The sequence below is a fragment of the Streptomyces sp. BE20 genome (assembly GCF_036322525.1).
Taxonomy (GTDB): Bacteria; Actinomycetota; Actinomycetes; order Streptomycetales; family Streptomycetaceae; genus Kitasatospora.
Map to the genome: position 1 here is coordinate 172,397 of NZ_JAQYWW010000939.1, position 57,516 is coordinate 229,912.

The 57,516-nt window shown below is 75.2% G+C and carries 50 protein-coding genes (2 of these 50 only partly in view); 23 read left to right on the forward strand and 27 right to left on the reverse strand.

Annotated features, from left to right (window positions below):
* From PUR61_RS22750 to PUR61_RS22760, 3 genes are all read right to left on the reverse strand, one after another.
* Positions 1-351: the 5' end (the start) of a DUF3152 domain-containing protein gene (locus PUR61_RS22750; protein WP_329881167.1), read on the reverse strand. It extends 405 nt beyond the left edge of the window; the window shows 351 of its 756 coding nt (coding positions 1-351); it begins with the start codon at positions 349-351; its stop codon lies off the left edge, out of view.
* A 446-nt stretch (positions 352-797) separates the two neighbouring features.
* Positions 798-3,968, reverse strand: a complete 3,171-nt coding sequence (locus tag PUR61_RS22755; RefSeq protein WP_329881168.1) for an AMP-binding protein — start codon at positions 3,966-3,968, stop codon at positions 798-800.
* Positions 3,969-4,062: 94 nt separating this feature from the next.
* Positions 4,063-6,027: a transketolase gene (locus PUR61_RS22760; RefSeq protein WP_329881169.1), complete on the reverse strand. Its 1,965-nt coding sequence runs from the start codon at positions 6,025-6,027 to the stop codon at positions 4,063-4,065.
* Positions 6,028-6,301: 274 nt separating this feature from the next.
* On the opposite strand from PUR61_RS22760, the gene PUR61_RS22765 reads away from it, so the two are divergent.
* The 8 genes from PUR61_RS22765 (at position 6,302) to PUR61_RS22800 (ending at position 14,416) form a co-directional block, all read left to right on the forward strand.
* Positions 6,302-7,405, forward strand: a complete 1,104-nt coding sequence (locus PUR61_RS22765; RefSeq protein ID WP_329881170.1) for a carboxylate-amine ligase — start codon at positions 6,302-6,304, stop codon at positions 7,403-7,405.
* A 150-nt stretch (positions 7,406-7,555) separates the two neighbouring features.
* Complete coding sequence (locus PUR61_RS22770) at positions 7,556-8,830, forward strand: ABC transporter substrate-binding protein (RefSeq protein ID WP_329881171.1); 1,275 nt, start codon at positions 7,556-7,558, stop codon at positions 8,828-8,830.
* Positions 8,827-9,759, forward strand: coding sequence for a carbohydrate ABC transporter permease (locus tag PUR61_RS22775; protein ID WP_329881172.1), 933 nt, complete (start codon positions 8,827-8,829; stop codon positions 9,757-9,759). Before PUR61_RS22770 ends, PUR61_RS22775 begins: the two co-directional genes overlap by 4 nt.
* Positions 9,756-10,589: a carbohydrate ABC transporter permease gene (locus tag PUR61_RS22780; RefSeq protein WP_329881174.1), complete on the forward strand. Its 834-nt coding sequence runs from the start codon at positions 9,756-9,758 to the stop codon at positions 10,587-10,589. Before PUR61_RS22775 ends, PUR61_RS22780 begins: the two co-directional genes overlap by 4 nt.
* 9 nt (positions 10,590-10,598) lie before the next feature.
* Positions 10,599-11,807: an ABC transporter ATP-binding protein gene (locus PUR61_RS22785; protein ID WP_329881175.1), complete on the forward strand. Its 1,209-nt coding sequence runs from the start codon at positions 10,599-10,601 to the stop codon at positions 11,805-11,807.
* 90 nt (positions 11,808-11,897) lie between these two features.
* Complete coding sequence (locus PUR61_RS22790) at positions 11,898-12,164, forward strand: GlsB/YeaQ/YmgE family stress response membrane protein (protein WP_329881178.1); 267 nt, start codon at positions 11,898-11,900, stop codon at positions 12,162-12,164.
* A gap of 206 nt (positions 12,165-12,370) precedes the next feature.
* Complete coding sequence (locus PUR61_RS22795) at positions 12,371-13,111, forward strand: polyprenol monophosphomannose synthase (protein WP_329881179.1); 741 nt, start codon at positions 12,371-12,373, stop codon at positions 13,109-13,111.
* Positions 13,112-13,174: 63 nt separating this feature from the next.
* The gene (locus PUR61_RS22800) at positions 13,175-14,416 is read left to right on the forward strand and encodes an aromatic acid exporter family protein (RefSeq protein WP_329881180.1); all 1,242 of its coding nucleotides are present in this window, start codon (positions 13,175-13,177) and stop codon (positions 14,414-14,416) included.
* Between the two features lie 102 nt (positions 14,417-14,518).
* Here the strand turns inward: PUR61_RS22800 and PUR61_RS22805 are convergent, their stop codons facing one another.
* From PUR61_RS22805 to PUR61_RS22835, 7 genes are all read right to left on the reverse strand, one after another.
* The gene (locus PUR61_RS22805) at positions 14,519-14,992 is read right to left on the reverse strand and encodes a VOC family protein (protein WP_329881182.1); all 474 of its coding nucleotides are present in this window, start codon (positions 14,990-14,992) and stop codon (positions 14,519-14,521) included.
* Positions 14,993-15,138: 146 nt separating this feature from the next.
* Positions 15,139-17,160 (reverse strand): phosphocholine-specific phospholipase C, encoded by a 2,022-nt coding sequence (locus tag PUR61_RS22810; RefSeq protein ID WP_329881183.1) that lies wholly within the window; start codon positions 17,158-17,160, stop codon positions 15,139-15,141.
* A gap of 14 nt (positions 17,161-17,174) precedes the next feature.
* Positions 17,175-18,635 carry an endonuclease/exonuclease/phosphatase family protein gene (locus tag PUR61_RS22815; RefSeq protein ID WP_329881184.1) on the reverse strand — a complete coding sequence of 487 codons (1,461 nt, stop codon included), beginning with the start codon at positions 18,633-18,635 and terminating at the stop codon, positions 17,175-17,177.
* Between the two features lie 332 nt (positions 18,636-18,967).
* Complete coding sequence (locus tag PUR61_RS22820; protein ID WP_329881185.1) at positions 18,968-19,423, reverse strand: SRPBCC family protein; 456 nt, start codon at positions 19,421-19,423, stop codon at positions 18,968-18,970.
* 204 nt (positions 19,424-19,627) lie between these two features.
* Entirely contained in the window at positions 19,628-20,041 is a 414-nt protein-coding gene (locus tag PUR61_RS22825; RefSeq protein ID WP_329881187.1) for an SsgA family sporulation/cell division regulator, read from the reverse strand.
* Between the two features lie 122 nt (positions 20,042-20,163).
* Positions 20,164-21,495, reverse strand: coding sequence for a cryptochrome/photolyase family protein (locus PUR61_RS22830; protein ID WP_329881188.1), 1,332 nt, complete (start codon positions 21,493-21,495; stop codon positions 20,164-20,166).
* A gap of 508 nt (positions 21,496-22,003) precedes the next feature.
* A complete protein-coding gene (locus tag PUR61_RS22835) occupies positions 22,004-22,360 on the reverse strand; it encodes a PRC-barrel domain-containing protein (RefSeq protein WP_329881329.1) in 357 nt (118 codons plus the stop codon).
* Positions 22,361-22,701: 341 nt separating this feature from the next.
* Between PUR61_RS22835 and PUR61_RS22840 the strand changes: the two genes are divergently transcribed.
* Positions 22,702-23,535, forward strand: a complete 834-nt coding sequence (locus PUR61_RS22840; RefSeq protein ID WP_329881189.1) for an SAM-dependent methyltransferase — start codon at positions 22,702-22,704, stop codon at positions 23,533-23,535.
* Positions 23,536-23,598: 63 nt separating this feature from the next.
* Here the strand turns inward: PUR61_RS22840 and PUR61_RS22845 are convergent, their stop codons facing one another.
* Together PUR61_RS22845 and PUR61_RS22850 are read right to left on the reverse strand one after the other, a co-directional pair.
* Positions 23,599-24,618 (reverse strand): BadF/BadG/BcrA/BcrD ATPase family protein, encoded by a 1,020-nt coding sequence (locus PUR61_RS22845; RefSeq protein ID WP_329881190.1) that lies wholly within the window; start codon positions 24,616-24,618, stop codon positions 23,599-23,601.
* Between the two features lie 67 nt (positions 24,619-24,685).
* Positions 24,686-25,579 carry a MurR/RpiR family transcriptional regulator gene (locus PUR61_RS22850; RefSeq protein ID WP_329881191.1) on the reverse strand — a complete coding sequence of 298 codons (894 nt, stop codon included), beginning with the start codon at positions 25,577-25,579 and terminating at the stop codon, positions 24,686-24,688.
* A 586-nt stretch (positions 25,580-26,165) separates the two neighbouring features.
* Here PUR61_RS22850 and PUR61_RS22855 point away from each other — a divergent pair.
* From PUR61_RS22855 to PUR61_RS22875, 5 genes are all read left to right on the forward strand, one after another.
* A complete protein-coding gene (locus PUR61_RS22855) occupies positions 26,166-27,170 on the forward strand; it encodes an N-acetylmuramic acid 6-phosphate etherase (protein WP_329881192.1) in 1,005 nt (334 codons plus the stop codon).
* 46 nt (positions 27,171-27,216) lie between these two features.
* Positions 27,217-27,414, forward strand: coding sequence for a hypothetical protein (locus tag PUR61_RS22860; protein WP_329881193.1), 198 nt, complete (start codon positions 27,217-27,219; stop codon positions 27,412-27,414).
* 40 nt (positions 27,415-27,454) lie between these two features.
* Positions 27,455-28,498, forward strand: coding sequence for an ABC transporter substrate-binding protein (locus PUR61_RS22865; RefSeq protein ID WP_329881195.1), 1,044 nt, complete (start codon positions 27,455-27,457; stop codon positions 28,496-28,498).
* Positions 28,499-28,620: 122 nt separating this feature from the next.
* Positions 28,621-29,388 (forward strand): ABC transporter permease, encoded by a 768-nt coding sequence (locus PUR61_RS22870; protein WP_329881197.1) that lies wholly within the window; start codon positions 28,621-28,623, stop codon positions 29,386-29,388.
* A complete protein-coding gene (locus PUR61_RS22875) occupies positions 29,367-30,200 on the forward strand; it encodes an ABC transporter ATP-binding protein (RefSeq protein WP_329881199.1) in 834 nt (277 codons plus the stop codon). Before PUR61_RS22870 ends, PUR61_RS22875 begins: the two co-directional genes overlap by 22 nt.
* A gap of 98 nt (positions 30,201-30,298) precedes the next feature.
* On the opposite strand, the gene PUR61_RS22880 is transcribed toward PUR61_RS22875, so the two are convergent.
* The 5 genes from PUR61_RS22880 to PUR61_RS22900 form a co-directional block, all read right to left on the reverse strand.
* Entirely contained in the window at positions 30,299-31,777 is a 1,479-nt protein-coding gene (locus PUR61_RS22880) for a SulP family inorganic anion transporter (protein ID WP_329881200.1), read from the reverse strand.
* Between the two features lie 169 nt (positions 31,778-31,946).
* Entirely contained in the window at positions 31,947-32,549 is a 603-nt protein-coding gene (locus PUR61_RS22885; RefSeq protein WP_329881201.1) for a carbonic anhydrase, read from the reverse strand.
* A gap of 591 nt (positions 32,550-33,140) precedes the next feature.
* Entirely contained in the window at positions 33,141-33,824 is a 684-nt protein-coding gene (locus tag PUR61_RS22890) for a response regulator transcription factor (RefSeq protein ID WP_329881203.1), read from the reverse strand.
* Positions 33,821-35,017: a sensor histidine kinase gene (locus tag PUR61_RS22895; protein WP_329881205.1), complete on the reverse strand. Its 1,197-nt coding sequence runs from the start codon at positions 35,015-35,017 to the stop codon at positions 33,821-33,823. Before PUR61_RS22895 ends, PUR61_RS22890 begins: the two co-directional genes overlap by 4 nt.
* A gap of 370 nt (positions 35,018-35,387) precedes the next feature.
* Positions 35,388-37,751 (reverse strand): MMPL family transporter, encoded by a 2,364-nt coding sequence (locus PUR61_RS22900; protein ID WP_329881206.1) that lies wholly within the window; start codon positions 37,749-37,751, stop codon positions 35,388-35,390.
* A gap of 547 nt (positions 37,752-38,298) precedes the next feature.
* On the opposite strand from PUR61_RS22900, the gene PUR61_RS22905 reads away from it, so the two are divergent.
* From PUR61_RS22905 to helR, 4 genes are all read left to right on the forward strand, one after another.
* Complete coding sequence (locus tag PUR61_RS22905) at positions 38,299-39,423, forward strand: DegT/DnrJ/EryC1/StrS family aminotransferase (protein ID WP_329881207.1); 1,125 nt, start codon at positions 38,299-38,301, stop codon at positions 39,421-39,423.
* Positions 39,424-39,484: 61 nt separating this feature from the next.
* Positions 39,485-40,456: an NAD-dependent epimerase/dehydratase family protein gene (locus PUR61_RS22910; RefSeq protein WP_329881208.1), complete on the forward strand. Its 972-nt coding sequence runs from the start codon at positions 39,485-39,487 to the stop codon at positions 40,454-40,456.
* Positions 40,457-40,469: 13 nt separating this feature from the next.
* A complete protein-coding gene (locus PUR61_RS22915) occupies positions 40,470-41,573 on the forward strand; it encodes an MGDG synthase family glycosyltransferase (protein ID WP_329881209.1) in 1,104 nt (367 codons plus the stop codon).
* A gap of 300 nt (positions 41,574-41,873) precedes the next feature.
* On the forward strand, positions 41,874-44,024 hold the full coding sequence (gene helR / locus PUR61_RS22920) for an RNA polymerase recycling motor ATPase HelR (protein WP_329881210.1): 2,151 nt from the start codon (positions 41,874-41,876) through the stop codon (positions 44,022-44,024).
* A 47-nt stretch (positions 44,025-44,071) separates the two neighbouring features.
* Here the strand turns inward: helR and PUR61_RS22925 are convergent, their stop codons facing one another.
* From PUR61_RS22925 to PUR61_RS22960, 8 genes are all read right to left on the reverse strand, one after another.
* Positions 44,072-44,923 carry a polysaccharide deacetylase family protein gene (locus tag PUR61_RS22925; protein WP_329881211.1) on the reverse strand — a complete coding sequence of 284 codons (852 nt, stop codon included), beginning with the start codon at positions 44,921-44,923 and terminating at the stop codon, positions 44,072-44,074.
* 6 nt (positions 44,924-44,929) lie between these two features.
* Positions 44,930-45,730 carry an SDR family NAD(P)-dependent oxidoreductase gene (locus tag PUR61_RS22930; RefSeq protein ID WP_329881213.1) on the reverse strand — a complete coding sequence of 267 codons (801 nt, stop codon included), beginning with the start codon at positions 45,728-45,730 and terminating at the stop codon, positions 44,930-44,932.
* Positions 45,727-46,707, reverse strand: a complete 981-nt coding sequence (locus PUR61_RS22935) for a DMT family transporter (protein WP_329881214.1) — start codon at positions 46,705-46,707, stop codon at positions 45,727-45,729. The genes PUR61_RS22930 and PUR61_RS22935 overlap by 4 nt, the downstream gene beginning before the upstream one ends.
* 91 nt (positions 46,708-46,798) lie before the next feature.
* Positions 46,799-48,490 (reverse strand): condensation domain-containing protein, encoded by a 1,692-nt coding sequence (locus PUR61_RS22940; protein ID WP_329881215.1) that lies wholly within the window; start codon positions 48,488-48,490, stop codon positions 46,799-46,801.
* Positions 48,491-48,614: 124 nt separating this feature from the next.
* On the reverse strand, positions 48,615-49,394 hold the full coding sequence (locus PUR61_RS22945; protein WP_329881217.1) for a 4'-phosphopantetheinyl transferase family protein: 780 nt from the start codon (positions 49,392-49,394) through the stop codon (positions 48,615-48,617).
* Complete coding sequence (locus PUR61_RS22950; protein ID WP_329881218.1) at positions 49,391-50,209, reverse strand: hypothetical protein; 819 nt, start codon at positions 50,207-50,209, stop codon at positions 49,391-49,393. Before PUR61_RS22950 ends, PUR61_RS22945 begins: the two co-directional genes overlap by 4 nt.
* Positions 50,210-50,213: 4 nt before the next feature.
* Positions 50,214-50,504, reverse strand: a complete 291-nt coding sequence (locus tag PUR61_RS22955; RefSeq protein ID WP_329881219.1) for an acyl carrier protein — start codon at positions 50,502-50,504, stop codon at positions 50,214-50,216.
* A 101-nt stretch (positions 50,505-50,605) separates the two neighbouring features.
* The gene (locus tag PUR61_RS22960) at positions 50,606-51,538 is read right to left on the reverse strand and encodes a 3-oxoacyl-[acyl-carrier-protein] synthase III C-terminal domain-containing protein (protein ID WP_329881220.1); all 933 of its coding nucleotides are present in this window, start codon (positions 51,536-51,538) and stop codon (positions 50,606-50,608) included.
* Between the two features lie 156 nt (positions 51,539-51,694).
* On the opposite strand from PUR61_RS22960, the gene PUR61_RS22965 reads away from it, so the two are divergent.
* The 5 genes from PUR61_RS22965 (at position 51,695) to PUR61_RS22985 (ending at position 55,595) form a co-directional block, all read left to right on the forward strand.
* Positions 51,695-52,009, forward strand: coding sequence for a hypothetical protein (locus PUR61_RS22965; RefSeq protein ID WP_329881222.1), 315 nt, complete (start codon positions 51,695-51,697; stop codon positions 52,007-52,009).
* A complete protein-coding gene (locus tag PUR61_RS22970; RefSeq protein WP_329881223.1) occupies positions 52,006-53,187 on the forward strand; it encodes a glycosyltransferase in 1,182 nt (393 codons plus the stop codon). The genes PUR61_RS22965 and PUR61_RS22970 overlap by 4 nt, the downstream gene beginning before the upstream one ends.
* Before the next feature lie 115 nt (positions 53,188-53,302).
* Positions 53,303-54,268 (forward strand): ATP-binding cassette domain-containing protein, encoded by a 966-nt coding sequence (locus PUR61_RS22975; protein WP_329881224.1) that lies wholly within the window; start codon positions 53,303-53,305, stop codon positions 54,266-54,268.
* Positions 54,269-54,294: 26 nt separating this feature from the next.
* The gene (locus tag PUR61_RS22980; RefSeq protein WP_329881225.1) at positions 54,295-55,059 is read left to right on the forward strand and encodes an ABC transporter permease; all 765 of its coding nucleotides are present in this window, start codon (positions 54,295-54,297) and stop codon (positions 55,057-55,059) included.
* Between the two features lie 197 nt (positions 55,060-55,256).
* The gene (locus tag PUR61_RS22985; RefSeq protein WP_329881226.1) at positions 55,257-55,595 is read left to right on the forward strand and encodes a hypothetical protein; all 339 of its coding nucleotides are present in this window, start codon (positions 55,257-55,259) and stop codon (positions 55,593-55,595) included.
* Positions 55,596-55,675: 80 nt separating this feature from the next.
* Here PUR61_RS22985 and PUR61_RS22990 read toward each other — a convergent pair whose 3' ends face one another.
* Positions 55,676-57,025, reverse strand: a complete 1,350-nt coding sequence (locus tag PUR61_RS22990; RefSeq protein WP_329881227.1) for an aminotransferase-like domain-containing protein — start codon at positions 57,023-57,025, stop codon at positions 55,676-55,678.
* Positions 57,022-57,516, reverse strand: the 3' portion of a protein-coding gene (locus tag PUR61_RS22995) for an alpha/beta hydrolase (RefSeq protein WP_329881228.1). It continues 447 nt past the right edge of the window; only the last 495 of its 942 coding nucleotides appear in the window; the start codon falls outside the window, past its right edge; it ends in the stop codon at positions 57,022-57,024. The genes PUR61_RS22990 and PUR61_RS22995 overlap by 4 nt, the downstream gene beginning before the upstream one ends.

Consider the following 57,516-nt stretch of genomic DNA (forward strand, 5'->3'; position numbering starts at 1 on the left):
GCCGTCCGCGGCCCAGCCGCGCCGGACATCGCCGAGGACGGCGTCGACCTCGGCGGCGAACCGCCCGGGGCTCTCCTTCAGCCCGTTCTCGGCCCGCACCTTGTAGCGGTAGAGCTGCCCGCCCGTACCGAAGCGGTTCGAGCCGCCGGTGGCCGTGGTGAACGCCGACGACAACGGCTTCTCCCGGTCGGCGGCGGGCTTCCACGGATGCCACCAGAGCAGGCCGGCCGCCAGCGCGGCGGTCACCGCCAGGGCGAGCGCGCCCGTGCGGGCCTTCCGGAGGCGGGTGCGGCTGTCCGCACCGTCCGACGGCGAGTCCCCGTTGCGCCGGAGTCCGGCGAGGCCCCTCATCGGCCGCTCCCCGCGACGGGGTGACGGGGCGACTGCCGGGCGGACGACCCGCGGACGGGCCGAACGGGCCCGGCCGACGGTGCCGGTGGGGATGCAGGGGGGACGGTGCCGAGCGGTCGACGGCGGGCCGGGGCCTGGGTGAGCATGGTGGCGCGAGACTCCTGTTCCGTGGATCGCACGGATGTACGGTCCCGTAGAGGCTAACCGGCCGAAGTGGACCACCCGTCCGGCCTGCCCGCCGGAACCGACGGCGGTGAACCCTCCGGGAACGCCCCCGCCGGCCCCCGCTGCCCAGGGCACCGGCTCCGGGACGGCCGCACCCCGGCCCCCGACGGGCACCGCACCGCGGCCCGGACGGGCACCGGCTCCGGGCCCCGACGGGCAGCCCGCCCCGGCCCCGACGGGCAGCCCGCCCCGGCCCCGTCGGGCAGCGCCCCGGAGACGGCCTAGACCCCGGCGGCCTCCGCCAGGCGGGCCTCCAGCGCGACGGCCAACGCCTCCACGGCCTCCGGAGCGAAGGCGTGCTCGTTGTAGCGGAGCCAGCAGACCAGGCTGCCGTCGGGCTGCTCGGTGGCCGCCAGCTCCGGCACGTGGCGGTCGCCCCCCGGCATCGGGTAGGGGACGGTCGCGCTGCGCGGGACCTCCCAGGCGTCACAGGCCAGGCCCGGCAGCTGCGCCGGGGCGCTCCAGCTCTCGTAGCGGAGCCAGGCCGCGAACGGCGCCTGCGGGCTGAACTCGGCGAACGGGTACAGCTGGTGGTCCAGCGCCGCCGTCGAGGTGTCCCGGACGCGGGCGAGCAGTTCGGCGAAGCCGGGCGCGCCCGAGGCGTCGATCCGGAGCAGCAGCGACTGGACGAAGCAGCCGATCGCCCGCTCCGCCTCCGGCCTGGTCCGGCCCGGCACCGGGGTCATCAGCACCAGGTCGGTCTGACCGCTGCGCTCGGCGAGCAGGCCCAGCCAGACCGCCGCGAGCGCCTGGAAGGGCGTCGCGCCCGCCTCCGTCGCCCGCGCACGCAGCGCCTCGGCGCGCGCCGCCGGGACGGCGAAGCGGTGCGCGGCGCTCAGCACCGTCTCGGTGTCCGCACGGCCGGGAAAGGGGTGCACCGCCTCCGGCGCCCCGGCCAGCGTCCGGGCGAAGTGGGCCCGGGACGCCGCCCAGTGGGCGTTGGACCAGGCGACCAGCTCGGCGTACTCCGGCCCGGGCCGGGGCGCGGGGGCCGGGCGGCCCCGCCGCAACGCCGAGTACAGGACGCCCAGTTCGCGCAGCAGCACACCGACCGACCAGCCGTCCGCGACGATGTGGTGCACGGCCAGCAGCACGGCGTGGTCGTCCTCGCCCCGGCTGACGACGGCGAGGCAGGCCATCGGCCCCTCGCCGATGTCGGTGAGCCGGTCACGGACGGCGACCAGCCGGGCCGAGACCTCGTCGTCACTCTCGCCCGGGGCGTCGACGAGGACGACGTCCACCTCCGGCTGCTCGTCGACCACCGCGCGCCGCACCCCCGGCTGCGCGGCGTCCGGCACCGGCACGAAGCGCGTGCGCAGCGCCGGGTGACGGCGTACGGCCTCGCGCAGCGCCTCGGCCAGCAGGTCGGTGCGCAGCGCCTCGGTGACCCGGAACATCACGGCGACGGAGCCCACGTTGCGGCCCTCGGCCTCGGCCGTCCAGCGCAGGAAGTTCTCCTGCTGCGAGGTGAGCGGCACGTCGTGCGGCTGGGCGCGCAGCTCCCGGAGGTAGGCGGAGACCTCGGCCACGGCGGCCGGGGCCCGGTCGTCCACGGCCGCCGGGGCGTCGTCGAGCCAGGCCGCCTGGGCGCGGAGCGAGGGCCGTTCGAAGACGAGGGCGGTGCTCGCGGCGACGCCGAACTCGGCGGTGATCGCGGCGGCCAGCTGGACGGCGCGGAAGGAGTCCCCACCGAGGGCGAAGAACTCGTCCTCCACGGCGCGGACCTGACGGCCCAGCACCTTCCGCCACAGGGCGGCCAGGGCGGTCTCCCGGTCGGTGGCCGGCGGGGTGCCGGGGGCGGCCGGGTCGTCGGCGGCCGGTTCCTCGAAGCGGGCCCGCAGTTCGTGCTTGACCACCTTGCCGCTGGGGTTGCGCGGCAGCCGGTCGGTGACCAGGATCCGGACCGGCAGTTCGGCGCGGCCGAGCCGGGCACTCAGGAAGAGCCGGAGCTCGTCGAGGTCCAGGCCGCCGGCGGCGGGCACGACGGCGGCGACCGGCACGGCGCCCATCACGGCGTGCGGGACGCCCAGCGCCGCCGCGTCGGCGACCTGCGGGTGGGCGTGCAGCACGTCCTCGATCCGCAGCGTGGAGACCTTCAGCGCACCGGACTTGATGATGTCGCTCTCGCGGTCCACCAGGTACAGGTAGCCGTCGGTGTCCAGCCGGCCGAGGTCACCCATCCGCACCCAGCCGTCCCGGAAGACCGCGTCGGACGCCGCGCGCCCGGCCACGTACCCGCGCGGCGGGCCGGGCTGGCGCAGCCAGACCTCGCCGACGGTGCCGGGCCCCACCGGGCGCCCGTCAGCGTCGAGCAGCCGCAGGTCGGCCGGGTTGGCGGGGCGGCCGACCGAGCCGGGTCGGCGGGCGTCCACGACGGCGGATATCTGGGCCGGCGAGGCCTCGGCGGAGGTGTAGGTGTTGACGACGGTGGCACCGGGCAGCGCCTCGCGGAGTGCGACGGCGACCGGGGCGGGGAGCGCGGCGGCGGAGGAGCTGACCAGCAGCACGCTGCTCAGGTCACGCCGTGCGGCGACGCCCGAGTTGAGCAGTTCGACCGCCATGGACGGCACCAGGAAGACGGTGCCCGCCCGGTACTCCTCGACGGTCCGGCCGAACTCCTCGGCGTCGAACCGCGGCAGGCAGATCGTCGCGGGCGCGGCGACGAGCGCGTTGACCAGGACGACCTGGGCCGCGTTGGTGCCGATCGGGAAGGCCTGGACGGCGTGCGCCGAGTGCGCGTACGCGCGCGGGCGCGGGTCGAGCCGCTGGCCGGCGGTGAGGCTGGCGTGGGCGGCGTGGACGCCCTTGGGCGCCCCGGTGGTTCCGGAGGTGCCGATCACCTGGGCGAGGTCCTCCGGGTCCGGCCGGTGCGGCGGCTCGTCGGGGCCGTCGGCCGCCTCCAGCACCGCAAGCCGCAGGCAGGGGACGCCGGCCGCTTCCGCCCGGGGGTCGTCCGCCGTGCCGGCCACCGCCCGGCGCACCTCGCTCGCCGCCGCCAGCCGCGCGGTGTCGTCCGGTCCGAGGTCCTCGCGGACCACCACGCCCGCCGCACCGGCGTAGTGCACGGCGAGGAACGCCACCGCGTACTCGTCCCACGCGCTGTTGGGGAACAACAGCAGGACCCGCTCCCCCGGCCGGACGCCCGCCCGGGCGAGCCCGTGGGCGGCGCGGACCGCCCGCTCCCGCCACCCGCGGTAGTCGAGCGCCGGGCGGCCGGGGGCCAGCAGCGCGGTGCGGTCCGGGTGCCTGGCGGCCCGGTCGTCCAGCAGATCGGTGAGCGTGAGCGGGGTGCTGACGGTGGATCGGGTGTTGATGACGACTCCCGGAAAGGGCCAGGACAGGGGGGACGGCGGCCGATCGGCCGGACGCGCTGGTCCAGACCGTATCGGCACGACCGTCCCGCCCGCCAGGGTCGTCCGGGCGGCGGACGCACGGCCGGTCCGGGTGTGGGGCCGGCGGCCTGACCGGCCGCCGGCTGCCGGCCGGTCAGGCCGTCTGCCTCGCACCGGTCACGTCGAGGGCCGCCGAGGTGATGGCGTCGGCGTCGATGCCGGCTTCGGCGAGGAGTTCGGCGGAGGTGCCCGAGCCGGGCAGGGTGCGGACCGCCAGGTGCGCGACGGCCGGGCCGTGCCGTTCGCCGGCGAGCGCGGTGAGCACCGCCTCGCCGAGGCCGCCCTCGGGGTGGTGGTCCTCGACGACGACCAGGGCCCCGGTCTGCTGGGCGGCGCGCCGTACGGCGGCGGCGTCCAGTGGTTTGACCGAGTAGAGGTCGATCACCCGGGTCGCGACGCCGAGTTCGGCGAGCCGGTCGGCGGCCTTCAGGCACTCGTGGACGGTGACACCGGCGCCGAGCAGAGTCACCCGGTCCCCTTCCCCGCCGCCCCGCAGGTTCTTGGATCCGCCGACGGGAAAGGTCTCGTCCTCGGGATAGAGGACGGGGTGGGCGCCCCTGGTGGCGCGCAGGTAGGAGATCCCGTCCAGGTCGGCCATGGTGGCGGTGAGAGCGGCGGTGCAGGTCGCGTCGGCGGGGTACAGCACCGTGGAGCCCCGGACGGCCCGCATCATCGCGAGGTCCTCCAGCCCCATCTGGGAGGGGCCGTCGGGGCCGATCTCCACCCCGCAGTGGGTCCCGCACAGCGCCAGGTCCACCCGGGAGACGGCCGCCATCCGGACGAAGTCGTGCGCCCGGGTGAGGAACGCGGCGAAGGTGGTGGCGTAGGGCCGGTAGCCGCGGACGGCCATCCCGACGGCGGTGGCCACCATCTGCTGTTCGGCGATGTACGACTGGAAGAACCGGTCCGGGTGGGCCTCGGCGAAGTCCTCGGTGGTGGTGGAGTTGCCGACCTCGGCGTCCAGGACCACCACCTCCGGGCGGGCGTCGCCGAGCGCGACCAGGGTCCGGCCGTACGCCGCCCGGGTGGCCACCTCGTCGCCGACCTCGAAGACCGGCAGCTCCACCGGGCGGCCGGTGCCGACCGGGGCGGGCGTCGCGCCCGGGGCCGGTGTCCGGGCCTGAGCCGGAATCGGGACCGGGGCGGGTGTCTGAGCCGGAATCGGGGCCGGTACGGCGGGCGGCCTCGGGCCGCGGACCCTCAGGTGGCGGACCCCGCCCAGTTCCTCGACCGCCCGCGCGGCCATGTCCTCGGGGAAGGGCTTGCCGTGCCATCCCTCGGCGTCCTCCACCTCGGCGAAGCCCCGGCCCTTCACCGTGCCGGCGACCACCACGGTCGGCTGCAGGCCGTCGGCGGCGGTCCGCAGCGCCTCGTCCACGGCGGCCGGGTCGTGGCCGTCGACGACCAGGGCGCGGCACCCGAACGCCTCGATCCGCCGGGCGTAGGCGTCCACGTCCCGGCCCAGTGCGGTGGGGCCCGACTGGCCGAGGCGGTTGACGTCGACGATCACGGTGAGGTTGGCGAGCCGGTGGCGCCCTGCCGCGTCCAGGGCCTCCCAGACCGACCCCTCGGCCATCTCGCCGTCCCCGCACAGCACCCAGACGTGGTACGGCCGGTGTTCGAGGTCCCGGCCGGCCAGCGCGATCCCCACCCCGTAGCCGATCCCCTGGCCGAGCGAGCCGGTGGCCACGTCCACCCAGGGCAGCACCGGCGTCGGGTGGCCCTGCAAGCGGGCCCCGGCGCGCCGGTAGGTGGTCAGGAGTTCGTCCTCCGAGATCGCTCCGGCGGCCCGGAGCATCGCGTACAGCAGGGGCGAGGCGTGGCCCTTGGAGAGGACGAAGTGGTCGTTCCCCGGGTTCGCCGGGTCCTCCCAGTCGTAGCGCAGGTGGCGGGCGGCCAGCACGGCCACCAGGTCGGCGGCGGACAGGGCCGAGGTGGGGTGCCCGGAGCCGGCGGCGGTGCCGGCCCGGACCGCGTCCACCCGGAGCTGCTGGGCGAGTTCGCCGAGGTCGGCCAGGTCGGAGCCGGGGCCGAGCGGGGACGCCTGGGTCGTGTGCATGCGGGAGCTCCTTCGGTCGTTCGGGACGGGACGGGACGGCAGGGGACCGGCCCCGCCGGGACGGCCCTCGCGGCCGGCGGCGAAGTCCTCCGGGAACCGGGCGCCGGCCTCTCGCCTAACCGCTCCCGGCAGCACCAAACGACTGCCGTCCGGCGGATCCGGAGGCGGACCCACCCCGCCTGCCGGGCGTCCGTCCCGCCCTCCGGCCTCCCGCCGGCCCGGGACGCCGCCCGTCCGCGGCGTGGGAACGGCCTGCCGGGGTAGCCGGGAGGCCATGCTGACACTCGGAGTCGAGGAAGAGTACCTACTGATCGACCCGCGGGACGCGACACCCGTCCCCCGCGCCGCCGAGGTCCTGGCCGCCGCCGACCTGGCGCCCGCGCTGCGGCCGGACGAGGCCCAGCACGAGCTGCTCCAGGTGCAGGTGGAGACGGCCACACCGGTCTGCGAGGACCTCGCGGCGGTCTCCCGCCACCTGGTCCGCATCCGCGCCGGACTGAGCGCCGCGGCCGCGCGGAACGGCTGCCGCGTCGTGCCCGTCGGAGCTGCCCCGTTCGGCCATGACGGGCCCGTCCCGGTCACCGACGGTGACCGCTACCGGCGGGCCCGCCGCCAGGCGCCCTCCCTGGTGGACGACCTCATGCTCAACGGCATGCACGTCCACGTCGGCATCCCCGACCCGGAGGAGCGGCTCGGCGCCCTCGTCCGGCTGCGCCCCTGGCTGCCGGTCGTGGTCGCGATGGCCGCCAACTCGCCGTACTGGCGCGACCGCGACACCCACTTCGCCAGCTGGCGCACGGTCCAGTTCGACCAGTGGGCGGTCAGCGGCCCGCCGCCGCTCTTCCGCGACGCGGCCGACCACCGACGCCGGGTGGACGCGCTGCTCACCGCCGGGGCGATCACCGACGAGGGCCAGGTGTACTGGCACGCCCGCCTCTCCGCCCGCTACCCCACCGTCGAGGTGCGGGCGGCCGACGTCCAGCTGACGGTGGCGGACGCCGAGCTCTTCGCCGGCCTGATCCGCGCCCTGGTGACCTCGGCGGTCCTGGACGAGCGGGCCGGGCGCCCGCGCCCGGAGACGCCCGACGAGCTGGTGCGCGCCGCCACCTGGCACGCCGCCCACGCCGGCCTGCACGGCGCCCTGATCTCCCCGCTGGACGGCGTCGCCCGCCCCACCGCCGCCGTGATCGAGGAGCTGTGGGCCCGGATCGCCCCCGGTCTCGACGCCGCCGGCGACACCGACCGGGTGTCCGACCTGTGGCAGGCGTTCCGGCAGAACGGGAACGGCGCCGACCGCCAGCGCCGCTGGTACCGCGAGGCGGGCCGGACCGGCCTGGCCGAACACCTCATCGGCTCCACCCTCGTCCCGGCGCCCTGACCGCGGTGTGAGGCCCGGCCCGACGACCGCGCCGGGCCGGGCTTTACGCCGCGCGGGCGGTCCCCGGGTGTGTCCCGTCGCCGGCTCCGGGCCCCTCCGGCCCGACCGCCTAGCGTGGCCACCCGCAGGCCGCCGACGGGAGGGACCACGATGACCGGAGTCCGCGACCGCACCGCGCTCGTCCTGGTCCTGCTGCTCACCTGGGCGCTCGCCGCCTGCGGCAGCGGCGCCGGGAACGGAACCGGGAACGGCCCGGTCACCCTCGACTGGTACAACTTCCCCGACGACTCGGGCGCGCTCCAGCAGGCCGCCGACTCCTGCGGCAGCGCCTCCGGCGGCCGCTACACGATCCGCTACAACAAGCTGCCGCGCACCGCCGACGGCCAGCGCCAGCAGCTGGTCCGCCGGCTCGCCGCGCACGACAGCGGCGTCGACATCATGGGGCTGGACGTCACCTGGACCGCCGAGTTCGCCGAGGCCGGCTGGGCCCGCGAGTGGACCGGCCCGCTGCGGGAGCGGGCGAGCGAGGACACCCTGGCCGCCGCCCTGCGCACCGCCACCTGGAAGGACCGGCTCTACGCCGTCCCGTACAACTCCAACACCCAACTGCTCTGGTACCGCGACGACCTGGTCCCCAGCGCACCGCGCACCTGGGCCGAACTGCTCGACCGGGCCCGGCAACTGGCCGCCGAGGGCAAGCCCCACTTCGTCGAGACCCAGGGCGCCCAGTACGAGGGTCTGACGGTCTGGTTCAACACCCTGGTCACCAGCGCCGGCGGGTCGATCCTCACCCCGGACGCGTCCGCGCCGTCGCTGGGCGAGCCGGCCGTCGCCGCCGCGCAGGTCATTCGCGACCTGGCCCGCTCCCCCGCCGCCGACCCCTCGCTCGCCAACCAGATGGAGGACCAGAACCGGCTGGCGACGGAGTCCGGGACCGCCGCCTTCGAGCTCAACTACCCCTTCGTCTACCCGTCGATGAAGGCCAACGAGCCCGAACTGTTCCCGCACTTCCGCTGGGCACCCTACCCCGCCGTCGTCCCGGGACGGCCCGCCACCGTCACCATCGGCGGCATCGACCTGGCCGTCGGCGCCTACTCCCACCACCCCGACCTGGCCCAGGAGGCCACCCTCTGCCTGCGCAACCGCGACAACCAGCTGACCAACGCGCTCAAGGGCGGTCTGCCGCCCTCCCTGCGCAGCCTGTACACCGCCGCCGAGCTCACCGACAGCTACCCGTTCGCCGCCGACGTCCTGGCGGCCCTGGACACCGCCTCGGTACGGCCGCAGACGCCCGCGTACCAGAACGTCTCGATCGCCGTCGCGCACGCCCTCTCGCCGCCCTCGGCGGTCGACCCGGAACGCACCGTCGCGGCGCTCTCCGGCCAGATCAGGGACGCGCTCGGCTCGAAGGGGCTGATCCCATGACCGCCACCACCGCCCGCCCGCCCCGCCCGGACGCACCGCCGGGCCGGAGGTCGGCCGGCTCCCGGGAGGAGCGCCGGCTCGGCTGGCTGCTGTGCGCCCCCGCCGTGCTGGTGATGACCCTCGTGACGGCCTATCCGGTCGGCTACGCCGTGTACCTCTCGCTCCAGCGCTACGACCTGCGCTTCCCGGACCGGGCCTCGTTCGTCGGGCTCGCCAACTACGGGGCCGTGCTCTCCTCCCCGTACTGGTGGCAGGCCCTGGGGGTGACGGTGCTGATCACCGCCGTCTCGGTCACCGTCGAGCTGGTGCTCGGCCTGGCCCTGGCGCTGGTGATGCACCGGGCGGTGGTCGGCCGGGGCCTGGTGCGCACGGCGGTGCTGGTGCCGTACGGCATCGTGACGGTGGTCGCCGCCTACTCCTGGCAGTACGCCTGGACGCCGGGCACCGGCTACCTGGCGGCGCTGCTCCCGGAGGGCAGCGCCCCGCTCACCGAGCACTGGCCGGCGATCGGGCTGATCATCCTGGCCGAGGTGTGGAAGACCACCCCGTTCATGGCGCTCCTGCTGCTGGCCGGGCTGGCGCTGGTGCCCACCGAGACCGTCCGGGCCGCGATGGTCGACGGCGCCGGCTTCGGGCAACGGCTGCGGCTGGTCGTCCTGCCGCTGATGAAGCCCGCCGTGCTGGTGGCCCTGCTGTTCCGCACCCTGGACGCGTTCCGGATCTTCGACAACATCTACGTGCTGACCGGCGGTGCCAACGACACCGGCTCGGTGTCGATCCTCGGCTACGACAACCTCTTCACCGCGCTCAACCTGGGGATCGGCTCGGCGATCTCGGTGCTGATCTTCCTCTGCGTGGCGGCGATCGCCCTGGTCTTCGTCAAGGTCTTCGGCGCCGCCGCGCCCGGCGGCGCGACGGAGCGCCGGTGACCGCCCGCCAGGCCCGTGCCCGGACCGGCTGGGGCGTGGTCAACCTGGTGGTGGTGCTGTACGCGCTGTTCCCGGTCTGGTGGATCGCCGCACTGTCGTTCAAGGACCCGGGCACCCTGTCCGACGGCGACTTCGTCCCGCGCAGCTGGACGCTGGAGAACTACCGCGGCATCTTCCGCACCTCGGAGTTCACCCGGGCCCTCGTCAACTCGATCGGCATCGCGGTGATCGCCACCACGCTCGCCCTCGTGCTCGCCACCATGGCGGCCTACGCGGTGGCCCGGCTGCGCTTCCCCGGGAAGCGGCTGCTGATCGGGATGTCCCTGCTGATCGCGATGTTCCCGCCGATCTCCCTGGTCTCGCCGCTCTTCGAGATCGAGCGCGTGCTCGGCCTCTTCGACACCTGGCTCGGGCTGATCATCCCCTACATGACCTTCTCGCTGCCGCTGGCGATCTACACCCTGTCGGCCTTCTTCCGGGAGATCCCGTGGGACCTGGAGAAGGCCGCCAAGGTGGACGGCGCGACACCCGCCCAGGCGTTCCGCCTGGTCATCGCCCCGCTGGCCGCGCCCGGGGTGTTCACCACCGGCATCCTGGTCTTCATCTTCTGCTGGAACGACTTCCTCTTCGCGATCTCGCTGACCTCCACCGACGCGGCCCGGACCGTCCCGGCCGCGATCGCCTTCTTCACCGGCAGTTCCCAGTTCCAGCAGCCGACCGGCTCGATCGCCGCCGCGGCCGTGGTGATCACGGTGCCGATCGTGCTCTTCGTCCTGTTCTTCCAGCGCCGCATCGTGGCCGGCCTCACCGCCGGCGCAGTGAAGGGGTGACCAGAACCCATGGCCGAGATCGTCCTCGACGGCATCACCAAGCGCTACCCGGACGGCTCGGTCGCCGTCCGCGACGTCGACCTGACCGTGGCGGACGGTGAGTTCGTCATCCTGGTCGGCCCCTCGGGCTGCGGGAAGTCCACCACCCTCAACATGATCGCCGGCCTGGAGGACATCACCGGGGGCACCCTGCGGATCGGCGGGCAGGTGGTCAACGACCGCGCGCCCAAGGACCGCGACATCGCGATGGTGTTCCAGAGCTACGCGCTCTACCCGCACATGACCGTCCGCCAGAACATGGGCTTCGCGCTGCGGCTCGCCAGGACCGACAAGGCCGTCGTCGCCGCCAAGGTCGAGGAGGCCGCCCGGATCCTCGACCTCACCGAACACCTCGACCGCCGACCCGCCCTCCTCTCCGGCGGGCAGCGCCAGCGCGTCGCCATGGGACGGGCGATCGTCCGCGACCCCAAGGCGTTCCTCATGGACGAACCGCTCTCCAACCTGGACGCCAAGCTGCGGGTGCAGATGCGCACCCAGATCTCCCGGCTCCAGCGCCGCCTCGGCACCACCACCGTCTACGTCACCCACGACCAGGTCGAGGCGATGACGCTCGGCGACCGGGTGGTGGTGCTCCGCGCGGGCGTCGTCCAGCAGGTCGGCGCGCCCCAGCGGCTCTACGACGAGCCGGCCAACCTGTTCGTCGCCGGCTTCATCGGCTCGCCCGGGATGAACCTGCTGCACGGACGGCTGGAGGAGGGCGTGCTGCGCACCGCGCTCGGCGACCTGCCGGTGGGCGACCGGCTGCGCCGGGGCCTCACGGCCGCCGACGCGCCGCGCGAGGTGGTGGTCGGCATCCGCCCGGAGCACTTCGAGGACGCCGCACTGCTGGAGCACCCGGTCGGCGGAGCGACCGTCACGGTCGGGGTCGAGGTCGTGGAGTCGGTGGGCTCGGACGTGTTCGTGCACTTCACCGTCGAGGGTGATCCGGTCGTCGGGGGCGGTCTGGAGGAGCTCGGCGCGCAGCAGCGGGAGGCCGGTGCCGGGGCGCCCGGGCGGGAGGTCGTGGCGCGGATCGGCACCGCCACCCGGGCGGCCGAAGGGGCCCCGCTGGAGCTGTGGATCGACACCGAACGGCTCCACGTCTTCGACCCGGCGAACGGAGCCGCGCTGAGCGGGGGCGGCGGTGGTGCGGGCCCGGCGGGCGGGAAGGCAGGCTGACGGGATCGAGGGGCGTGACCACGCGGTCGAGGTGCCGGTCCGGGCCGTTCGGGCGATCATGGGGAAACGCGCCTCGAAAGGTGGAATGCGATGTTCCAGCTCCTGTGGATTCTGCTCATCGGCTTCGTGCTGGGGGTGCTGGCCAAACTGATCCTCCGCGGACCGCAGTCGATCCCGTGGTGGCTCACCATGCTGCTCGGCGCGGCCGGCGCCTGGCTGGGCAATGCGATGGCCGGCTGGATCGGCGTCCGCCACACCTCCGGCATCGACTGGATCCGGCACCTCTTGCAGATCGGCTTCGCCGTCGCGCTGGTCGCGATCGTCGCCCCCGCCTGGAGCTCCCGCCGGTCCCGCTAGGCCGGTGACGGTGCGCCGGCCGGTCCGTCCGCGGCACCCTTGCGGACTCCGGCCGGCCCTCGGGACGTGCCCGCCCGACCGGTGGCCGGACCACCGGGACAGCCTACGAACCGCCGCGGATAGACTCGCACGGCCGTAGTACCGGACATCCGTCCGAACCGGTGCCACTGCGCGGCACCGGCCGGAGAGCACGCGAGGGACAGAACATGGTCGAGGCCTCCCCGAAGGTCGTTGTGGTCGTACCCACCTACAACGAACGGGAGAACCTTCCGGTCCTCGCCGGACTGCTCGCCGACCTCGACCTGCCCGACCTCCACCTCCTGGTCGTCGACGACAACTCGCCCGACGGCACCGGCAAGATCGCGGACGAGCTCGCCGCCGGATCCGACGGCCGCGTCCGGGTGCTGCACCGCACCGAGAAGGACGGCCTCGGCCGGGCCTACGTCGCGGGCATGACCCTGGCCCTGGAGCAGGGCGCGGACGTGGTGGTCCAGATGGACGCCGACCTGTCCCACCCGGCGGCCGTCCTCCCGACCATGGTGGAGACCCTGCTGGCCGACGACACGGCCGTGGTGCTCGGCTCCCGGTACGTGCCGGGCGGCTCGACCGCCGCGGAGTGGCCGTGGCACCGCAAGGCGCTCTCCAGCTGGGCCAACTTCTACGTGAACACCATCCTCGGACTGGGCGTGCGGGACGCCACCGCCGGCTTCAAGGCCTGGCGGGCGGAGACCCTGCGGGCGATCGACCTGTCCTCGGTGAACAGCAACGGGTACTCGTTCCAGGTCGAGCTGAACTACCGGGTGGTGCAGCGCGGACTCACCGTCAAGGAGGTGCCGATCCGCTTCGAGGAGCGGGTCAAGGGCGCGTCCAAGATGAGCCTCTCCGTGCAGGTCGAGTCCGCCCTCGCGCCGTGGAAGCTGCTGCGGGACCGGCGCCCCCGCCCCTGAGGGCACAGGGCGGTCGGACGACCCGGGGTGGTGTGAACCGGCGCTTCGGGGAAGAAGGTCCGCATGTCCCTGCTACCGGACTCCGTCGCCGCCGCGGTCCGCCGCGGCACGCGCGAGCCCTTCGTCGTCCAGACCGTCCGCGCGACCGTCGCCGCCACCCTCTCCTACGTGGTGGCGACCTGGCTGAGCAGCGAGCCCGCCCCGCTGACCGCGCCGCTCACGGCGCTGCTGGTCGTCCAGGTCACCGTCTACTCGACGCTGACGACCAGCATCCGCCGGGTCAACTCGGTGGTGGTCGGGGTGCTGATCGCGATCGGCTTCAGCTCGGTGGTCGGGCTCTCCTGGTGGAGCCTGGGGCTGGTCATCCTCGCCTCCCTGGTCGTCGGGCGGTTCGTCCGGGTGGACGAGTTCGTCCAGGAGGTCGCGATCAGCGCGATGCTGATCCTGGGCGTCACCAAACTCGCCTCCCAGGCCTGGGACCGGGTCCTGGAGACCCTGATCGGCGCGGTCGTCGGACTGCTGTTCAACCTGCTGTTCGCGCCACCGGTGTGGGTCGACACGGCGGGCGAGTCGATCGAGGACCTCGCCCGCCGGGCCCGGCAGCTGCTGCTCGACCTGGCCGAGCAGCTCGACCGCCCCACCCCCGTCGCCCACGCCGCCGAACGGCTGCACGAGGCGCGCCGGCTCGACCAGGCGATCGCCGACGTCGACGCCGCGCTCCGGCAGGCCGAGGACAGCCTGCGGCTCAACCCCCGGATCAGCGAGGGGCTGCTCTCCCGGCTGGTGCTGCGGACCGGCCTGGACACCCTGGAGATCTGCGTGGTGGTGATCCGGGTCCTCGCCCGGTCGCTCACCGACCTCGCCAAGCGGCGCCCGCCCGGCGAGCCGCTGGTCGCCCCGGACGTCGCGGTGGCGCTGGAGGAGCTGCTCGCGCACATCGGCGGCGCGCTGGTGAGCTTCGCCGTCCTGGTCACCACCCAGGTCAGCCGGAACGCCGAGGAGGCCGAGCAGCGGCTGACCGCCGAGCTGACGGCCGCCTGGGCGAGCCGGGAGAACGTGGCCCGGCTGCTGCTCGACCGGGTCCGCGAGCATCCGGAGGCCTGGCAGCTGCACGGCGCCCTGCTGGCCGAGGTGGACCGGATCCTCGACGAACTGGACCTGGAGCACCGCAGCCGGCGGCTGATGGAGGAACTGGACCGGGCCTCGGTGGCGAACCGGGAGCGGTTCTCCCGGCTCGCCTGGCTGCGCCGGCTGGTCCGGGGCGAGCGCCTGCGGTCCGGCCGGCTGCGGCGGAAGCGGAGCTGACGGACGGGATGACGGGGCGAGAGGACGGGAGGACGGGCCGTCAGGGAGGTCCGTCCGGGGAAGGGGAGTTCAGGGGCGGGCAGGGGCGGGTGTGCGCCGGGGTCAGCCGCGGGCGGCGTCGAGCAGCTGCTGGATGTCGATCTTCTTCATCTGCAGCATCGCCGCGAAGACCCGGTCGGCCTTGGCCCGGTCCGGATCGTTGACCAGGTCGAGCAGCACGCGCGGGGTGACCTGCCAGTTGAAGCCCCAGCGGTCCTTGAGCCAGCCGCACTGGCTCTCCTGGCCGCCGCCCTCCTGGAGCGCCTCCCAGAGCCGGTCGACCTCCGCCTGGTCGTCGCACTCGATCTGGAGCGAGACCGCCTCGGTGAACGGGAACAACGGGCCGCCGTTGAGGGCGACGAACGGCCGGCCGCCGAGTTCGAAGCTGACGGTCAGGACCCGGCCGGGGACGCCGGGGCCCGGCTCACCGTAGTGGGTGACCCCCGTGATCCGGGAGTCGGGGAGGATCGAGGTGTAGAAGCGGACGGCTTCCTCGGCGGCGTCGTCGTACCAGAGGCACGGAGTGATGTTCTGCATGGAGCCGACGGTAGCGGCGGGCCCCCGGCCGGGCGGCGGCGCCACGGCCGGGGGTCACCGGTTCGGCGCCCCGGTCAGGCGCCCCGGTCAGGCGTCCCCGGGGGCCGGTGGCCACCTGCCGTGGTCACCGGCCGCCCGTCAGGTGCTCAGTGCACCCATCCCGCGTACCGCTGGGTGAACCGCAGCCCGGTGGCCGCGTTGACCACCACGTCGTACCGGCCCTCCTTGTCCAGCGGCCAGACGAGGTTCGTCTGCTTGCCCGGCTTGACCCGGACGGTCTGCGCGGTGCCGGCGAAGTCGTTCGGCACGGCGGTGAAGCAGACGTCCGTCATGCCGTCGTTGACCAGTTGCAGGGTGAGCCGCCGGGAGCCGGAGAGGTCGGCGGTGACGATCGGCACGCCGACGTCGTTCTGTCCGTCGGGGTGGACCGGCCCGTTCGCCCCGTTCACGCCGGCGGGGCCGTTCACACCGTCCCGGACCACGGTGCCGGCGAAGCGGCGGACGAAGCCGTCGGGGCCGTGGACGGTGAAGTCGTAGCGGCCGTTGGTCGACGCGGCCTCCCACAGGTACGTCGCCGAGGCGCCCGGCGCCACGGTGAACGGCGTGCCGGCGAACGGGTGGAGGATGTTCGGGTAGACGGTGTACGGGAACGCGACGGAACCGTCGTTGGTCATGGTGCAGGTGACTCGGCCGGTCCGCCGGTCGACCTCCACGTCGGCCCAGGGCTGGTACGGCAGGTGGCGGTGCGGCCGGTCGCCGCGCTCCTGGACGGGCATCGACTGGGCACCGGTGGCGGGGAGCTGGACGCCCGGAAGCTTGGTACCCGCGTCGGCCCGGGCCATCAGGGCCGTGGTGTCCGGGAGTTGCGGTATCGAGTGGTTCGGTGCGGCGAAGTCGAAGCAACTGGTGAGGTCGCCGCAGACGGCCCGGCGCCAGGCGGAGATGTTGGGTTCGGCGACCCCGGTGACCTGCTCCATGAAGCGCAGGACGGACGTGTGGTCGAAGACCTGGGAGTTGACCCAGCCGCCGCGCGACCAGGGCGAGGCGACCCAGAGCGGGACACGGTTGCCGAGGCCGATGGCGCGGCCCTGGGTGAACTCCTCCGGGGTGCCGGGCTCGGGGGTGGGCGGGACCATGTGGTCGAAGTAGCCGTCGTTCTCGTCGTACATGACGAGGAAGACGGTGTGCTTCCACACCTCCGGGTTGGACATCAGCGACTGCAGCGCCTGGTTCACCCAGTGCGCGCCGTACGCCGGACCGGCCTCGGGGTGCTCGGAGAACAGGTAGGGCGCGACCAGCCAGGAGACGGTCGGCAGGGAGCCGTCCTTGCAGTGGGCGTCGAAGGCGGCCGGGTCGAACGTGGTCATCGCGTTGACGTACCGCGGGTCGTCCTTCGGGAAGGCGTGGAACTGCCGGAAGTACGAAAGTGCGTTGTCGTCGTAGTCGCCGGTGCGGTCGTCCTTGCTGGGGTTGTGGTAGACGCGCCACGTCACGCCCGCCTGTTCCAGCCGCTCCGCGTACGTGGTCCAGTCGGCGACGGGGTTGTCGGTGACCGGCGTGTTGTCGATCCAGGGGCCGGTGGTGCCGTCGCGGCCCGGGCCGGCGGTGCCGGTCCACAGGTAGAGGCGGTTGGGGTCGGTCGGACCGGCGAGCGAGGTGAAGTAGGCGTCGCAGAGGGTGAACGCGTCGGCCAGCGCGTACTGGTACGGGATGTCCTCACGCGAGAAGTAGCCCATGGTGCGCTCGCCCTTGGCGGCGATCCACTTGTTCATCGCGCCGTTGTTGATCGCCTGGTGGCCGGTGGCCCAGTCGTGCGGCAGGCCGCCGGCGTTCTGGGCGTTGTACTTGGAGGTGTCCATCCGGTACGGCAGCATCGCACCGCCGTCGCTGCGGCGCGGGTCGGGCTGGCGGAACACGTCGGCGCCGTCCGGGAACTGCAGCGCCTGCTTGTCGCCGAAGCCGCGCACGCCGTTCAGGGTGCCGAAGTAGTGGTCGAAGCTGCGGTTCTCCTGCATCAGCACGACGACGTGACGGACGTCCTTGACGGTGCCGGTGAGACGCCCCGGCGCGGGGGCCGCCGTGGCGGAGGTGGCGGGCAGGCCGGTGAGGGCGGCGGCGCCGGCGGCCGCGGTGGCGCCGACGAAGGTACGGCGGGAAAGCTCGGACATCGCGGACCGGCCTTTCAGAGCTGGAAGGTGGCGACGGCAGCGGCGGCGTCGGAGGGCCACTGGTTGGCCGCGAGCGCGGCCGGGTCGGTGCCGGTGGCGGGCCAGTCGGCGACCAGGGTGTGCGCCTCGACCAGCTTCAGCGGGCCCCGGTGGAGGACGTAGTCGATCCGGTCCTGCGGCTCGGCCTTCCCGGCGGCGCGCTGCCTGCGGGTCGGCGACCAGGTGACACCGGCCGCCTTGGCCGGGTCGCGGTACTCCTCCCGGAAGGTGTCGGTCAGGCCGGCGGCCTGGAGCGCCGTGGTGACCGGCCAGGCGACCGGGCCCGCTCCCCCGTGCGCGGCGGCGGTGGCGGCCGTCCAGTCCAGGTGGGAGGGCGAGGCGAGCGCCCCGGCGAGCACCACCGGGACACCGGCGGCGGCGTCGGCGGCGAGCGCGGCGGCCAGTGCCTTCGCCTGCCGCAGGCGGAGCGAGCCGTTCTCGGCGGCGACGACCTGGGCGGCGGTCCGCCCGTCCTGGACGGCGTACGGGCCGTAGTCCGACTCGTCGAGGTGCGCGGCCCAGAACCGGACGGTGCGACCGCCGGGGAGTTGGAGGGTGGCACCGGCGGCGGGAACGTCCGCGGTGGGCGGGGTGACCGCGGTGAGCGGGTAGCGGCTGAGGATCCCGACGCTGCCGGGGCTCTGGTAGGCATGCCAGCCGAGCGCGTCGGCCAGCGTCCGGGCGGCACTGCCGGCCGTCTCCTGGAGGCCGAGCACATCCAGGCCCTGGGCGAGGACCACGCGCAGCTGCTTCTCCACCGCGTCGGTGAAGGCCGCGCCCGCGTCGGCGAGGTTCCAGGAGGCCGTCTTCAGCCGGAGCGGACCTGCCGGGTCGGCCACCGGGACCTGCACGGTGACGGTGTCGGTGGCGCCCGCGCCGTCCTTGACGCCGACGACGAGGAGTTCCGGGTCCCGCGCGGGCCGGCCGGCCGGGGCGGTGCCGGTGACCGTGCCGTCGGCGCCGACGGCGAGCCAGGCGGGGCCGCTGATCTTCCGGAACGCCGCGCTGCCGGGCGGGTTCCCGGCCGGCCGGGACCAGAGGCCGCCGAGCCGGACGCTGACGGCGGCGCCGGGCGCGACGGGCGTGGCGGTGAGCGCGTCCACCGCGGCGTGCGGACGGACCACGGCCGGCTTGGGGCGGAAGGTGAACGGCGCGGTCTGCGCGAGGACGCCGTAGCCGTCCTTCGCCAGCAGGTAGGCCGTGTACGGGCCGCCGGTGAGCGCCGAGGTGTCGAGCTGGACGTCACCGGATCCGGCCGGTGTGTACTTCCAGAGCAGCGAACTTCCGGTGCCGGGCCTGCGGTCGCCGTCGTAGATGCCGACCCAGTTCTTGGCGTCGGGTGCGTCGGTGGTCCAGTGGAAGGTGAGGCGGTCGCCTTCGACGGGGAGGGCGGGACTCGGGGGGATGGCGAGGCTCAGGGTGCTGCCGGTGGCCACGGTTGTCCTGTCCGCCGCTCGGGCCGGCCGGCGGGGGGCGTCGGACCTGGCCCGTCCACGGCTGGTGACGGGGGCTGGGGAGGGTCGACCCACTGACAGTTGGCTGTACAACTGTGGGGCCGGGCCCATTCATCCGAAGGCCGGCGACCGGGACGTGAACGATGCGTGACGGAAGGTCGGGCGGTGCGGGAAATCCAGGACGGGTTCAGGTGGGCGGGTGGGGATTCGGTGCCGGGGGGTGGGGATTCGGTGGTGCCCCCGGGTGCGGCAGACCCCGTACGGGCAGGGCCGGTTGCGGCGGGTCGTCCCGCCCCGGCCCTCCCCCGGCACCCTCAGGAACGCTGGTGGCGGTCGTGCTCCGCCCCGACGTCCCAGCGGGACTCGACGTGCGCCTTGAAGTCGTGGAGGTCGTCGATCACCCGGCGGTCGACGAAGCCGAGCGCCTCCCCCACCCGTTCGATCAGGCCGTGCGGCTCGACCTCCAGTTGCAGCATGACCCTGGTCGCCTGCTCACCCAGGCGGTGGAACGTCACCACCCCGGACTGCCGCACCTCTCCGGCGACGGCCGCCCAGGCCAACCGCTCGTCGGGCACCAGCTCGGTGGTGCGGGCCTCGAACTCGCGGCGCGCGCCCGCCACGTCCACCACCCAGCGCGTGCGCCCCTCACCGAGCCGGTCGATGCCGACCACGCCCCGCATGAACTGCGGGAACTCCTCCAGCCGCGTCCACTGCTCGTAGGCCGCCGCCAGCGGCACGTCGACCTCGACGGACTGCTCGATCCTGGTCATCGCGGAATCCCTCCTCCGACGGGCCGGCGACCGCAGGGCGGTCGCCGCTCACAAGCCCGTCTGCCCCGGAACCTCCGGGGCATGTCGGCCGGACCGCCGCGGACTTCACCGGATCGGACTTTCCCGGACCGGCCCCTGCGGGACCGGGCGGGACCGGGCGGGATCCGCCACCGCGTCCGCCCCACCACGGTGAGCCCGCCGCGATCAGCCGGGCTCACCGGTCAGTTCGGCCACCGTGTCCGGCCAGTGGGTCAGCAGGTGCTCGGTGCCCGGGGGCACCGCCTGCCAGGTCCGGCGCAGGAAGGCCGTGAGGTCGTCCGCCCCCAGGACCAGGATCGCCCAGCCGTCGTCGCCGTGGAACTCCACGCCCACCGTCCCCGGCTGCCACGGGCGGACGCGCAGGTCCCCGCGGCCCGCCGGGGCGCTCAGCCCCTGGCCGAACAGTTCCCTGGCCGCCGTCCAGCAGAGCCGCCCCTCCGGGTCCAGCGCCGCCTCGGCGCCGAACCCGACCGACATCGCGAAGGGGTCACCGGTGTCGTAGCGCAGCTCCAGCAGGACCCTCCTCAGCTCGGGCCCGATGATGCACGCCTCGACGACGTCCTCGATGATCCGGAACACGGGACCCCTCCTCCCTCGGTTCGCCACCATGGCTTCGCCCGGCTACCCCCGTCCGCCGAGTGAATGCCTACCGCACGGCGATCGGTTCGGCAACGGACGTCCGGCGGACCGGCCCGGGCGCCTCACTCCAGCCCGCGGGCCGAGCGGAGGCGGGTGGAGAGCGCGTCCGGATCGACGACCGGCGCCGGGTAGCCGGCCGGCGGGCGGTCCAGCCGCCAGGGGCGGTGCACGGCCCGCCCCCGGACGTCCGCGAGTTCGGGCACCCAGCGCCGCACGTAGGCACCGTCCGGGTCGAGGCGGTCCGCCTGGGAGAGCGGGTTGAGCACCCGGTTCGGGCGGGTGTCGGTGCCGGTGCCGGCCACCCACTGCCAGTTGAGCTGGTTGTTCGCCAGATCCCCGTCCACCAGCAGCCGCAGGAAGTGGCGGGCGCCGATCCGCCAGTCCCGGTAGAGCGTCTTGGCCAGGAAGGAGGCCGTCACCAGCCGGGCGCGGTTGTGCATCCAGCCCTCGTGCGCGAGCTGCCGCATGCCCGCGTCGACCAGCGGGAAGCCGGTCCGGCCGGTCCGCCAGGCCTCGCACTCCTCGTCGTCCTCCGGGAGCCACCGGTCGCCCCGGTCGCGGTAGTCCCGGTGAGCGGCCTCGGGCCGGGCGGCCAGCACCTGGTGGTGGAAGTCCCGCCAGGCCAGCTGACGGACGAACGCCTCGGCGCCCTCATGCCCCTGCCGCTCGGCGTCGGCGACCAGCTCGCCGACGGAGAGGCAGCCGAAGTGCAGGTACGGCGAGAGGCGCGAGGTGCCGTCGGCGCCGAGGTCGTCGTGCAGGTCGGCGTAGCGCTCCAGCGGGTACCGCTGCCAGAGCCGCCTCGCGGTCCGCTCGCCCCCGGGCGGCAGGGCGGGCGAGTCCGGCGCGGCGGTGGGGACGGATTCGCCCGCGATCCCCTCGGGGGTGCGCAGCGCCCGCGGCGCGCGGTGGACGGTCCGGCGCGGGGCCTGCGACCAGGCCCGGAAGTACGGCGTGAAGACGGCGTAGTGGTCCTTGCCCGCCGGGGTCACCGCACCGGGCACGGCCACGGTGAGGGAGCCGTCGTGGACGTGCAGCCGGTCGCCGAGCTGCTCGCGCAGGGCCTGCTCGCGACGGTGGGCGAAGGCGCTCACCCCGGCGGCGACGTGCACCGAGGCGGCGTCCACCTCGGCGGCCAGCCGGGCGGTCGCGGACGCGGACCGTCCCCGGCGCAGGACGAGGCGGCCTCCGAGCGGGCGCAGCGAGGCGTCCAGGTCGGCGAGGCAGCCGGCGAGGAAGGCGGCCCGGTTGGGCGCGGCGAAGCCCACGGCGGAGACGTCCGGGTCGAGGACGAAGAGCGGGACGACCTCGTCGGCCGCGGCGGCGGCGGCGTGCAGCACGGGGTTGTCGTGCAGGCGGAGGTCCTGGGTGAGCAGAGCGATGGCGACGGTCATCAGTGGCGGCCCGGTGGTGGTGGTGGTCTGACGGTGATGGTCTGACGAGTGGTGGTCCGACGGGTGGTGGTCGGGAGGTTGCTGTCGGGGGCCGGCTCCGGCGGGCCTCCGGGCAGGTGAGCCTTCCAGTCCGGCGCGCCGAGCGGGGCGCGGCGCGCCGGTGGCTCCCCGAACCGGGATGCGGCGCGCCCGGCGCGGGGCGACCGAGGCGCGGGGCAGTGGGGCGCGGTGGGAACCGGCGGGCACGGACCGGGGGCAGTGGTTCCGCCGTTCGGGTGATACCCGGCGGGCCGGGCCATCCGCCCCGCCGGCTGCCGCGAAGCGGTGGTGTCCGGTCCGGCGCTGTGGGAGGCGCCGGCCGGGCGGCGGGGGCGGGGTGCCGTGTCGAGTCGGTCCCCGCCCCGCCACGGCCCCGGTCCTGACCGGTCGGCGCAGGCCGGTCAGGACCGGGCCGACGTGTGCACCGACGTGTGCATCGACATGTGTACCGGCGCGGGCGTGCTCGGTGTCAGCGGCGGGCGAGACGGCGCTCGCCGCCCGCTCCGGGGGTGTAGGCGAGCCCGTAGTGCGCGAACACGGCCGCCTCGTCCTCGGCGGGCAGGACGTCGTCGACGCCGATCGACGGCGCCTGCTTGACCTGGGCCTTGGGGAACGCCACCCGGAGGTACCCGGGGCCGACGACCGCCCCGTCGAGCGGTACGAAGACCAGCCGCCGCCGGGACACCAGGCCGACCGTGACGGTCGCGAAGAACGGCTGGTCGCTGGCGGTCTCCACGTAGACGGACTCCAGCGCGCCGATCCGGTGGTCCTTCTCGTCCACGACGGCCTGTCCCCGCCACTCCCTGATGTCGGCCGTACCGATCACGGCGACCATGGCGACCTCCCGTTGCCGCCCGCGTGCGGCGGCCCGTCGACTGGGCTGAGCCCCGGACCCTCCCATCCTGCTCCGGGGCGCCCCGGACCGCCCGCCGGGGACCTGCTCCCCCGGCCGGGAACAGGAGCGCGGAGGGAGGCCGACCCGGCCCGCTCCGAGCCCCCTCCTCGGCCCGCTCCGAACGCGCCCCCCGACCGCACAGGAACCCCGAACGAGGACCAACGCGCCCATTTCTCACAACGGGGGGTGAACCGACCATCCGCCCACCGGGCCCCTCCCGAGCACCTACGCTGTGCGCCGACGGATCGTCAGATCATGGAGGTGCGGAGGCAGTGGTGGGCTACGACAGCATGTGGGAACCGGGCGAGCCCGGTGTCCCCGCCGACCTGCGCCCGGAGATCCCGCACCCGGCCCGGATGTACGACTACTACCTCGGGGGCAAGGACAACTTCCCCTCCGACCGGGCCGCCGCCGAACGGGCCCTGGCGGCCAACCCCGAGTTCAGATCGACCGCGCGCGCCAACCGGGCCTTCCTCACCAGGGCGGTGCGCAGCGTCGCCGCCGCGGGCATCGACCAGTTCCTCGACATCGGCACCGGCATCCCCACCGCCGGCAACACCCACCAGATCGCCCAGGCGGTCGACCCGGGCGCCCGGGTCGTCTACGTGGACAACGACCCGATCGTGCTCGCGCACGCCCGGGCCCTGATGGGCGGCACGGCCGTCGGCCGGACCACGGTGATCCAGGCCGACCTGCGCGAGCCCGAGAAGCTCCTCGACGCCGCCGAGGCCGAGAAGCTGCTCGACTTCGACCGCCCGGTGGGCCTCGTGCTGGCGGCCGTCCTGCACTTCGTGCCGGACCACCAGCGGCCGTACGACGCCGTCCGCACGCTGCTCGACGTCCTGGCCCCCGGCAGCCACCTGGTCCTCTCGCACGGGACGGCGGACTTCATCCCCGCCGCGGTGCGGGACCGGGTCACCGGGGTCTACGACAGGGCCACCGCACCGCTGGTCGGCCGCACCCGCGAAGAGGTGGGGGCGTTCCTCGACGGGCTGGAGGTCCTGGACCCGGGTGTGGTCACCGTGCCGCTCTGGCGGCCGGAGGGCACGCCGGAGGCCGGGGCCGACCGGGTCAGCATGTACGGCGCGGTGGCCCGTAAGGCGTGAGGCCCGGCGACGCCGGAGGCCGGACCGTGCTGGCGCCGGGGCGGGATCGCTGCCGGTGAGCGGTCAGGTGGTCCGGTCAGGCGGCCAGGTCGAGGAGGTCAGGTCGAGGAGGTCCAGCAGCGGCGGGTCCAGTGGCCAGGGCAGCCCTCCGGGCGCGGCGGCAGCCGAGGCCGCGAGCCGGAGGGCGCCGAGCAGGGGCGGGCCGTCGGGCTCCCGGAGGCGGGCGGCGGGGAGCCGGGCGGCCAGCGCGTCGAGGGCCGCCCGGCGGACCGGCCCGAGACGGAAGAGGCCGCCGGTCAGGGCGAGCCGGGGGTCCGTGAGGCCGACGGCGGTGGCGGCGGCGGCCGCGCTCGCGGCGATCTCCTCCCCCGCGCGCCGGACGATCGCACCGGCGACCGGGCAGCCCTCCTCGGCCGCCGCCACCACGTCGGGGGAGAACGCGGCGAGCAGCGCGGCGCGGTCCGGACGCGGCTGGAGCGCCGCGGGGAGACCGGGCGCCGGGCCGTAGCGGCGTTCGGCCGCCGCGAGCAGCGCGGGCGATCCGCCGGTCCGCCCGTCGTACGCGCGCAGGGCCGCCGCCAGGCCCTCGCGGCCCAGCCAGCCGCCGCTGCCGCAGTCCCCGAGCAGCTGGCCCCAGCCGTCGGCGCGCCGCCAGCCGGTCTCCGCGCGGTAGCCGATCGCGACCAGGCCCGTCCCGCCGGCCACGGTCACCCCGGCGCCCGTGCCGAGCGCGCCGACGTGCGCCGCGACCGAGTCCCCGGCCAGCACCAGGCGTTCGGCTCCGGTGGCGCGGGCCAGCGGGCCGGGCAGTCGCGCCGCGAGCGCCCGGCCGAGCAGGGCCATTCCGGTGGCGCCGACGGCGACCGCGCCGATCCCGGCCCCGGGCGGCAGTCCGGCGGCGAGGGAGCCGAGTACGGGGAGCAGCCGGCCGAGCAGCGCGTCGGCGTCCTGCCCGGCGGCAGCCGCGGACACCCGGGCGGCCCCGGCCACGTCGGCCGTCCGGGCCCCGGCGAGGTCGGCGGGCCACCCGGCGGGGGCGACGGCCACCCGGAGGCCGGACCCGCCGACGTCGACGCCCACCACCCAGGTGTCCTCGGCGCGGCCTCCGGAGGCGGGCCCCCGCCGCCGGGCGGTGGCGTGACTCCCGTGGTCAGGCATGGTGGCGCTGCGGGGTGCGGCCGCGGGTGACGGCCTGGCGGGTGCGGTCGAGGGCGTCGGCGGCGCGGGTGTCGAGGTACTGGGCGAGGCGGACGTAGAGGCAGTCCACGACGGTGAGTTGGGCGGTCCGGCTGACGGTCGCACCGGTGCGGCGGTCGCTCTCCCGGCCGGCGAAGGTGAGGACCCGGGTGGTGGCGGCGGCGAGCGGCGATCCCGGGTCGCTGGTGAGGGCGACGGTGGTGGCTCCGCGCCGGGCGGCCTCGGTGACCGGGTCGAGGACCTCGGGCGTGCGGCCGGAGTAGGAGATGCCGACGGCGACGTCGGCGGGGGTCAGGTGGGCGGCGCCCATCAGGGCCCGGTGGACGTCGGAGCGGGCGGCACAGACCAGGCCGAGGTGCTGGAGCTTGTACTCCAGGTCGGCGGCGACCACGGCCCCGGCCCCCGCCGCGTACACCTCGATCCGGCGGGCCGAGGCCAGGGCGTCGACCACCGCGTCCAGGGCGTCGAGGTCGAGTTGGGCGGCGGTGTCCTCGGCGGCCCGGGCGCTGAGGCGGGCCACCTTGGCGACCACGGTCCGGGTGTCGTCGGCGGCGGTGACGTCCCCGTCGGCGCCGACCCGGACGGCGAACTCGTCCGCGGCCGCGACCTGGGCGGCGGCGAGGGCGAGCCGAAGATCGGGGTAGCCGCGCAGGCCGAGGGTGCGGCAGAACCGCGTCACCGAGGTGTCCGACACCCCTGCTGCGGCGGCCAGTTGACTGATGCTCAGGGCGGCTGCGGCGGCCGGGTCGGCCAACACGCGTTCGGCGACCGCGCGTTCCACCGGCGACAGGGAGGGCAGCCTGCCCCGCAGTCGCACGATCAGAGCCTGGGCCGACGTGCGGTCCACGACATCCCTCCCACATCCTGTTGCCCACCGATGTTGCTCTTCCACATTCGAAGAGTTCTGTGCGAGAATCCTCGACATCCCGACGGGTGTCAACCTCGGGTTCGTCCGAAGTGTGCCATCACCGACCCGGGAAGGAGACCGCGCCGTGTCCCGTGCCGCCGTCCTCACCACCCGGGCCCACGTGGACTTCTGCCGCGTCACCACCGCCGCCTGTCCGGCCGTCGCACCGCTTCGCTGACGCCCCGCGCCGCACCGGCCCACCGCCGGGTTCCGGGCTGCCCTGCACCACGCACTCGACGCCTCCGCGGGCGGGGACCTCTGCCTCTTCCCCGGCGAGGGCCTGGACGGACCGGGGCGACGCGCGCTCACCGACGCCCTCGCCTGAGTGACGCCGGCCCGGAACGCCCGGGTCCTCGATCCGACCGCACCTCGCTCCCCGCCCCGGCTCCGCCCCGCCCCGCCCCGGGCAGAGCCGCCCCGACCCGGCGCGCCCCGGTCGGACCCGTCCCGGTCAGGCGCGTCCCACCTCCCCTCCGTCCGATCCGTCCCCACGTTTCCCCGTCCCCGCACCACCCCGGGAGCACCCGTGCACCACCTGCCGCCCACCGAGGCGCGCAACCCGCGCAGCACCGGCATCGACCGGCTGGACGCGCTGGGCGTCCTGCGGCTGATCAACGCCGAGGACGCCACCGTGCCCACCGCCGTGGCCACCGCGCTGCCCGCCCTGGCCCGCGCCGTGGACGCCGCCGTGGACGCGCTGCGGTCCGGCCGCACCGTGCACTACGTCGGCGCCGGCTCCTCCGGCCGGTACGCCACCCTGGACGCGGCCGAACTGCCGCCCACCTACGGGCTGGAGCCCGGCCGGGTGCGGGTCCACCTGGCAGGCGGCCCGGCCGCGCTCACCAGGGCTGCGGAGGGCGCCGAGGACAGCGAGGAGGCCGGCCGGGCCGCGCTCGCGGAGGCGGCGGCCGGGGACGTCGTGCTCGGCCTCGCCGCCAGCGGCCGGACCCCGTACGTGGCGGGCGCCCTGCACGCGGCCCGCGCCGCCGGCGCGCTCGCGGTGCTGGTGAGCGCCGACCCCGAGGCGCCGCTCGCCGGCTTCGCCGACCTCCACGTCTGCGTGGAGTCGGGCCCCGAGGTCATCACCGGTTCGACCCGGATGAAGGCGGGCACCGCACAGAAGCTCGTCCTGCACGGCTTCTCGACGGCGGTGATGGTCCGTCTCGGCCGCACCTGGTCCAACCTGATGACGGACGTCGCGGCGGGGAACCGGAAGCTCGCCGCACGGAAGCTCACGCTCCTGGCCCAGGCCTCCGGCGCCGGGCCGGAAGCCTGCCGGTCCGCACTGGCCGCCACCGACGGCGAACTGAAGCCCGCCCTCGTGGTGCTGCTCGCCGACGCGGCCCCCGCCGCCGCCCGGGCCGCGCTGGCGGCGGGCGGCGGAACGGTACGGGGCGCGCTGGACGCGCTCCGCCCGGCGCCCGCCCGATGTCCCGGGGACCTCGCCGGCCCGCCGCTCGACCCGCCCGCGGCGCCGGTGCCTCCCGTACCGCTCCCCGCACCGTCCCCGCCGCCTGCCGCCCGCCCGTGACCACGGGCACCCGGCCGGGGCCCGTCCCACCGAAGGACCGATCCCCATGCCGGCGCCGACACCCCGCCGCCGACCGCTGCTCCCGCGCGCCGCGACCCTGGTCGCCTCCGCCCCGCTCGTCCTCACCGCCCAGCCGCCGGCCCACGCCGCCCCCGTCTCGCCCGCCTCCCCCGCCGACGGCGGCGCCGCCCGCGGCACCCGGTACGGCTACTCGGTCCGGGACTTCCAGGCCTTCGCGGCCTGAACCCGCGCCAACCCATCGCACTGACAGAGGAGTTCCACCCATGCACCGCCCCCGTCGCCTCGCCGCCGCACTCGCCGTCGCCGCACTCGCCCTGACCGCCTGCGCCTCCAACGGTCGGACCACCGGCTCCGCCGCCGGCGCCGCACCCGCCCCGCAGGAACCGCTGCCGACCAGCGTCCCGGCCGGCACCGACCTGCGGATCGGCGACCAGAACGCCCAGTTGGAGGTCCTGCTCAAAGCCTCCGGACAGGACCAGGGAACCGCGTACAAGCTCGGCTACAGCGCCTTCCAGGGCGGCCCGGCGATCCTGGAGGCCTTCCGGGCCGGCTCGCTCGACCTCGGGATCGTCGCCGAGACGCCCGCCATCTTCGCCCAGGCCGCCCAACAGGACGTCAAGGTGGTCGGCGTCGCCCAGACCAGCCGCTCCGCCGTCCACCTCGTCACCTCACCCGGCAACCCGGCCAGGACCGTCGCCGAACTCAGGGGCAAGAAGATCGCCTACACCGAGGGCACCACCTTCCAGCCCGCCGTCCTCAACGCACTCAAGCGGGCCGGGCTGAAGACCACCGACGTCACCCTCGTCAACCTCCAGGTCCTGGACATCCCCGCCGCCCTGCAGAGCGGCCAGATCGACGCGGCGGCGCTCACCGAGCCGCTCGCCTCCAAGTACCTGCTGCCCAACGCCGAGAAGGGCGCCCACGAGATCACCGACGACAAGGACCTCACCAGCGGCCTGCTGCTGCTCATCACCCCCGGCAAGACCCTCAAGGACCCGGCGCGGACGGCCGCGCTGGCCGACCTGACCGCCCGCTGGACCAAGGCGCTGACCTGGCAGAACGCCAACGAGGCGGAGTGGGTGGAGCAGTACTACGTGAAGAGGCAGAACATCCCGGCCGCCACCGGGAGCCAGATCTTCCGCAACACCGGCACCGCCGCGTTCCCCTCCTACGAGCAGGCCCTCACCGACCACCAGGCCATCGCCGACCTGCTCACGACCGCCGGGGCGCTCCCCGGGAAGCTCGACGTGTCGGGCGAGTTCGACCGCCGCTTCGAGGCCGTCCAGCGCCGGGCCCTGGCCGGCTGAGCGACGACCGGCGCTCCCCCGAGAGGACCATCGTGACCGTCTCAACCCCGTCCGCTCCCGCCCGGCCCCGGGCCCCCGGCCGGTCCGGCCGGCCCCGGCGGCCCCGCCGCACCCACCGACCGGTGGGCCGCCGGCGCCGCCGGATCCCGTTCGCGCGCGCCCTCGGACCGGTCCTGCTGCTCGCCCTCTGGTGGGTGGCCTCGGCCGCCGGGCTGCTCGACCCGCAGACCCTCGCCCCGCCGGCCGACGTCGCCGCCACCTTCGGCGACCTGGCCCGCAGCGGCGAGCTCCAGGAGCACCTGCTGGTCTCGCTCCGGCGGGCCGCCCTCGGCCTCGGTTTCGGGGTCGCCGCCGGACTGCTGCTCGCGCTGGCCGCCGGGCTCAGCCGGATCGGCGAGGCGCTGATCGACGGAACGGTGCAGCTGGTCCGCTCCCTGCCGATCCTCGCGCTGGTGCCCCTGGCCATCATCTGGTTCGGCATCGGCGAGGAGGTCAAGGTGATCCTGGTGGCCCTGGGCACCCTCGTCCCGGTCTACCTCAACACCCACGCCGCCCTGACCGGCCTGGACCCCCGGTACGCGGAGCTGGCCCGGACCGTCGACCTGACGCCGGCCGGGTTCCTGCGGCGGATCGCCCTGCCGGGGGCCGCACCGGGCTTCTTCACCGGGCTGCGGATGTCGGTCACGATCTCCTGGCTGGTGCTGGTGGTCAGCGAACAGATCAACGCCTCCAGCGGCATCGGCTACCTGATGACCCAGGCCCGCACCTTCGGCCGCACGGACGTCATCGTGGTCGGCCTGGTCGTCTACGGCCTGCTCGGCCTGCTCTCGGACACCCTGGTCCGCCTGTTCGAAAGGAGGGCGCTGGCATGGCGCCGCACCCTGGCCTGACCGCCGACACCTTCACCGGTGCGGACCCCGTCGGCGCGACGGACGGTCCCGCCGTCCGGCTGCGCGGGCTCACCCGCTCGTTCGGCGGCCGGACCGTCCTGGACGGCGTCGACCTCGACCTCGCACCCGGCGAGTTCACCGCGCTGCTCGGCCACAGCGGCTCCGGGAAGTCGACCCTGCTGCGGGCCCTCGGCCGGCTGGACGGGTACGAGGACGGCCGCCGGGCCGGTCGCCGCGGCGGCGCCGGCCGCGGCGACACCCCCGGTGCGACCGGTTCCGGGACGGCGGACGTCCCGGAGCGCGTCTCGGTGGTGTTCCAGGACGCCCGGCTGCTGCCCTGGGAACGCGTCCTGGAGAACGTGGTGCTCGGTCTCACCGGCCCGGACGCCGGGGAGACCGGACGGACCGTCCTCGCCGAGGTCGGCCTGGCCGGCCGCGAGCGGGACTGGCCGGCCGTACTGTCCGGGGGCGAGGCCCAGCGGGCGGCGCTCGCCCGCGCCCTCGTCCGGCAGCCCGAACTCCTGCTGCTGGACGAGCCGTTCGGCGCCCTGGACGCGCTCACCCGGCTACGGATGCACGCCCTGCTGCGGCGGCTCTGCGCCCGGTACCGGCCGTGCGTGCTCCTCGTCACCCACGACATCGACGAGGCGCTGGCGCTCGCCGACCGGGTCCTGGTCCTGACCGACGGCCGGATCTCGCACGACCTGCGGCCGTCGGCCGGTACGGCGGGCGGTACGGCGGGCGGCGGGCACGTGAAGGGCCGCGGTGAGCTGCGCGGTGAGCTGCTGGCCGCGCTCGGCGTGGAGGAGTGAGACGCGGGCGGGGCAGCGGGGGCGGGCGGGCCGGACCACCGGCCGTCCCCGTCCCCGCCGCCGTCCCGTCAGACCGGGTCGGGCCGTGCCGGACTCCGTCAGGCCGAGGCCGGGAGACCCACCAACTCGGCCGACCCACTGCGGTTGTGGCGCTCCTGCCAGAGCTCCAGCGCGCTGCGACAGGCGTGGTCGAGGTGGCGCACACCGGACAGGTCGAGCCGGACCGGGCGGTCCGCGGGCAGCCGTTCCAGGGTCTCCACCAGACGCGGCAGCCGCAGGAACGTGGCGTTGCCGTGCAGCGCCACCTGGATCTCCTCGCCGTCGGAGAGGTCGGCGACCGTCACCTGGAGGTGCGAGGTGTCCCAGGCGCTCTTCAGCACCGCGAGGAGCAGGCCGAGCAGCACCCCTTCCAGCAGGTTGGTGACCACGATCGCCACGGCCGTGACGGCCAGGATCACCGCCTCGCCGCGGTCGGCCCGCCAGAGCGGGCGGAGGGAGCGGACAGGCACCAGCTTGGCGCCCGCGTGCACCAGTACCCCGGCCAGCGCGGCGAGCGGGATCGCCGACAGCGCGGCGGGGATCAGCGCGGCGAAGAGCAGCAGCCAGAACCCGTGCAGCACCCGGGATGCCTTCGTCCTGGCGCCGGCCTGGACGTTGGCGGCGCTGCGGACGATCACCGCCGTCATCGGGAGCGCACCCAGCACGCCGCAGAGGGTGTTGCCGACCCCCTGGGCGAGCAGCTCGCGATCGTAGTCGGTGCGCGGGCCGTCGTGCAGACGGTCGACGGCCGCCGCACTGAACAGGCTCTCGGCGGAGGCGATCAGCGCGAACGTGAAGGCCGTGCCCAGCACTCCGAGGCTGCCGAGCGCGGCGAGGTCGGAGACGCCGGGCAGGTCGATCACCCCGCCCAGGCCGGCCACCTCGATCCGGGCGACCGGGAGGTCGAACAGCGCGGTGACCGCCGTGGCGGCGGCCACGGCCACGAGCGGCGCCGGGACCACCCGGACCCGGGCGGGCAGCCGCGGCCAGAGCAGCAGGATCGCCACCGTTCCGGCGCCGACCGCGGCGGCGGCGAGCCCGCGCGGGCTGCCGGCGACGTCGGCGACCAGGCCCGGCAGTCCGGCCAGCTTCGCGGGCCCGCCGGAGGGGCCCTTCGCGTCGGCCAGCGCGTAGAGCTGACCGGCGATCAGGACGAGGCCGATCCCGGCGAGCATGCCCTGGACGACCGAGACGGAGATCGCCCGGAACAGCCGGCCGAGGCGGGCCGCTCCCATGGCGAGCTGGAGGAGGCCGGCGACCGCGGTGATCACGCCGAGGGTCGCGAGGCCGTGTTCCTGGACGGCGGCGAACACCAACACGGTCAGGCCCGCGGCGGGGCCGGACACCTGGAGGCTGCTGCCGGGCATCAGCCCGGTGACCAGGCCACCGACGATGCCGGTGACCAGCCCCAGTTCGGCCGGCACCCCGGAGGCGACGGCGACGCCCACGCAGAGCGGGAGGGCGACCAGGAAGACGACGAGGGAAGCGGCGAAGTCGGAGCGCAGAGTGCTCAGCCGAAGGGCGGGACGACGAGTCATCGGGTCCTCGGGAGAGTTGTGGTGTGCGGACGGTGGCGGTGCGGACGACGGCCCTGCGGGCCGTACGGGAGCGAGCGGTACGGGAGCGAGGGGTGCGCAGACGAAGCACGGGGCCCCGGGCCGCGCGGACGCGGACGGTCCTGCTGCGGGCCGTCGCGCGGAACCGGCCTCAAAGCGGGAGGAAGAGGCCGGCGTCCGCCCGGTGCGCGAGCACCAGGCCGGTGTGGATCTCGTAGAACCAGCCGTGGAGTCTGATCTCGCCCTCGACCAGCCGCCGGGCGACGGCGGGGTAGCCGCGCAGCCGGTCGAGCTGGGTGAGGACGTGGCGCTGTACCGGCCCGGCCACGGTCGGGTCGAACACGTCGGCCTCGTCCGCGCGGAGCACCTCGTGGTCGGCGTGGCGCAGCCAGGCGCGGACGGCGGGCACCACGCTGAGGTCCTCGCCGCGGACCACGGCTCCGACCGCGCCGCAGTGCGAGTGCCCGCAGACCACGATGTCGCGGACGCCGAGCACTTCGACCGCGTACTCGATGGTGGCGGTCTCGCCCGAGGAGCCGTCGGCCCGGTAGACCGGGACGATGTTGCCGGCGGTGCGGAGCTCGAAGAGGTCGCCGGGGTCCGCGTTGGTGATCAGCGTGGGGACCACGCGCGAGTCGGAGCAGGTGATGAAGAGGGCCTGCGGGGTCTGGCCGGCCGCGAGGCCGGTGAGCTCCCGGCCGGTGTCTCCCGCGCGCTGCGGGAACGCCCGGGCCCTGTCGATGAGCGGTTCCATGAGGGTGGATGCCTCCTTCGGTGACCCCCTCGGCCTCGGCCGGGAGGGGCGGTGGACGGGCAGGCACGTCGGAACCAGACGTCTCCGGTGGACGGACGGGTACGGGCCGTGGCACGGCGCGCCGAACAGCCGCGCGTCGATGACCCTCGGTGTCCCCCCGGTGACCTGATGCCGCGTCAAGACGAAGTAAAACACGGGTATGGGGAAGGCAAAAGCGCATACCGAGCACGGATCGTGCCGATCCGGTAAACATCCTGTTACCTCGGACGGCAGAGCGCGGCCCCGGGGCCGGCACGCTGGGGCGCGAGGCCCCGCGCACACCGCGCCGACCTCGACGAGTAGTTGCGTTCCCGGCAGTACGCGCCCCTTCCGCATACGCACGCCCCCCGGAACGGAGGTGCCGAGGGCCGGCGCCCCGGCCCGGGGCCGACTCTTGCGAACGACGACCCGACCCGCCGGACGGACCACTGCACGTCGGCGGCGGCGGCTCGAACACCCTTGCCCTTCAGCGGCGTTCGGCGAACACCCGCTCACGCGGCGACCGGCCCGGCGGGACGCCCGGCGGCGCCGGCCCGGGCCGCCCGGGTGGTGTCAGGGGGCCTGGCGGGGGCTCTGCACGAGGCCGGACTGGTAGGCGAGGGCGACGAGTTGGGCCCGGTCGCGGGCCTCCACCTTGGACATCGCCCGGTGGACGTGGGTACGGACGGTGAAGGGGCTGACGAACATCCGGGCCGCGATCTCCTCGTTGGTGAGACCGGTGGCGGCCATCGCCATCACCTCGCGCTCGCGGGCGGTCAGGGCGGCGAGGCGCTCGGGCACGCCCGCGGGGGCGCGGGCCGGGTCGGGGTGCGCGAGGAGCTGCTCGATCACGGCGCGGGTGGCGGCGGCGGAGAGCAGCGGGTCACCGGCCGCGACCCGGCGCAGGGCGCCGAGCAGCTCCGTCGGTTCGGCGTCCTTGCCGAGGAAGCCGCCGGCCCCCGCGCGCAGGGCCTGGGCGACGTACTCGTCGATCTCGAAGGTGGTGAGGATGAGCACGCGGGTGCCAGCGAGGTCCGGGTCGCCGCAGATCGCGGCGGTGGCGGAGAGCCCGTCGACGCCGGGCATCCGGATGTCCATCAGGACGACGTCGGGGCGGGTGGACCTGGCCAGCTCGACCGCCTCCCGGCCGTCGGCGGCCTCACCGACCACCTCCATGTCGTCCTCGGCGTCGATCAGCACGCGGAAGGCTCCGCGCAGGAGCGCCTGGTCGTCGGCGAGCAGCACGCGAATGGTCATCGGGGATCCTTGTCCTCTCGGGCGGCGGCGGTGCGCAGGGGCAGTTCGGCGGAGACCAGGAAGCCGCCGCCGGGGCGGTGGTCGGCGGTGAGCCGGCCGCCGACGGCGGAGGCGCGCTCCCGCATGCCGATCAGGCCGTAGCCGGCCGGCCCGGTGGGGCGGGGGCGGGCGGCGGGGCGGTCGTTGGCGACGGCGACCAGGACCCGGCTGCCCGTGTACGTCAGGGTGACGGCGGCGGCGGTGCCGGTGGCGTGTTTGGCCACGTTGGTCAGGGACTCCTGGAGGATCCGGTAGGCGGTCAGGTCGACGCCCGGGGAGAGCGGCTGCGGCTCGCCCTCGACGGTGAGCCGGACCGGCAGGCCGGCGCGTTCGAAGGAGTCGAGCAGATCGGGCAGCCGGCCGAGGCCGGGGGCGGGTTCGAGCGGGGCCTCGGGGTCGTCGGCGCGGCGCAGCAGTCCGACCGTGGCCTTGAGCTCGCGCAGCGCGGAGCCGGTGGCGTCGGTGAGGTGGCTGAGCATCTCGCGGGCCTGGGCGGGGTGCCGGTCGAGGAGGTGGACGGCGATGCCGGCCTGCGCGTTGGCGAGGGCGATGTGGTGGGCGACCACGTCGTGCAGATCGCGGGCGATCCGGATCCGCTCGTCGGCGACCCGGCGGCGGGCCTCCTCCTCGCGGGTGCGTTCGGCGCGTTCGGCGCGTTCCTCGATGGCGGCGAGGTGGGCGCGGCGGTTGCGGACGGAGTCGCCGAGGGCGCCGGGCAGCAGGATCCAGGAGACCACGCCGATCTTGGCCCCGATCGGCCCGTCGGGCTCGTTGATCGCGGTGACGATGGTGACCAGCACGGCCACCACGCCGGTGGCGATCCGGGCGGTGGTGCGGTCGGTGTGCACCGCGACGAAGTACAGCGCGGCCACGAGCGGGGCGATCAGGCCAGGGGTGAGCTGGACCACGGTGAAGCAGATCGCCAGGCCGCCGACGAGGGTCGCCGCGAGGACCGCCCAGGGGCGGCGCCGGTGGGCGAGGACGGCGGCGCTGGAGAGGACGGCCAGGGTGAGGGCGGCCGGATCGGGCTCCAGGTGGTTGCCGAAGCGGTCGGTCATGGTCGACCCGGCGGTGACGACGAGCAGCCCGAGCGTGAGCAGCGCGTCGAGCAGGCGGGGGTAGCGGCGGGCCCGGCGCAGCCAGGTGTCGGTCATGCTCGCATCTCCAGGTCCGGGGGTGCCCTGGCGGCTCCCCCGGCCGGGGGTGCCAGTTCGGTACGTCGTGCGGAGGCGGTGGGGCGGGTGGGGCAGGTGCGTCGGGTGGGGCGGGGCGTGGCGGTTTCGGTGGCGCGGTTCGACGGCGTGGTTCGTACCAGTTTGACCGGTCGGGCCGTCGGAACGGAGGCCGGGGCGGCCTCCCGCCTGTGAGACCGGTGACACCGGGGCCGTCCCGGGCCGTCCGGAGCGCCCCGGACGGCCCTTGGACGCGGCCCCGTCGCGGCCCCCGGCATCACCGGGGGCCGCGACGGGGCCGACGCGACGGGGCCGACGCGACGGGGCCGACGCGACGGACGGGACGGACGCGCTAGACCCGCACGGAGTGCCGGCCCTGCCCGGCGCCGCTGTCGTCCCCGGTGCCGCTGTCGTCCCCGGCCTCGCCCGCGGGCTCGGGCCGGGACCCGGAGCGCGGGGCCGGCGGCGGGCTCTGGAGCCGGGCTCCCTCGACGTCGATGTCGGGCAGGATCCGCTCCAGCGGGCGTGGCAGCCACCAGGCCCGGCGGCCGAGCAGGGCGAGGGCGGCCGGCACGATCGCCATCCGGACCACGAAGGCGTCGAAGGCGACGGCGGCGGCCAGGCCGAAGCCCATCATCTTGATCATCGACTCGTCCATGCCGATGAATCCGGCGAAGACGCTGATCATGATGAGCGCCGCGGCGGTCACCACCCGGGCGTTGTGGCGGAAGCCGGTGACCACGGCCTGGCCGGGCTCCTCACCGTGGACGTAGGCCTCCCGGATCCGGGTGACCAGGAACACCTCGTAGTCCATGGCCAGGCCGAAGACCACACCGACCATGAAGATCGGCATCATGCTCATCACCGGGCCGGTCTGCTCGACCCCGATCAGCTCGGCGAGCCATCCCCACTGGAAGACCGCCACGACGGCGCCGAGCGCGGCGGCCACCGAGAGCAGGAACCCGAGCGCGGCCTTGACCGGGACGAGCACCGAGCGGAAGACGACCAGGAGGAGCAGGACCGCGAGGCCGACCACGACCGCGAGGTAGGGCACCAGCGCGTCGGTGAGCTTCTGCGAGACGTCGATGTTCATCGCGGTGGGTCCGCTGACCAGGACGGTCGCGCCGGTGGCGGCCTTCAGGCCGGGGGCCCGGTCCCGGATGTCGTTGACCAGGGCGGTGGTCTCGGCGGCGCTCGGGCCGGTGGCCGGCACGGCGTTGACCAGGGCCGTGTCACCGGCCTTGTTGAACACCGGCGGCGAGACGCTGACCAGGCCCGGCAGGGCGGCGACGGTCTTGCCGACCTGCTCGGCCGCGGCCTTGGGGTCGGGTGCGCCCTTGACGTCGACCAGCAGGGTCAGCGGGCCGTTGAAGCCCGGGCCGAAGCCGGCGGAGAGGTGGTCGTAGGCACGCCGCTGGGTGGTGGAGGTGGGCTTGGCCTCGTCGCCCGGCAGGCCCAGCCGCAGGTCCAGCGCGGGCACCGCCAGGATGCCCAGGCCGACCACCGCGCCGACCAGGACGGCGACCGGGCGGCGCAGCACGTAGCGGGCCCAGCGGGTGCCGCCGTTGTCGCGCGGCCCGGCGGCGCCGGGTCCGTGGAGCGTGTCCGGTCCTTCGGCGCCGGCCGCGCGGCGGCCCCGGGATCGGGAGCGGGCACCGAAGCGCGAGCCGGGGCGCGCGCCCGGACGGGAGCCGGCGCGGTCCTTCCTGGACAGCACCCGACGGCCGAGGAAGCCGAGCAGCGCCGGGACGAGGACGAGTGCGACCAGGACGGCGATCACGACGGTGCCGGCCGCCGCCATGCCCATCTTGGCGAGGATCGGGATGCCGACCACGGAGAGTCCGGCGAGCGCGATCACCACGGTGAGTCCGGCGAAGACCACGGCGGACCCGGCCGTGCCGACCGCCCGGCCGGCGGCCTCCTCCGGCTCGTGGCCCTCCAGGAGCTCCGCCCGGTAGCGGGAGACGATGAAGACCGCGTAGTCGATGCCGACCGCGAGGCCGAGCATCATCGCGAGCGTGCTGGTGGTGGTGGAGAGGCCGAGCGTGCTGCCGAGCGCGGTGATCAGGGCTATCCCGAGCCCGACCCCGACCAGGGCGGTGAGCAGCGGCAGTCCGGCGGCGAGGAGCGAGCCGAAGGTGATCACCAGGACGACCGCGGACATCGCCATGCCGATGGCCTCGGTGGAGCCGCCCGCCTCGGGGCCGGGCATCAGCGCGGTGCCGCCGACGTCGACCGTGAGCCCGGCGTCGCGCCCGTGCTGGGCGGCCTGCTCCAGCCGGTCGGTGGCGGTCTCGGCGACCTTCCCCGGCTTCTCGCTGTAGCTGATCGTCGCGTAGGCGGTGGTGCCGTCCTTGGAGACCGCACCGGCCTGGAACGGGCCGACCGCGCCGGTGACCTGCTCGGTGCCGGCGAGTTCGGCGACCGTCCGCTCGACCGCCTGCTGGTTGGGGGCGGCGGTGATCTTCTGCCCGGACGGCGCCACGAAGACGATCCGGGCCGAGGCACCCTCGGCCGCGGCGCCGGGGAAGCGCTCGTCCATGAGGTCGAAGGCCTTCTGCGCCTCGGTGCCGGGCATGGAGAAGCCGTCGTCCGGGGCGGCCGGGGCCTTGGTGGCCAGCACTCCCACGGCGGCCAGCAGGGCGACCCACAGCAGGGTCACCAGGCGGCGCCGGAGGAAGGACCATCGGCCCAGGCGGTAGAGGAATGTGGCCACGGGTGAGCGGACTCCTTCGGGGTGGCGTGCGGGCGGGTCCCGGACGGGCGCCGTACCGGCCGGGACCGGGTCCCGGGCGGGTGTCGTCCTGTGCGGGGCTTCTCGTCAGGTGCTCGTCCGGGGGCGATCGGCCCGGCCGGCGGGCCGGGGCGCCCGGAACACGGCCAATCCTCCGGTGGAGGGCGTCTCGTCGTCGTCGCCCCTGCGCAGGCATTCCGGACTACTGCGGACGCATCAGCCCGACCCGGACGGCGTAGTGCGAGGCCCGCACGGCGGCCCGGGCGTCTCCGACCTGAGGCCGGGGCTCCCGCGACGCCGCACCGCCCCCGTACGCACCCCCTGTACGCACCCCCCGTGCGCACCCCCCGTGCGCACCCCCGCACACGGCCCCGCGCCCGGCGCCCGGCCGCGCCGTCACCCGGGCGGGGGCGACAACGGGCCGGGGCCGGGCCGGCGAAGTAGCGTGATGTGCCTGGCCGGCCGCCGACCGGACGGCCCGGACCAGACCAGGTCGATGACGTGCTCATCCTGCTGCCGGAGGTGGCCCATGGGCGTTCCCGCCGCTCGCATCGTGTTCGACGAGAACGACCGCGCAGCCGTCGCGGACGCGGTCGACGACATGCTCGCCACCGGCGCGCTCACCCTCGGTCCCTGGACCGAACGGTTCGAGCAGTCCTTCGCCGCCGAGCACGGCGCCCCGCACGCGGTGGCCGTCGCCAGCGGCACCGCCGCGCTGGAGGTGGTCCTGCGCACCGTGGACGTCCGCGACCGCGACGTGGTCGTCCCGGCCGTCACCTTCTACGCGACGGCCGGCGCCGTACTGCACGCCGGCGGCCGCCCGGTCTTCGCCGACGTCGACCCGGCCACCCTCGCGCTCGGCCCCGCCGCGCTGGAGGCCGCGCTCACCCCCGACACCGCGGCCGTCGTCCTCGTCCACATCGGCGGGCTGATCACCCCCGAGGTGCACGCGCTGCGCGCGATCTGCGACGCGCGGGGCATCCCGCTGGTCGAGGACGCCGCCCACGCGCACGGCAGCAGCTTCCAGGGGCGCGCCGCCGGCACCTTCGGCCTGGCCGGCGCGTTCTCGTTCTACCCGACCAAGGTCACGACCAGCGGCGAGGGGGGCATGATCCTCACCGAGTCCGCCGAACTGCGCGACGAGGCCCGCATCCACCGCGACCAGGGCAAGGGCTCGTTCACCACCAACCACCACGTCCGGCTCGGCGCGTCCTGGCGGATGAGCGAGCTGAACGCCGCCGTCGGCACGGTGCACCTGCGCCGGCTCAAGGAGTTCGTGGAGACCAGGCGCCGGGTCGCCCAGCGGTACGACGCCGCGTTCGCCGGGCCGGACGGCCTGCGGCCGGTCACCGAACCGGCCGGGTGCCGCGGCAACTACTACAAGTACGTCGCGCTGCTGCCGCCCGGCATCGACCGGACCGCCTTCAAGCGGGCCGTCGCCGAGGAGTACGGCGTACGGCTCTCCGGCGAGGTCTACGACCTGCCGCTGCACCTGCAACCGGTGCTGGCCCCGTACCGGCGGGCCGCGCTGCCGTTCGCCGAGGACGTCTGCGCCCGGCAGGTCTGCCTGCCGGTGCACTCCGACATGACCGAGGACGAGACCGACCTGGTGATCGAGGCGGTCTCGGCCGTCCACCGCCGGCTCGCGGGATGACGCCCCGACCCGCAGGGCCGGGACCGCGCCAGGACAAGAGCCAGGACAAGGAGACAGAACCGTGCGCGTAGCCGTCACCGGAGGATGCGGATTCATCGGCTCACACGTGGTGGACCGGCTCCTGGCCGCCGGGCACGAGGTGCTCGCGGTCGACACCACCGAGAGGTACCTCAACCCCGACGCCGACCACGCCGGCATCGACGTCCTCGACCTGCCCGCCCTGACCGACGCGCTGGACGGCTGCGAGGTGGTCTTCCACCTGGCCGCGCAGGCCGACGTCGAGCGGGTCGCCGCCGACCCGGTCGGCGCCGTGCGGGCCAACATCGACGGGACCGCGACCGTCCTGGAGGCGGCCCGCCGCAGCGGCCTCAGCCGGACGGTCCTGGCGAGCACCGTCTGGGTCTACGGCGCCGCCCTCACCGACGACCGGATGGACAGCTCCGAACAGGAACTCGACGAGCACGTGCCGATCGAGCTCGACCACTGCGGGCACCTGTACGTCGCGACCAAGCTGGCCGCCGAGATGCTCGTGCACAGCTACCGCGAGCTGTACGGGCGGCACTTCACCATCCTCCGGTACGGCATCCCGTACGGGCCCCGCATGCGCGACGAGCTGGTCGTCGCCCGGTTCGTGCAGGCCGCGCTCGCCGGGCGGCCGATCACCATCGCCGGGGACGGCCGACAGGGCCGCAACTTCGTCTACGTCGAGGACCTCGCCGAGGCCCACGTCCGCGCACTCTCCCCCGAGGCCGAGGACCAGACCTTCGCCCTGGAGGGCTCCACGGCGATCTCGGTCCGGGACATCGCCGACACGGTCGACCAGCTGCTCGGGCCGGTCACCGTCGAGCACATCGAGGCGCGGACCGCCGACTACGCCGGGCGCCGCATCTCTGCGGCGCAGGCCAAACGGCTGCTGGGCTGGTCCCCGCGGACCAACTTCACCGACGGCGTGCGGCGGTACGCGGACTGGTACCGGGCCGAAACCTCGGCACCGGGCACCCCTCCCGACCCCGGCCCGCGCAGCGGCGCCTGAGGCGGGACGCGCAGTGCCGCACGCGCTGCTGGTGTCGGGCTCCCTCGGCCAGGGCCACGACGTGATGGCCCGGGCCTGCGCGGACACCCTGGAGGCCGGCGGCTGGACCACCCGCACGGTCGACGCGATGGCCCTGCTCGGGCAGCGCGCGGGCGCCGCCGGCGAGGCGGTCTTCCGCCGGCTGCTCGACCTGCCCGGCGTCTACGACGCGTTCCACTTCTCCGCGCTGCGCCCCGGCGCGCGGATCGCCCTGCTCGCCGACGCCGCGGCGCGGTCCCGGCTCGTACCGGCGCTGCGCGCGCTGGTCGCCGAGCAGCGGCCGGAGCTGGTGGTGTCGGTCTTCGCCACGGCGACCTCGGCCGTCAACCGGCTTCGGGCGGACCGCGACGCCCCCGGCTTCCGCCACCTGGTGCTCTGCACGGACGTCACGCCGCACCGGCTCTGGGTCCAGGACGGCACCGACCACTTCCTGGTCACCTCGGAGGTCGCCGCGGCCGCGGTCCGCCGGTACCGGCCTGAGGCACCGGTCACCGTTCTGCCCGCGCCGCTGCGCGGACCGTTCTACCGCCCGCCGTCCCGCGCCGAGGCCCGCGCCGCGCTCGGGGTGCCGCCGGGTGCGCGGTGCGTCCTGCTGATGTCCGGCGCCTGGGGGCTCGGCCCGCTCGGCCGGACCGCCCCCGCGCTCGCCGACGCCGGGCCGCACGTGCTCGCCGTGGCCGGCCGCAACGCCGAACTGGAGGACCGCCTGCGCCACGCCGCCGGCCGCCGCCCGCGCCTGCACGTCTTCGGCCACACCGACCGGATCCCGGCCCTGATGGCCGCCGCCGACCTGGTGGTGACCAGCTCCGGTGACACCTGCGGCGAGGCCCGCGCACTGGGCCGCCGGCTCCTGCTGCTGGACGTCGTCCAGGGCCACGGCCGGGACAACCTCCAGCACGAACTGGAACTCGGCCACGCCGACGTCACCTCGGCCCGCCCCGCCGACGTGGTCCGCTGCGCCCTCGCCGCGCTCGAACGGCCCGCCCCCGCCCCGTCCCCCGGTGCGTCGCCCGAGGGCTGGCGCACGGGTTTCACGGCGGCACTGGAGCAGGTCGGACTCGCCGCCGGCCGCGCCTGAGAACCCGGCCGCGCCCGGGAAGCACGAAAGGCGAGGGAAACGGTCGTCCCTCGCCACTCTTAACCTATAGCGGACCGGGGGGCTTGCGGCAAGGCCCCCGTCATGCCGCAGAATCGCTCGGCAAGGCCATAACCAGCGGGGATTGGGAGATTCACCTAGTGCATGTGCTTTTGTCGGTCTACAGCCCGTGCGACGCCGTCGAACCGGGGGCGGGCCGTACGCCCCGGCAGCGGGTGACCGGGGCGCGGCCCTGCGGGTCGCCGGTCCCCGCCGGAGCGACCCCGGATCGGAGCCGCTGACATGAACCCCCTGACCATCAGCGCCTTCGACCTCCCCGACCGCCTGGCCGCCAAGGCCGACCCGGCGCTCATCGGCCGCGACGAGCAGCACTTCGAGGACATCGGGGTCAGCCTCGAACAGGCCATCGCGGAACTGTCCGACAACCTCGACACCGTCCGCCGGGCGCCCGGCGGAATCGGCCGGGAGGCGATGGACCGGGACATCGAGGTCCACCGGCTGACCGACCGCCTGCGCACCCTGCGCCGCTTCGGCCTGGACCTGTGCCTCGGCCACATCGTCGGCGCGGACGACTCCGAGCCCCTGTACATCGGGCGGCTCGGCCTCACCGACAGCACGGGCCGCCGGCTGCTGATCGACTGGCGCTCCCCCGCCGCCGAACCGTTCTTCGCGGCGACCCACGCCAACCCGATGGGGCTGGCGAGCCGCCGCAGGTACCGCTGGACCAAGGGCCGGATCAGCGACTACTGGGACGAGGTGTTCACCACCGACGGGCTCGAAGGACACGCCGCACTCGACGACCAGTCCGCCTTCATCGCCAGCCTGGGCGGCAACCGGTCGAGCCGGATGCGGGACGTGCTCGCCACCATCCAGGCCGACCAGGACGCCATCGTCCGGGCCGGGTCCCGCGGCGCCCTCGTCGTCGACGGCGGGCCGGGGACCGGGAAGACCGTCGTCGCCCTGCACCGCTCGGCCTACCTCCTCTACGCCGACCCCCGCCTCGGCCACCGGCGGGGCGGCGTCCTGTTCGTCGGCCCGCACGAGCCCTACCTGGCCTACGTCGCCGACGTCCTCCCCAGCCTCGGCGAGGAGGGCGTGCAGACCTGCACCCTGCGCGACCTCGTCACCGAGGGAGCCACCGCGGCGGTCGAGAGCGACCCGGAGGTGGCCCGGCTGAAGTCGTCCGCGGGCCTGGTGAAGGCCATCGAGAAGGCCGTCAGGTTCTACGAGGAACCGCCGACCGAGGCCCTGACGGTGACGACGCACTGGTCCGAGATCCGGCTGACCGCCGACGACTGGGCCGAGGCCTTCGACGCGCCGGAGCCGGGCACCCCGCACAACGAAGCCCGCGAGCAGATCTGGGACGAGCTGCTCTCCATCCTGACGGACAAGCACGACGGCGAGGACGTCCCGCCCGACCAGTTCCGCCGGTCGGTGATGCAGGACCGGGAGCTGGTCACCACCGTCCACCGCGCGTGGCCGCTGCTCGAAGCGGCCGACCTCGTCGGGGACCTCTGGACGGTGCCCGCCTACCTGCGGATGTGCGCCCCCTGGCTCGACCGCGAGGACGTCCTCAAGCTCCGGCGCAAGGACGCCCAGGCCTGGACGGTCTCCGACCTGCCGCTCCTGGACGCGGCGCGGCAGCGGCTCGGCGACCCGGAGGCGGCACGGCACAAGCGCCGGCAGAAGGCCTACGTCGCGGCCGAGCGCGCCCGCATGGCCGACGTCATCGACCACCTCGTCCAGGCCGACGAGGACGGCGAGAACGCGCTGACCATGCTGCGCGGACAGGACCTCCAGGCCAGCCTCGTCGACGAGTCCGCGCTGCCCGGCCGGGACCCGGAGCCCCTCGCCGGCCCGTTCGCGCACGTCGTCGTGGACGAGGCGCAGGAGCTGACCGACGCGGAGTGGCAGATGCTGCTGCTGCGCTGCCCGTCCCGGAGCTTCACCATCGTCGGGGACCGCGCCCAGGCGAGGCACGGCTTCACCGAGTCGTGGCAGGAGCGGCTCGAACGGGTCGGACTCGACCGGATCGAGGTGGCCTCCCTCAGCGTCAACTACCGGACGCCGTCGGAGGTCATGGCGGAGGCCGAGCCGGCCGTCCGCGCCGCGCTCCCCGACGCCAACGTGCCGACGTCCGTCCGCAGCAGCGGCATCCCGGTCGTGCACGGGTCCGTGGCGGAGCTCGACCCGATCCTCGACGGCTGGCTCGCCGAGCACGCCGAGGGGACCGCCTGCGTCATCGGCGATCCGACGTTCGTGCCGACGCCCCGCGTCCGGTCGCTGACGCCGGAGCTGTCGAAGGGGCTGGAGTTCGACCTGGTCGTCCTCGTCGACCCGGAGGCGTTCGGCGAGGGCGTCGCGGGAGCGGTCGACCGCTACGTCGCGATGACCCGTGCGACCAGGCAGCTCGTCGTCCTCACCCGGTCCTGACGCCGCCCGGCGGGCGGCGGGCGGCGCCGTCGCCGACCGCCGGAACGTCAGGGACTCCGGGGAGTCCACGGAGTCCCGGGGGGCGCCGCCGTCGAACGGTGGCGCCCCCCGGGGCCGGGGGCCGGAACGCCGTGGTCGCGGAGCGGGCCCAGCCGGAGCGCACGGTCGCGGCAGTGGTCGGCGATCAGGGGGAGCGCGTCGAGCGTCGCGCGCCAGGAACCGGGGGCCGAGGTGCAGTCGGAGTCGTGCAGGAGGAGGGTGGCACCCCCGGTGAGACCCGCCCGGGCGGTGCCGTAGACGGAGCCGCCGGTGGCACCGGCGACCCAGTCCCGGCCCCAGGTGGTCCACAGCACGGTCCGCAGGCCCAGGCGGCGGGCGGCGAGGGCCTGACCGGCGGCCAGCACGCCGTACGGCGGCCGGTACCAGGACGGGCGGGCGCCGCAGAGATCGGTGACCGCCTCGGTGACGCGGCGCAGTTCGCGCAGGTCACGGGCGGGGTCCGGGTACCACTGGCGCCGGTGGTACCACCCGTGGACGGCGACCTCGTGGCCACGGGTCACCAGCTCGCGGCCGAGTCCGGGCGCGCGTTCCAGCATCGTGCCCAGCAGGAAGAAGGTGGCGCGCAGGCCCAGCGCGTCGAGGGCGTCGAGGATCTCCGGGGTACCGCGCGGGTCGGGCCCGTCGTCGAAGGTCAGCGCGACGTGCCGGGGGTCGCCGTACCCGGCGGTGCGCCGGGCCGCGAGGCGCCGGACCGGCGGCAGCCGCACGGCGGCCGGGGCGAGGTGGAGGAGTTCGGCACCGGCGGCGACCAGCGCGGCGCCGCCGAGCGCCCGGGCCCCGGGCCCACCCGGCCGGCCGCTCGTGCCGCTCCCCCGGCCCCGGGCCCGACCCCGGCCCACCGGCGCCTAACCGAACCGGGACGCCATCCGCCGGAACACGCCCGGGGCGACGCCGTGGATCCGGGCCGGGTAGCCCAGCCAGCGCGGCACGAAGACCCGGTCGCGGGCGGTGGTGACGGCGTCGACGACGATGCCGGCCACCCGCTCCGGGCTGACCGGGCGGGGGCGTTCGCGCTGGTACGGCGTGCCGCGCTTGGCGAAGAAGGGGGTGTCCACCGCGCCCGGGAGAACCAGCCGGACACCGACGTCGGTGCCCCGGAGCTCGTACCAGAGGCTCTCGGCGAACATGGTCAGCCCCGCCTTGGTCGCCGCGTACGCCGCCTCGTCGCGGACTCCGACCTGGCCGGCCATCGAGCCGATCAGGACGATCCGCCCCCGGTCGCGCTCCAGCATGCCGGGCAGGAGGAGCCGGGTCAGCCGCAGCGGGGCGGCCAGGTTGACCTCCAGCATCCGGTCCAGCGTGTCGACCGGGGTCCGGGCGAAGGGACCGCGCCAGCCCAGGCCCGCGCCGGCGATCACGGCGTCCACCCGCCCGGCCGAGGCGACGGCCGCCTCGGCGAGGCGCTGCGCGCCGTCGGGCTTGGCGAGGTCCTCGGGGAGCGGCAGCCCGCCGGTGCGGTCGGCGACCGCGTCCAGCCGGGAGCGGTCGGTGCCGGAGAGCAGCAGGCGCCAGCCGGCCGCGGCGAGGCGGCCGGCAGTGGCCGCGCCGATACCGGAGGAGGCGCCGGTGATCAGGACGACCGGCGGGTCGTCGGCGGGGCGGGGCCGTTTCCGCCGCGAGGGTGGCGGGGCTTCGTCCGTCGTCATGGCACCTGCCGCTCTGAGCGCACCTGGCCGTCCTTTTTGTCCGGCATGCCACCTTCGCACGACGGAGCCGTCCGGGCGACCGGGCCCGGCGCGGGAGCACGGCCCGGCGCGGGGTCGGCCCGGGCGCCGTCGCCGGTCGGGGCCGGTCCCAGCTCGGCCTCGACCTCGCCGAAGCGGGACAGCACGACGGTGCCCCCGACCGCGACCGCGAAGCCGGTCAGCGCGCACCAGGCATAACCGGGCCGGGCCGCGTCACCGAGGGCCGCCACCCCGACCAGCGCCGGGCCGAAGGTCTCGGAGATCGTGCCGGCGGCGGTGGCGGCGGTCACCGTGCCCCGCTGCAACGCCAGCGCGTAGGCGAGGTACCCGCCGAGACCGCCGACGGCCAGCGCGTACCCCGCCGGATCGGTGAACACGGTGAGCGGCCCGGAGACGTCGAGGACCCGGACCGCCAGGCTGGTCACGCCGAAGCCGACCCCGGCGAGCAGGCCGAGACCGGCCGCCGCGGCGTTGCCGCTCCGGCGGGCGAGGACGAGGGTGAGCAGCAGCATCAGCGCCGTCGTGGCGAGCAGCGCCCAGTGGAACACGGCCGGGGCGTGGTCGCGGCCCTCGCTCCCGGAGCCCAGCGCGAGCAGGGTGAGGCCGGCCACCACGGCGGCGATGCCCAGCAGGTCGCTCCGGCGCAACCGGGCGCCGAGCAGGCGGGCGGCGGCCAGGGCGGTGACGGCGAGGCTGGCGTTGGTGACCGCCTGGACCAGGAACAGCGGCAGCGTGCGCAGCGCGACGATGCTCAGCGCGAAGCCGGCGACGTCCAGACCGGTACCGAGCAGGAACTGCCAGGAGCGGAGCAGCGCGGCCAGCAGCCCGACCCGCACCCGGTCCGCCTTCGGCGCCTCCCGCGCGCCGCGCGCCTGGAAGACCGACCCGAAGCCGAAGCAGACGGTGGCGACCAGGGCGGTGGTGAGTCCGAGCAGCATGGCTCTCCCAGCCTCGGGGGCAGGATCCACCCCCAGTCTCCGCCCGGCGGCTCCCCGGTGCAGCGGGGAGCCGCGGCGGAGAACGCCGTGCTCAGGCGCGGCCGGGGCCCTCTGCGGTGGCGGGGAGCGCGGCCCAGCCGGCGGGGACGGCGCCGGTGTGGTGGTGGACGGCGTAGTGCTGCGGGGCCACGGCCGTCGCGCGGCCGGGGAGGACGGCGATCACCGCGCGGTGGGCGGTCTCGGGGGTGAGGGCGGGGTCGGTGGTGGCGATCCGGGCGGTCAGCCGGCCCTCGACGCAGGAGACCTCGACCAGCAGGTCGGGGCCGAACGCGTCGGCGAGCAGGGTGCGGACGGCGTCGAGGTGGATCCAGTCGGCCCCGACCCGGTGCCAGTCGCCGGTCCGGGTCGCGGGGCGAAGGCCGCTCAGCGCGGCCAGCTCGGCGAGCGGGAGCGGGCCTTCGACGGCGGCGGCGAGGACCGCGGGCACGGCGCGCGCGAACCGCTCGGTCTCCTCCCGGTCGAGGACCTGGGGGCAGGCCAGGAGCGCGAACTCCAGGCTGCCGGTGGCCCGGAGGATGTTGACCATGAGGCGGACCGGAAGCGGCTGGTCGGGCAGCCAGGTCACCTCGGGGTCGGTGGTGGGAGCCGGGCGGGCCTCGGACATCGCCTCGGGGATGGTGAGGCTGAGGTCGTTGACGACGACCTGGCGGGTGAACCTGGCGCCGCGCCGCTCGGCGACGTCCTCGATGAGCTGCCAGACCTTGTCCGCGTTGAGCGTGCTGTTCCAGTAGCCGTTGAACGAGGCGACCTTGACGCGGCCGATCAGCTCGTCGAGGTCGGCGGCGTCGGTGTCGAGGGCGAGCAGGGCGTCCTGGGCGAGGGTGCCGATGTGGTCGGCCATCGCCGAGCGCTGGCGGTTGGCCGAGAGCGCGGCGAAGACCAGCTCGGTGCGGGCCGCGCGGTGGGCGGTCAGGGCCGCGAGGACGGCGAGCAGGACGACGGAGGGGCCCGCGCCGGTGCGGCGGGCGACGATGTCGAGGTCGGCGGCCCCGCTGCGGGAGCGCACCACGAGGGTGGCGAGACCGTCCGGCGGTCCGGTGATGCCGTCGGTCGCGAAGACGACCTGCGGGCCGGTGGTGAGGATGTTCTCCCAGTGCCGCAGCGCGGCCTGGGTCTTGCGGCGGCCCTGGGAGCTCTGCTCCTGCTCGGCGACCTGGAGCGGGGTGCGGGAGGTGACCGGCGGGAGGTCCTTGCCGGCGGCGAGGGCGGTCCAGTCCTCGATGAGCAGGGTGACCGCGGCGGCGTCCACCCCGGCGTGGCAGGCCACGACGACGAGCCGACGCAGCTGGTCGCCGTCCGTGAGGAGGGTGAACCGCAGCCGGGGGGCCGCCGCCAGGTCGAACGGGACGGCCACGTCGGCGCGGCCCAACTCGTCGGCCAGCTGGTCGAGTTCGGCTTCGCCGAGGGCGCCGGCGGGGACGGTGGTGACGGTGAACTCGCCGTCGCCGTGGACGTTCTGGAGCTCCGGGAAGCCGTCCGCGCCGGGGCCGGGCGGGAAGCCGGTGCGCAACGACTCGTGCCGCTCCAGGAGGGCGCGCAGGGCGTCGAGGGCGGCGGGCAGGGTGGTCCGGTCGGGGACCGGCCAGACCGACTCCTTGTTGATCTGCTCGGGGCGGTCGCGGCGGATGCAGCGGATCATGTTGTCCTGGCCGAGGGTGAGCGGGCCGGAGCCCGAACTCGCACCGCTGTACCGGATCGTGATCCGCCCGCTGGTCTCTGTCACGTCGTACGTGCCCTTCGGCTCGCCGGGTCTGCCGGGGGCGCCCCGGCGGCGGTGCGGGTCGGGGCGCCGTCGGCGGCCCGACCGAGTGGTCCGGACCGGAGGTCCGGAGGGTTCCGACGGCTCGTCAGTTCAGCGCCCGGGCCGGCATGTCGGCCGACCAGGCCCGGACCGCGACGCGGATCGGGCGGGCACCGACGGCGGCCACCGCCGCACGGAACGGGCCGGGGACGGGCACGTCGTCGATCCGGCACGGGCCCGGCCCGAGTGCACCCGGGTCGGCAAGGAGCAGCGGCGCCGGGCCGGCCATGGGCAGGCCGAAGCCCTGGACGAGCCGCCCGCCGTAGGCCTTGACGCAGGCCTCGCGGCGGCACCACAGCTCGGTGAACCGCTCGGCGGGCCGGGCGTCCGCCGCGACGGCGGCGGCCTCCCCGGCGGGGAAGTAGCGTCCGGCGAGACGGGTGGCGGTCCGGGTGTCGCGGACCTCCTCGACGTCGACGCCGATCGCCCGCCCCCGGGCGAGCGCGAGCACCGCGAGCGCCCCGGAGGCCGAGTAGTTGAGGCTGACCGACCCGGACGGCGTCCCGGGTCCGGCGCTCAACTCCGGCTTGCCGTGCGGTCCTTGGTGTCGGACGAGGTCTGCGGGCCGACAGCCGAGCCGCGCACCGAGGAGCTGCCGGACGGCGCCGTGCACGACGGTGAACCGGCGGCCGAAGCCGGGGTCGGGGCTCGCCGCGCGGGCACGCTCGTCCGGATCGAGCACGCCCCGCAGGGCGTCGGTCACGGACTCCGGCTGGTCGGTGGGGATCAGCCACACGTCGATCAGGTCCGCGGTCCGGCCGCCCTCGGGGTCGGATTCGGGGTCGGGGCCGGCCCGACCACCGGCCGGGCCGCTGCCGTCGGTCACGGCCCGGCCCGCAGGGTCAGCGTGGAGAGCACACCGAGCCGCCGGTCGAGGTCGGCGAGCAGCACGGGCCGCCGTTCGTCCCGCCAGCCCGGCAGGCGGGCTGCGAGTTCGGACCAGAGGCCGGTGAACGGCTGCCCGGCGGGGGTGCGGATCGCGTCCACGTCGGGCACGTCCAGGCCGGCGGAGAGCAGGACCGCCGTGTCGGCGCCCAGCGCCTCGGCCTGTCGGCGTACCTCCTTGGCCGCCGACTCGGACTCCATCAGGCTTTCCTGATGGACCGTCAGGTTCTCGCCCGGCCCGGTCTCGCAGACCAGGACCACGGCGCAGTGCCGTTCGGGCAGGACCACCGGTTCCGGCGGCAGGTAGTGCAGGGCGGTCTGCTCGGCGAGCACCACGACCGCGCGACCGCCGATGCCGGTCCGCCAGTACGCGACGGCGGCGCGCAGCGCACCGAAGGCGGTGGCGGTTCCCTGGTCGCACAGGGCCAGCGCGGTCGGTGTGCCGGCGCAGGAGCGGCTGAGCGCCAGCGAGGTGGGCGCACCGGGGCGGATGTCCGGCGAGTCGAAGGCCTGGATCAGCAGGTCAGCCGGTTCGTCCGGTCCGAGCGCCTCGGCGAGCAGGCCCGCGGCCAGCTCCTCGTACGCGTGCCCGACCCCCTCGGTCAGCAGGTCCTCGCGGAGCGGCAGTCCGTAGGGGCGGACCAGGTCGGAGACGAACACCCGCAGGTCCGGGTCGAGCGAGAGCTCGGAACGGCCGTCGGTGTACCGCGCCAGCACCCGGGTCAGGCCGAGGCCCGGGGCGGATGCGGCGGCCATCCGGTCAGTCCTCGGGAATGACGTGCGTGGCGACGTACTGGGCGAGCTTGGTCAACGAGCGGAGGTCGTCCTCGCTGATCTGCTCGACGTCGACCTGGATGTCGAGCGCCTCCTCGACCTCCAGGATGAGCTCGATGGTGCCGGCCGAGGTGAGGCCCAGGTCGTCGAAGAGGCAGGCGTTCTCGGGGATCTCGGGGAGGTCGCGCTTGAGGACGCGCGGAAGCAGCTCGCCGAGGCTGTGCAGGACCCGGTCGCGCAGCTCGGCTTCGGTGGTCTGGACCACTTGATCGGACATGGTGGGACCGTCCCGTCGTGCGTGGAGTGGCAGGGAGTGGGCGCGGAATCCGGAAGGGAATCCGGCGCGGGAGCCGGCGATCGGGCTCGACCGGTGGCTCGTCAGTGCTCGACGACCATGGCGGAGAACGTCGCTCCGATGCCGGCGGCGGCCAGCAGGTAGCGGTCACCGCGACGGAGCATCCCCCGCCCGACGGCGGTGTGCAGATTGATGAGGCCGTCCGCAGCGAAACTGTGCCCGACAGCGGGCACGTTGTCCAGCACCGCGTTCCCGATCGGGAAGCCGATCCGGCGGCAGATCATCCGCCAGGATGCCTGGTTGACGTTGTGCGGAAGCAGCGCGACCAGGTCGGAGAGGTCCAGACCTGCCTGGTCCAGGGCGGCCTCGATCGCCTCGACCATCACCGCGGGGTACTCCCGCTGGTAGCGGGCGAGCAGATCCTGGTCCTCGGCCAGCCGGCCGTCGAACTCGGGTCGCTGGCGCACCGCGTAGGAGAGCACCCGGTCGCGCTCGCCGTGGGCGCTGACCAGGCAGGCGGCCGCGCCCTCGGCGAAGATGCCGGTCTCCGGCACCACCTGGGCGTCCTTGGTGAAGGTCTTCTCCCCGGTCAGCACCAGGGCCAGCGCCTCCCGGTCGGGATCCCCGGCGAGCAGGCGGCCGGCCAGGTCGACGGCCAGCAGGCCGACCGCACAGGCGTGGTGGGTCACGGTGAAGGCCTGGGCGTGGCCGAGGCCGTACCGGTGGAGCAGGTCGTGCAGCGGGTTCAGCGGGTACGGGACGGCTACCGGCATGCTGCGCGCATGGATCACGAAACGGACGTGCCGTTCGCGTCCGCGCAGCTCCGGGAGAGCGTCGACGGCGGCTCCGAGGAGGTCGGGCAGCTTCCCGTCCGGGTCCAGTCGCAGCTGGTCCAGGCCGTGGAAACGGCGGAAGAGTTTGAGTTGACGTGGGGTCAGGCCGATCCGCTCGCCCACTGCCTCAATGGGCACGGTGTGGTGGGGGAGGTGAACGGCCACTGCCTCCAGTGCGGTCACGCGGGCTAGTATTCCCACGCCCGGCGGGTCCGCACAAGTGATCTCGGGCGGTTGCGGCACACATCCCGCACACTCCCCGAACGCGCCGCCCACGGATTCGCCCCGTGCCGTGCGGCCGTCCCCCGCCCCCGTGCCGTCGAGCAGGTGGAGCCACAGATGACCGACCCTGACATCCCCGTCCCCGCGAACCCGGCCGCCGTGCCGCCGGTCCGCCCCGAGCTGGTGGCGGTGTTGGTCGAGGCCGCCGACGCGCCGCCCGCGTGGGCCTCGCGGGTCACCCCGCAGGCCCGGCTGGACGGCGACCTGCTCCTGGACGAGACCGAGATCGGCGCGCTGGACGGCCTGCTGCGCGCCCGGTTCGGCCCGGCCGCCGACCTCGTCGCGCTGCGGTCCGGCCTCGACCTGGCCGGCCTGGAGGCGCTGACCGTCGCCGACGTCGAGCGCCTGCTGCCCGCGGAGGACGCCCGATGAGCCGCTTCCTGGTGGTCGTGCCGCCCCTCACCGGACACGTCAACCCGACCGTCGGCCTGGCCCGTGAACTGGTCGCCCGCGGGCACGAGGTGGCCTGGACCGGCACCGAGTCGGTGCTGCGCCCGCTGCTCGGGCCGGACGCCCGGGTGTTCGGCACCGGCACCCGGGCGTTCCGGGCGCAGGGCGGGCACGGGCTGGCCGCGGTCCGCTCGCTCTGGGAGGGCTTCATCGTCCCGTACGCGCGGTTCACCGCGAAGACGCTGGACGCGGCGGTGCGCGAGTTCCGGCCGGACGCCCTGCTGGTGGACCAGCACACCCCGGCCGGGGCTCTGGTGGCGCACCGGCACCGCCTGCCCTGGGCCACCCTGGCGCCCGGGGCGATGGAACTGGGTCGACCCTTCCGAGGGTTGCCGCAGGTCGAGGAGTGGATGACCGGTCTGCTCCAGGGCCTGTGGCGGCGGGCCGGGCTGCCAGCGGAGGAGTACGTCGACCCGCGGTTCTCGCCGGACCTCGTGCTCGCGTTCACCGGCCCGGCGCTGACCGGCCCGCAGCCGTTCCCCGCCGAGTACGCGCCGGTCGGACCGGTGCTGGCGGACCGGCCCGCCGATCCGGCGTTCCCCTGGGAGCGGCTGATGGAGGGCCGCCGGCGGGTCCTGGTCACCATGGGCACGCTGGCCGGCGAGCTGGGCGCCGACTTCCTGGCGCGGGCGGTGCGGGCGGTGGAGCTCTGCGGGGAGGACGTGCAGCCGGTGTTCGCGGCGCCGCTCGACCTGCTGCCCGGGCTGCCGGCCCACGCCGTCGCGGTGGACCGGGCGCCGGTCCTGGAGCTGATGGCCCGCGGCGCCCTGGACGCGGTGCTCTGCCACGGCGGGATGAACACCGTGGGTGAGGCGCTGGCCCACGGACTGCCGCTGGTGACGGCGCCGATCCGGCACGACCAGCCGTTCGTGGCGGCGCAGGTGGTGGCCTCCGGGGCCGGACTGCGGGTGCCGTTCGCCCGGGTGACGCCCGATCAGCTGGCCGTCCGGCTACGAACCGTGCTGGACGACCCGGAGTACCGGGCGGCGGCGACCCGGGTCGGGGCGGCGCTGCGGGCCGGCGGCGGGGCCCCGGTGGCGGCCGACCGGGTGGAGGCGCTGGTCGCGGACGGTGCCCCTCAGGCCAATCCATTGGTCTAGGCCATTGTTTCCGGGGTGCCGCAGACCCTAGGGTGGCCCGCAGCACCACTTCCCAGGTGTCCCGCGCGCCGCATCCCAGGCGCCCCGGCAACCCATCCCCGCTCGGGAGTTCTGGTTGATCGAGACCAAGGGACTTCGCAAGTCCTACCCTTCCAAGAAACGTGACCAGGACGCTGTCGACGCCGTTCGCGGCATCGGTCTGGACGTGGCGGCGGGTGAGATCTTCGGCTTCCTCGGCCCCAACGGCGCCGGCAAGACGACCACGCTCCGCATGCTCGCCACGCTCATCCGGCCGGACGGCGGCGAGGCCAAGATCGCCGGCGCCGACCTGTTCGCCGACCCGGCCGAGGTCCGCCGCCGGATCGGCTACGTCGCCCAGGGCGGTGGCACCACCGACTCCGTCACCGCACGCGAGGAGCTGGTGCTCCAGGCCCGCATGCACGGCTGCGGCAAGTCCGAGGCGCTGTCCCGCGCCGCGGAGGCGCTCAATGCCTTCGAACTCACCGAGTTCGCCGACCGCCCGTGCCGGACCTACTCGGGCGGCCAGCGGCGCCGGGTCGACATCGCACTGGGCGTCATCCACTCCCCGAAGGTGCTCTTCCTGGACGAGCCCACGGTCGGCCTCGACCCGGCCAGCCGCGGCCACGTGTGGGCGGAGATCCGCCGTCTGAGCGACGAGGGCATGACCGTGGTGGTCACCACCCACTACCTCGACGAGGCGGACGCGCTCTGCGACCGCGTGTCCATCGTCGACCACGGCGAGGTCGTCGCCGAGGGCACGCCCGAGACCCTCAAGCGCGAGATCTCCGGCGACGTCGTCCTGCTCGGCCTGGGCGCCGGGGAGGCCGAGTCGGCCGCCAAGGCCCTGCGGGAGGAGCCCGACCTGCCGGTCCTGCACCGACTGGAGCTGCGCGGCGACGACGGCCTGCGGCTCTACCTGGACGACGGCGCGGCCGCCATCCCCCGGCTGCTGCGCGCACTCGACGCGGCCGGCGTGGCCTCGGGCACCGTCCAGCTGCAACGACCCAGCCTGGACGACGTGTTCCTGGCCCGCACCGGCCGCTCCATCGAGCAGTCCTGACCTCAGATCCCCGAGGAGGGGCTCCCATGAAGCTCGCCCGCGACACCTGGCTGGTGTTCCAGCGCCAGCTGCTGCTGATGTGGCGGACACCGATCTGGATCGCCGTCGGAGTGATCCAGCCGATCTTCTACCTGCTGCTGTTCGCGCCGCTGCTCAAGACGGTTCTCGAACCGATGGGCGCGACCACCTACGCCCAGACCTACCAGATCTACGTGCCGGGCCTGCTGGCGGTGCTCTGCATCTTCGGCGGCCTGTACACGGGCTTCAGCCTGCTCGGCGAGCTGAGGGCCGGCATCATCGAGCGGGCCCGCGTGACGCCGGTCAGCCGACTGGCCCTGCTGCTCGGACGGGCCCTGCGCGAGACGGTGGCGCTGCTCGTCCAGGCGGTGATCATCACGCTGATCGCGCTGCCGTTCGGGCTGCGGGTGGGCCCGGTGAACCTGCTGCTCGCCTACCTGCTGCTCGGCCTGCTGGCGCTGATGACGTCGGCGATCTCGTACGGCATCGCCCTGCTGCTGCCGGCCGACGAGGCGATGGCTCCGGTGGTGAACACCCTCGCACAGCCGATCGCACTGCTCTCCGGGGTGCTGCTGCCGCTGGCGCTGGCACCGATCTGGCTCCAGTCCGTGGCCAAGTGGAACCCCTTCTACTGGGCCGTGGAGGGCATGCGCGCGCTGTTCTCGGGCCACGTGGGGGACAGCGTGGTCTGGCAGGGCCTGCTGATCGTCGTGGTGATGACGTCCGCCGCCGTGTACTGGTCGGCGCGGCTGTTCTCGACCCGGGTGCGCTGAGCCTCCGCCCGGTCGGGCGGAGGCAGGCCGGGGAGGTCGTGCGGGTGCGCCCGCGCGGCCTCCCCGGCCTTCGTCCGTCCCTCCTCCTGCCACTCCGTCACCTCCCCGGCACGAAGCGGCGATCGGTTGTCCGGCGACCACGGCGGCCCTATCGTCGTGGGCAGCCGACCGCCCCCCGCACGACGAGAGGAACCCCCATGAGCCCTCGCTCCGAGAACACCCCGGTCGCCGGCCGGGACGCCGCCCCCGTGCGGCGGCGGCGTACGCGCCTGGCCCTCGCGGGCGGGGCGATCGCGGCGCTGCCCGTGGTCGGCCTGCTCGGCGCGGGCACGGCCTCGGCCGAGCCCGTCGCCTCCGTCGAGGTCGTGGGCAAGAAGCCCCCGGCCAAGGTCACGGCCGCCAAGCCGCCGGTCAAGGCCGTCGCGGCCAAGCCGCCGATGAAGGCTGTGGCCGCGAAGCCGCCGATGAAGGCCGTCGTCGCGAAGCCGCCGGTCAAGGCCGTGGCGGCCGATCCGCGGGCGCACGGCACCCCCTGACGGTCCGGACCCGTCCCCGCAGCACGGAACGGCGGCGACGTCCCCTCCCGGGGGCGTCGCCGCCGTTCTGCGGTCCGGGGCTACCGCGCGTCCGCGCCCGCCCCGCTCCGCCCGGCCTCGGCCCGGACGAACCCGGCCAGCTTGGCCACGCCGTCCTCGATCTGGCCGGCCGTCACCGAGGAGATCGAGAGCCGCAGGCGGCGCTCTCCCCCGCCTGCCGGGTAGAACGGCGCCATCGGCGTCCAGAGCACGCCGTGGTCCCGGGCGCAGCGCTCCATCGCCGCGTCGTCCGCCGCGAAGGGCACCTCCAGGACGGCGAAGAAGCCGCCCTCCGGAACGTTCCAGGACAGGCCCAGGCGGGCCCGCTCGGCCGCCGGGAAGTGCCGGTCCAGCTCGGCCAGCAGGGTGGCCATGCCGGCCGCGTAGTGGGCCGTGGCGGGGGCGTTGGCGGCCCGGAGCCGGCAGTCGTGGGTCAGCAGCATGCCGCCGATCACGGCCTGGCTGAGCGCCGGCGTGTTGACCGTCGTCATGCTCTTCAGCTTGGCCAGCTGGTCGGCGAGCAGGGTGCGCCGCCCGTCCGGGCCGGTCACCTCCTGGTCGGCGACCACGTAGCCGAGCCGGGCGCCGGGGAAGCAGGTCTTGGCGAAGGAGCCCAGGTAGACGACCTGCCGGTGGCGGTCGAGGGCCTTGAGCGTGGGCCGCTCGCCCGGGTCGCGGGCGAAGAAGCCGTACGGGTTGTCCTCGATGATCAGCAGCCCCTCCTCCGCCGCCGTCTCCAGCAGCCGGGTCCGGGCCGCGACGGGCATCGAGGTGCCGGAGGGGTTGGCGAAGTCGGGGACGACGTACAGGGCGCGCGGGCGCCGGCCGTCGGCCCGGACGGCCCGGGCGGCGGCACGGACGGCCTCCGGGTCGGGGCCGCCGTCCGCGCCCTCCGGGACCGGGACGGTGGTCAGGTCGAGCAGCCTCGCCGCGCCGGTGACCCCGACGTAGCAGGGCGAGCTGACCAGCACGACGTCGTCCGGGCCCGCGCAGAGCGCACGCAGCGTCAGCAGCATGCCCTCCTGGGCGCCGACGGTCAGCACCAGCGCCTCGGGCGGGACGGCGAGGCCCTCGTCGTTGGCGAGGGTGCGGGCCACCAGGTCGGCGATGACGCCCTTGGTCGGGCCGTACTGGAACAGCACGGTGCGGATCGCGTCCCGACCCAGTCCGCGCGCGGCCAGGTGGTCGAGGAACGCCTCCAGGTAGGCGGTGACGTCCTCCGGCTCGAAGAAGCCCTCGTAGGGGCGGCCGGGGGCGAAGGAGACGGCGCCGGGGTAGCGGGTGGTGACCTCGTTCAGGAAGGTCATCGCGTCCAGCAGCGGGTCGGAGAGCGAACCGTGCAGGTCGCCGAGGTCCAGGGACACGGTCTGCGGGGCCGTCGGCGCGGTCACCGGAGGGCCTCGCGCAGCCGCGCGGCGGCGTACGCCTGCGCCTCGGCGGCGGCGTCCAGGGTGCCCGTCATCGCGAAGAAGCCGTGCGGGACGCCGTCGAAGCGGCGGGTCTCGGCCGGGACCCCGGCCGCCCGCAGGGCCTCGGCGTACTGCTCGCCCTCGTCGCGCAGCGGGTCGTACTCGGCGGTGATGACGGTGGCGGGGGGCAGGCCCGCCAGGCTCGGGGCGCGCAGCGGGGACGCGTGCGGGTGGTCGCCGTCGGTCGGGCCGGCCAGGTAGTGGCCCCGGTACCAGGCGACCGACCGGCGGTTGAACAGCGCCGGGTCGTCGTACTCGCGCAGCGAGGCGGTGTCGGCGCGCTGGTCGGTGTTGGGGTAGACGAGCAGCTGGTGGCGGATCGCCGGGCCGTCCTCGTCACGGGCGATCAGGGTGAGCGCGGCGGCCAGGTTGCCGCCGGCGCTGTCGCCGCCGACGGCGAGCCGGTCCGGGTC

Coding starts and splice junctions, on each gene's coding strand:
- PUR61_RS22760 (WP_329881169.1), bottom strand. CDS start 6,027: ATGCACACGACCCAGGCGTCCCCGCTCGGCCCCGGCTCCGACCTGGCC.
- PUR61_RS22765 (WP_329881170.1), top strand. CDS start 6,302: ATGCTGACACTCGGAGTCGAGGAAGAGTACCTACTGATCGACCCGCGG.
- PUR61_RS22770 (WP_329881171.1), top strand. CDS start 7,556: ATGACCGGAGTCCGCGACCGCACCGCGCTCGTCCTGGTCCTGCTGCTC.
- PUR61_RS22775 (WP_329881172.1), top strand. CDS start 8,827: ATGACCGCCACCACCGCCCGCCCGCCCCGCCCGGACGCACCGCCGGGC.
- PUR61_RS22785 (WP_329881175.1), top strand. CDS start 10,599: ATGGCCGAGATCGTCCTCGACGGCATCACCAAGCGCTACCCGGACGGC.
- PUR61_RS22790 (WP_329881178.1), top strand. CDS start 11,898: ATGTTCCAGCTCCTGTGGATTCTGCTCATCGGCTTCGTGCTGGGGGTG.
- PUR61_RS22795 (WP_329881179.1), top strand. CDS start 12,371: ATGGTCGAGGCCTCCCCGAAGGTCGTTGTGGTCGTACCCACCTACAAC.
- PUR61_RS22800 (WP_329881180.1), top strand. CDS start 13,175: ATGTCCCTGCTACCGGACTCCGTCGCCGCCGCGGTCCGCCGCGGCACG.
- PUR61_RS22805 (WP_329881182.1), bottom strand. CDS start 14,992: ATGCAGAACATCACTCCGTGCCTCTGGTACGACGACGCCGCCGAGGAA.
- PUR61_RS22810 (WP_329881183.1), bottom strand. CDS start 17,160: ATGTCCGAGCTTTCCCGCCGTACCTTCGTCGGCGCCACCGCGGCCGCC.
- PUR61_RS22820 (WP_329881185.1), bottom strand. CDS start 19,423: ATGACCAGGATCGAGCAGTCCGTCGAGGTCGACGTGCCGCTGGCGGCG.
- PUR61_RS22830 (WP_329881188.1), bottom strand. CDS start 21,495: ATGACCGTCGCCATCGCTCTGCTCACCCAGGACCTCCGCCTGCACGAC.
- PUR61_RS22860 (WP_329881193.1), top strand. CDS start 27,217: ATGCCGGCGCCGACACCCCGCCGCCGACCGCTGCTCCCGCGCGCCGCG.
- PUR61_RS22865 (WP_329881195.1), top strand. CDS start 27,455: ATGCACCGCCCCCGTCGCCTCGCCGCCGCACTCGCCGTCGCCGCACTC.
- PUR61_RS22875 (WP_329881199.1), top strand. CDS start 29,367: ATGGCGCCGCACCCTGGCCTGACCGCCGACACCTTCACCGGTGCGGAC.
- PUR61_RS22880 (WP_329881200.1), bottom strand. CDS start 31,777: ATGACTCGTCGTCCCGCCCTTCGGCTGAGCACTCTGCGCTCCGACTTC.
- PUR61_RS22885 (WP_329881201.1), bottom strand. CDS start 32,549: ATGGAACCGCTCATCGACAGGGCCCGGGCGTTCCCGCAGCGCGCGGGA.
- PUR61_RS22890 (WP_329881203.1), bottom strand. CDS start 33,824: ATGACCATTCGCGTGCTGCTCGCCGACGACCAGGCGCTCCTGCGCGGA.
- PUR61_RS22895 (WP_329881205.1), bottom strand. CDS start 35,017: ATGACCGACACCTGGCTGCGCCGGGCCCGCCGCTACCCCCGCCTGCTC.
- PUR61_RS22905 (WP_329881207.1), top strand. CDS start 38,299: ATGGGCGTTCCCGCCGCTCGCATCGTGTTCGACGAGAACGACCGCGCA.
- helR (WP_329881210.1), top strand. CDS start 41,874: ATGAACCCCCTGACCATCAGCGCCTTCGACCTCCCCGACCGCCTGGCC.
- PUR61_RS22930 (WP_329881213.1), bottom strand. CDS start 45,730: ATGACGACGGACGAAGCCCCGCCACCCTCGCGGCGGAAACGGCCCCGC.
- PUR61_RS22935 (WP_329881214.1), bottom strand. CDS start 46,707: ATGCTGCTCGGACTCACCACCGCCCTGGTCGCCACCGTCTGCTTCGGC.
- PUR61_RS22950 (WP_329881218.1), bottom strand. CDS start 50,209: ATGGCCGCCGCATCCGCCCCGGGCCTCGGCCTGACCCGGGTGCTGGCG.
- PUR61_RS22955 (WP_329881219.1), bottom strand. CDS start 50,504: ATGTCCGATCAAGTGGTCCAGACCACCGAAGCCGAGCTGCGCGACCGG.
- PUR61_RS22965 (WP_329881222.1), top strand. CDS start 51,695: ATGACCGACCCTGACATCCCCGTCCCCGCGAACCCGGCCGCCGTGCCG.
- PUR61_RS22970 (WP_329881223.1), top strand. CDS start 52,006: ATGAGCCGCTTCCTGGTGGTCGTGCCGCCCCTCACCGGACACGTCAAC.
- PUR61_RS22980 (WP_329881225.1), top strand. CDS start 54,295: ATGAAGCTCGCCCGCGACACCTGGCTGGTGTTCCAGCGCCAGCTGCTG.
- PUR61_RS22985 (WP_329881226.1), top strand. CDS start 55,257: ATGAGCCCTCGCTCCGAGAACACCCCGGTCGCCGGCCGGGACGCCGCC.